Source organism: Streptomyces sp. TLI_146 (genome assembly GCF_002846415.1).
GTDB lineage: Bacteria > Actinomycetota > Actinomycetes > Streptomycetales > Streptomycetaceae > Streptomyces.
The window spans coordinates 975,063-1,029,503 of record NZ_PJMX01000001.1; the positions used below are offsets into that span (position 1 = coordinate 975,063).

Annotated in this window: 60 protein-coding genes and 3 pseudogenes (2 of these 63 running past the window's edge); 31 read left to right on the plus strand and 32 right to left on the minus strand. The window is 71.5% G+C overall.

Going from position 1 to position 54,441, the window contains the following annotated elements; genetic code table 11:
- The 6 genes from BX283_RS04405 to BX283_RS41395 all read right to left on the minus strand — a co-directional run.
- Nucleotides 1–1,512, minus strand: partial view of a putative baseplate assembly protein gene (locus BX283_RS04405; protein WP_101386347.1) — the 5' portion only. 447 nt of this gene lie to the left of the window's left edge; only the first 1,512 of its 1,959 coding nucleotides appear in the window; its start codon is at nt 1,510–1,512; its stop codon lies off the left edge, out of view.
- Entirely contained in the window at nt 1,512–1,982 is a 471-nt protein-coding gene (locus BX283_RS04410; RefSeq protein ID WP_101386348.1) for a GPW/gp25 family protein, read from the minus strand. Before BX283_RS04410 ends, BX283_RS04405 begins: the two co-directional genes overlap by 1 nt.
- 43 nt (nt 1,983–2,025) lie before the next feature.
- Nucleotides 2,026–3,936, minus strand: a complete 1,911-nt coding sequence (locus BX283_RS04415) for a VgrG-related protein (RefSeq protein ID WP_101386349.1) — start codon at nt 3,934–3,936, stop codon at nt 2,026–2,028.
- A complete protein-coding gene (locus tag BX283_RS04420; protein ID WP_101386350.1) occupies nt 3,936–4,673 on the minus strand; it encodes a LysM peptidoglycan-binding domain-containing protein in 738 nt (245 codons plus the stop codon). The genes BX283_RS04415 and BX283_RS04420 overlap by 1 nt, the downstream gene beginning before the upstream one ends.
- Nucleotides 4,674–4,720: 47 nt before the next feature.
- Nucleotides 4,721–5,143, minus strand: a complete 423-nt coding sequence (locus tag BX283_RS04425) for a phage tail protein (RefSeq protein WP_101386351.1) — start codon at nt 5,141–5,143, stop codon at nt 4,721–4,723.
- Between the two features lie 91 nt (nt 5,144–5,234).
- Complete coding sequence (locus BX283_RS41395) at nt 5,235–5,744, minus strand: hypothetical protein (RefSeq protein ID WP_257581935.1); 510 nt, start codon at nt 5,742–5,744, stop codon at nt 5,235–5,237.
- 412 nt (nt 5,745–6,156) lie between these two features.
- Here BX283_RS41395 and BX283_RS04435 point away from each other — a divergent pair, with 412 nt between their 5' ends.
- Nucleotides 6,157–6,456 (plus strand): hypothetical protein, encoded by a 300-nt coding sequence (locus tag BX283_RS04435; RefSeq protein WP_107503668.1) that lies wholly within the window; start codon nt 6,157–6,159, stop codon nt 6,454–6,456.
- Between the two features lie 2,294 nt (nt 6,457–8,750).
- Here the strand turns inward: BX283_RS04435 and BX283_RS40480 are convergent.
- The 4 genes and pseudogenes from BX283_RS40480 to BX283_RS04450 form a co-directional block, all read right to left on the minus strand.
- A complete protein-coding gene (locus tag BX283_RS40480) occupies nt 8,751–8,909 on the minus strand; it encodes a DUF6760 family protein (protein ID WP_180357046.1) in 159 nt (52 codons plus the stop codon).
- Nucleotides 8,906–9,411: pseudogene (locus BX283_RS04440) on the minus strand (hypothetical protein). The gene BX283_RS40480 and the pseudogene BX283_RS04440 overlap by 4 nt, the downstream one beginning before the upstream one ends.
- Entirely contained in the window at nt 9,411–9,857 is a 447-nt protein-coding gene (locus tag BX283_RS04445) for a phage tail protein (RefSeq protein WP_101386354.1), read from the minus strand. The pseudogene BX283_RS04440 and the gene BX283_RS04445 overlap by 1 nt, the downstream one beginning before the upstream one ends.
- 80 nt (nt 9,858–9,937) lie before the next feature.
- Nucleotides 9,938–11,548, minus strand: a complete 1,611-nt coding sequence (locus BX283_RS04450; protein ID WP_101386355.1) for a phage tail sheath subtilisin-like domain-containing protein — start codon at nt 11,546–11,548, stop codon at nt 9,938–9,940.
- 226 nt (nt 11,549–11,774) lie between these two features.
- Here BX283_RS04450 and BX283_RS04455 point away from each other — a divergent pair, with 226 nt between their 5' ends.
- Complete coding sequence (locus tag BX283_RS04455; protein WP_101386356.1) at nt 11,775–13,175, plus strand: RICIN domain-containing protein; 1,401 nt, start codon at nt 11,775–11,777, stop codon at nt 13,173–13,175.
- A 51-nt stretch (nt 13,176–13,226) separates the two neighbouring features.
- On the opposite strand, the gene BX283_RS04460 is transcribed toward BX283_RS04455, so the two are convergent.
- From BX283_RS04460 to BX283_RS04470, 3 genes are all read right to left on the minus strand, one after another.
- A complete protein-coding gene (locus tag BX283_RS04460; RefSeq protein ID WP_101386357.1) occupies nt 13,227–15,275 on the minus strand; it encodes an ATP-binding protein in 2,049 nt (682 codons plus the stop codon).
- Nucleotides 15,272–15,949, minus strand: coding sequence for a DUF4255 domain-containing protein (locus BX283_RS04465; RefSeq protein ID WP_101386358.1), 678 nt, complete (start codon nt 15,947–15,949; stop codon nt 15,272–15,274). Before BX283_RS04465 ends, BX283_RS04460 begins: the two co-directional genes overlap by 4 nt.
- Before the next feature lie 164 nt (nt 15,950–16,113).
- Nucleotides 16,114–16,788 carry a LuxR C-terminal-related transcriptional regulator gene (locus tag BX283_RS04470; RefSeq protein ID WP_101386359.1) on the minus strand — a complete coding sequence of 225 codons (675 nt, stop codon included), beginning with the start codon at nt 16,786–16,788 and terminating at the stop codon, nt 16,114–16,116.
- Nucleotides 16,789–17,031: 243 nt separating this feature from the next.
- On the opposite strand from BX283_RS04470, the gene BX283_RS04475 reads away from it, so the two are divergent.
- Entirely contained in the window at nt 17,032–19,905 is a 2,874-nt protein-coding gene (locus tag BX283_RS04475) for an AAA family ATPase (RefSeq protein WP_101386360.1), read from the plus strand.
- 19 nt (nt 19,906–19,924) lie between these two features.
- Here the strand turns inward: BX283_RS04475 and BX283_RS04480 are convergent, their stop codons facing one another.
- From BX283_RS04480 to BX283_RS04490, 3 genes are all read right to left on the minus strand, one after another.
- Nucleotides 19,925–21,196: a phosphatase PAP2 family protein gene (locus BX283_RS04480; RefSeq protein ID WP_101386361.1), complete on the minus strand. Its 1,272-nt coding sequence runs from the start codon at nt 21,194–21,196 to the stop codon at nt 19,925–19,927.
- Between the two features lie 299 nt (nt 21,197–21,495).
- Nucleotides 21,496–21,855, minus strand: a complete 360-nt coding sequence (locus BX283_RS04485; protein WP_180357047.1) for a peptidase inhibitor family I36 protein — start codon at nt 21,853–21,855, stop codon at nt 21,496–21,498.
- A 196-nt stretch (nt 21,856–22,051) separates the two neighbouring features.
- On the minus strand, nt 22,052–23,200 hold the full coding sequence (locus BX283_RS04490) for a winged helix DNA-binding domain-containing protein (protein WP_101386363.1): 1,149 nt from the start codon (nt 23,198–23,200) through the stop codon (nt 22,052–22,054).
- A 169-nt stretch (nt 23,201–23,369) separates the two neighbouring features.
- On the opposite strand from BX283_RS04490, the gene BX283_RS04495 reads away from it, so the two are divergent.
- From BX283_RS04495 to BX283_RS04520, 6 genes are all read left to right on the plus strand, one after another.
- On the plus strand, nt 23,370–23,777 hold the full coding sequence (locus tag BX283_RS04495) for a DUF1992 domain-containing protein (protein ID WP_101386364.1): 408 nt from the start codon (nt 23,370–23,372) through the stop codon (nt 23,775–23,777).
- 206 nt (nt 23,778–23,983) lie between these two features.
- Nucleotides 23,984–24,208 carry a hypothetical protein gene (locus BX283_RS04500; RefSeq protein WP_101386365.1) on the plus strand — a complete coding sequence of 75 codons (225 nt, stop codon included), beginning with the start codon at nt 23,984–23,986 and terminating at the stop codon, nt 24,206–24,208.
- Nucleotides 24,209–24,227: 19 nt separating this feature from the next.
- Complete coding sequence (locus tag BX283_RS04505; protein WP_101386366.1) at nt 24,228–24,713, plus strand: hypothetical protein; 486 nt, start codon at nt 24,228–24,230, stop codon at nt 24,711–24,713.
- A gap of 214 nt (nt 24,714–24,927) precedes the next feature.
- Complete coding sequence (locus BX283_RS04510) at nt 24,928–25,611, plus strand: response regulator transcription factor (protein WP_101392124.1); 684 nt, start codon at nt 24,928–24,930, stop codon at nt 25,609–25,611.
- A complete protein-coding gene (locus tag BX283_RS04515; RefSeq protein ID WP_101386367.1) occupies nt 25,608–26,789 on the plus strand; it encodes a cell wall metabolism sensor histidine kinase WalK in 1,182 nt (393 codons plus the stop codon). Before BX283_RS04510 ends, BX283_RS04515 begins: the two co-directional genes overlap by 4 nt.
- A gap of 150 nt (nt 26,790–26,939) precedes the next feature.
- Nucleotides 26,940–27,524 (plus strand): TerD family protein, encoded by a 585-nt coding sequence (locus tag BX283_RS04520; RefSeq protein WP_101386368.1) that lies wholly within the window; start codon nt 26,940–26,942, stop codon nt 27,522–27,524.
- A gap of 135 nt (nt 27,525–27,659) precedes the next feature.
- Here the strand turns inward: BX283_RS04520 and BX283_RS04525 are convergent, their stop codons facing one another.
- A complete protein-coding gene (locus BX283_RS04525) occupies nt 27,660–28,604 on the minus strand; it encodes an SMP-30/gluconolactonase/LRE family protein (RefSeq protein WP_101386369.1) in 945 nt (314 codons plus the stop codon).
- 107 nt (nt 28,605–28,711) lie between these two features.
- Here BX283_RS04525 and BX283_RS04530 point away from each other — a divergent pair, with 107 nt between their 5' ends.
- On the plus strand, nt 28,712–29,164 hold the full coding sequence (locus tag BX283_RS04530) for an Lrp/AsnC family transcriptional regulator (RefSeq protein ID WP_101386370.1): 453 nt from the start codon (nt 28,712–28,714) through the stop codon (nt 29,162–29,164).
- Nucleotides 29,165–29,208: 44 nt separating this feature from the next.
- On the opposite strand, the gene BX283_RS04535 is transcribed toward BX283_RS04530, so the two are convergent.
- Nucleotides 29,209–29,637, minus strand: a complete 429-nt coding sequence (locus BX283_RS04535; protein ID WP_101392125.1) for a MarR family winged helix-turn-helix transcriptional regulator — start codon at nt 29,635–29,637, stop codon at nt 29,209–29,211.
- Nucleotides 29,638–29,774: 137 nt separating this feature from the next.
- Between BX283_RS04535 and BX283_RS04540 the strand changes: the two genes are divergently transcribed.
- Entirely contained in the window at nt 29,775–30,659 is an 885-nt protein-coding gene (locus BX283_RS04540; protein ID WP_257581949.1) for an MBL fold metallo-hydrolase, read from the plus strand.
- A gap of 153 nt (nt 30,660–30,812) precedes the next feature.
- Here BX283_RS04540 and BX283_RS04545 read toward each other — a convergent pair whose 3' ends face one another.
- Together BX283_RS04545 and BX283_RS04550 are read right to left on the minus strand one after the other, a co-directional pair.
- Complete coding sequence (locus BX283_RS04545; protein WP_101386371.1) at nt 30,813–31,154, minus strand: hypothetical protein; 342 nt, start codon at nt 31,152–31,154, stop codon at nt 30,813–30,815.
- Between the two features lie 228 nt (nt 31,155–31,382).
- Complete coding sequence (locus BX283_RS04550) at nt 31,383–31,589, minus strand: DUF5988 family protein (RefSeq protein ID WP_101386372.1); 207 nt, start codon at nt 31,587–31,589, stop codon at nt 31,383–31,385.
- Between the two features lie 666 nt (nt 31,590–32,255).
- Here BX283_RS04550 and BX283_RS04555 point away from each other — a divergent pair.
- The 5 genes from BX283_RS04555 (at nt 32,256) to BX283_RS04575 (ending at nt 34,934) form a co-directional block, all read left to right on the plus strand.
- Nucleotides 32,256–32,576, plus strand: coding sequence for a hypothetical protein (locus BX283_RS04555; protein ID WP_143676380.1), 321 nt, complete (start codon nt 32,256–32,258; stop codon nt 32,574–32,576).
- Between the two features lie 297 nt (nt 32,577–32,873).
- A complete protein-coding gene (locus BX283_RS04560) occupies nt 32,874–33,266 on the plus strand; it encodes a hypothetical protein (protein ID WP_101386374.1) in 393 nt (130 codons plus the stop codon).
- A complete protein-coding gene (locus tag BX283_RS04565; RefSeq protein WP_180357048.1) occupies nt 33,263–34,057 on the plus strand; it encodes a transcriptional regulator in 795 nt (264 codons plus the stop codon). Before BX283_RS04560 ends, BX283_RS04565 begins: the two co-directional genes overlap by 4 nt.
- Before the next feature lie 38 nt (nt 34,058–34,095).
- Nucleotides 34,096–34,485, plus strand: coding sequence for a roadblock/LC7 domain-containing protein (locus tag BX283_RS04570; protein WP_180357049.1), 390 nt, complete (start codon nt 34,096–34,098; stop codon nt 34,483–34,485).
- A 74-nt stretch (nt 34,486–34,559) separates the two neighbouring features.
- Complete coding sequence (locus BX283_RS04575) at nt 34,560–34,934, plus strand: hypothetical protein (protein WP_101386376.1); 375 nt, start codon at nt 34,560–34,562, stop codon at nt 34,932–34,934.
- A 76-nt stretch (nt 34,935–35,010) separates the two neighbouring features.
- Here the strand turns inward: BX283_RS04575 and BX283_RS04580 are convergent, their stop codons facing one another.
- Complete coding sequence (locus tag BX283_RS04580) at nt 35,011–35,916, minus strand: LysR family transcriptional regulator (protein ID WP_101386377.1); 906 nt, start codon at nt 35,914–35,916, stop codon at nt 35,011–35,013.
- A 152-nt stretch (nt 35,917–36,068) separates the two neighbouring features.
- Between BX283_RS04580 and BX283_RS04585 the strand changes: the two genes are divergently transcribed.
- Both BX283_RS04585 and BX283_RS40485 read left to right on the plus strand, forming a co-directional pair.
- Complete coding sequence (locus tag BX283_RS04585; RefSeq protein WP_257581954.1) at nt 36,069–36,776, plus strand: hemerythrin domain-containing protein; 708 nt, start codon at nt 36,069–36,071, stop codon at nt 36,774–36,776.
- Nucleotides 36,773–36,928 carry a hypothetical protein gene (locus BX283_RS40485; RefSeq protein ID WP_180357050.1) on the plus strand — a complete coding sequence of 52 codons (156 nt, stop codon included), beginning with the start codon at nt 36,773–36,775 and terminating at the stop codon, nt 36,926–36,928. The genes BX283_RS04585 and BX283_RS40485 overlap by 4 nt, the downstream gene beginning before the upstream one ends.
- A 9-nt stretch (nt 36,929–36,937) precedes the next feature.
- Here the strand turns inward: BX283_RS40485 and BX283_RS04590 are convergent, their stop codons facing one another.
- Both BX283_RS04590 and BX283_RS04595 read right to left on the minus strand, forming a co-directional pair.
- Complete coding sequence (locus BX283_RS04590; protein WP_101386379.1) at nt 36,938–38,764, minus strand: ABC transporter ATP-binding protein; 1,827 nt, start codon at nt 38,762–38,764, stop codon at nt 36,938–36,940.
- A gap of 218 nt (nt 38,765–38,982) precedes the next feature.
- Complete coding sequence (locus tag BX283_RS04595; RefSeq protein ID WP_101392128.1) at nt 38,983–39,717, minus strand: SDR family oxidoreductase; 735 nt, start codon at nt 39,715–39,717, stop codon at nt 38,983–38,985.
- Between the two features lie 144 nt (nt 39,718–39,861).
- Between BX283_RS04595 and BX283_RS04600 the strand changes: the two genes are divergently transcribed.
- Nucleotides 39,862–40,704, plus strand: a complete 843-nt coding sequence (locus BX283_RS04600) for a helix-turn-helix transcriptional regulator (protein ID WP_101386380.1) — start codon at nt 39,862–39,864, stop codon at nt 40,702–40,704.
- A gap of 20 nt (nt 40,705–40,724) precedes the next feature.
- Here BX283_RS04600 and BX283_RS04605 read toward each other — a convergent pair whose 3' ends face one another.
- Together BX283_RS04605 and BX283_RS04610 are read right to left on the minus strand one after the other, a co-directional pair.
- The gene (locus BX283_RS04605; RefSeq protein WP_101386381.1) at nt 40,725–41,414 is read right to left on the minus strand and encodes an alpha/beta fold hydrolase; all 690 of its coding nucleotides are present in this window, start codon (nt 41,412–41,414) and stop codon (nt 40,725–40,727) included.
- A 97-nt stretch (nt 41,415–41,511) separates the two neighbouring features.
- Nucleotides 41,512–42,139, minus strand: a pseudogene (locus BX283_RS04610) (SDR family oxidoreductase); the annotation flags it as partial.
- Between the two features lie 2 nt (nt 42,140–42,141).
- On the opposite strand from BX283_RS04610, the pseudogene BX283_RS04615 reads away from it, so the two are divergent.
- The 3 genes and pseudogenes from BX283_RS04615 to BX283_RS04625 form a co-directional block, all read left to right on the plus strand.
- Nucleotides 42,142–42,467, plus strand: a pseudogene (locus BX283_RS04615) (Rrf2 family transcriptional regulator); the annotation flags it as partial.
- Nucleotides 42,468–42,838: 371 nt separating this feature from the next.
- On the plus strand, nt 42,839–43,240 hold the full coding sequence (locus BX283_RS04620) for an STAS domain-containing protein (protein WP_101386382.1): 402 nt from the start codon (nt 42,839–42,841) through the stop codon (nt 43,238–43,240).
- A gap of 65 nt (nt 43,241–43,305) precedes the next feature.
- Nucleotides 43,306–43,908 (plus strand): hypothetical protein, encoded by a 603-nt coding sequence (locus BX283_RS04625; RefSeq protein ID WP_143676381.1) that lies wholly within the window; start codon nt 43,306–43,308, stop codon nt 43,906–43,908.
- A 46-nt stretch (nt 43,909–43,954) separates the two neighbouring features.
- Here the strand turns inward: BX283_RS04625 and BX283_RS04630 are convergent, their stop codons facing one another.
- The 3 genes from BX283_RS04630 to BX283_RS04640 all read right to left on the minus strand — a co-directional run bounded on the left by BX283_RS04630 (nt 43,955) and on the right by BX283_RS04640 (nt 45,899).
- Nucleotides 43,955–44,662 carry a hypothetical protein gene (locus tag BX283_RS04630; RefSeq protein WP_257581960.1) on the minus strand — a complete coding sequence of 236 codons (708 nt, stop codon included), beginning with the start codon at nt 44,660–44,662 and terminating at the stop codon, nt 43,955–43,957.
- Between the two features lie 370 nt (nt 44,663–45,032).
- Complete coding sequence (locus BX283_RS04635; RefSeq protein WP_101386384.1) at nt 45,033–45,389, minus strand: PRC-barrel domain-containing protein; 357 nt, start codon at nt 45,387–45,389, stop codon at nt 45,033–45,035.
- Nucleotides 45,390–45,629: 240 nt separating this feature from the next.
- Nucleotides 45,630–45,899, minus strand: coding sequence for a hypothetical protein (locus BX283_RS04640; RefSeq protein ID WP_101386385.1), 270 nt, complete (start codon nt 45,897–45,899; stop codon nt 45,630–45,632).
- 360 nt (nt 45,900–46,259) lie between these two features.
- Between BX283_RS04640 and BX283_RS04645 the strand changes: the two genes are divergently transcribed.
- From BX283_RS04645 to BX283_RS04665, 4 genes are all read left to right on the plus strand, one after another.
- Nucleotides 46,260–46,490 (plus strand): hypothetical protein, encoded by a 231-nt coding sequence (locus tag BX283_RS04645; protein WP_101386386.1) that lies wholly within the window; start codon nt 46,260–46,262, stop codon nt 46,488–46,490.
- 318 nt (nt 46,491–46,808) lie between these two features.
- Nucleotides 46,809–46,982: a CsbD family protein gene (locus tag BX283_RS04655; RefSeq protein ID WP_101386387.1), complete on the plus strand. Its 174-nt coding sequence runs from the start codon at nt 46,809–46,811 to the stop codon at nt 46,980–46,982.
- Nucleotides 46,983–47,096: 114 nt separating this feature from the next.
- Nucleotides 47,097–47,861 (plus strand): GAF and ANTAR domain-containing protein, encoded by a 765-nt coding sequence (locus BX283_RS04660; protein ID WP_257581963.1) that lies wholly within the window; start codon nt 47,097–47,099, stop codon nt 47,859–47,861.
- A 79-nt stretch (nt 47,862–47,940) separates the two neighbouring features.
- On the plus strand, nt 47,941–48,657 hold the full coding sequence (locus BX283_RS04665) for a GAF and ANTAR domain-containing protein (protein WP_101386389.1): 717 nt from the start codon (nt 47,941–47,943) through the stop codon (nt 48,655–48,657).
- Between the two features lie 101 nt (nt 48,658–48,758).
- Here BX283_RS04665 and BX283_RS41400 read toward each other — a convergent pair whose 3' ends face one another.
- Nucleotides 48,759–49,385 carry an STAS domain-containing protein gene (locus BX283_RS41400; RefSeq protein WP_101386390.1) on the minus strand — a complete coding sequence of 209 codons (627 nt, stop codon included), beginning with the start codon at nt 49,383–49,385 and terminating at the stop codon, nt 48,759–48,761.
- A 61-nt stretch (nt 49,386–49,446) separates the two neighbouring features.
- A complete protein-coding gene (locus BX283_RS04675) occupies nt 49,447–49,914 on the minus strand; it encodes a DUF5994 family protein (RefSeq protein WP_101386391.1) in 468 nt (155 codons plus the stop codon).
- 407 nt (nt 49,915–50,321) lie between these two features.
- Between BX283_RS04675 and BX283_RS04680 the strand changes: the two genes are divergently transcribed.
- Both BX283_RS04680 and BX283_RS04685 read left to right on the plus strand, forming a co-directional pair.
- Nucleotides 50,322–50,915, plus strand: a complete 594-nt coding sequence (locus tag BX283_RS04680; RefSeq protein WP_257581964.1) for a DUF5994 family protein — start codon at nt 50,322–50,324, stop codon at nt 50,913–50,915.
- A 5-nt stretch (nt 50,916–50,920) separates the two neighbouring features.
- A complete protein-coding gene (locus tag BX283_RS04685) occupies nt 50,921–51,193 on the plus strand; it encodes a hypothetical protein (protein WP_101392130.1) in 273 nt (90 codons plus the stop codon).
- Between the two features lie 309 nt (nt 51,194–51,502).
- Here the strand turns inward: BX283_RS04685 and BX283_RS04690 are convergent, their stop codons facing one another.
- Nucleotides 51,503–51,730 (minus strand): hypothetical protein, encoded by a 228-nt coding sequence (locus tag BX283_RS04690; protein WP_257581965.1) that lies wholly within the window; start codon nt 51,728–51,730, stop codon nt 51,503–51,505.
- A 115-nt stretch (nt 51,731–51,845) separates the two neighbouring features.
- Here BX283_RS04690 and BX283_RS04695 point away from each other — a divergent pair, with 115 nt between their 5' ends.
- Entirely contained in the window at nt 51,846–52,427 is a 582-nt protein-coding gene (locus BX283_RS04695) for a TetR family transcriptional regulator (RefSeq protein ID WP_101386393.1), read from the plus strand.
- Between the two features lie 39 nt (nt 52,428–52,466).
- Here BX283_RS04695 and BX283_RS04700 read toward each other — a convergent pair whose 3' ends face one another.
- Nucleotides 52,467–53,192 carry a pentapeptide repeat-containing protein gene (locus BX283_RS04700; protein WP_180357052.1) on the minus strand — a complete coding sequence of 242 codons (726 nt, stop codon included), beginning with the start codon at nt 53,190–53,192 and terminating at the stop codon, nt 52,467–52,469.
- 162 nt (nt 53,193–53,354) lie between these two features.
- Here BX283_RS04700 and BX283_RS04705 point away from each other — a divergent pair, with 162 nt between their 5' ends.
- Together BX283_RS04705 and BX283_RS04715 are read left to right on the plus strand one after the other, a co-directional pair.
- Entirely contained in the window at nt 53,355–53,927 is a 573-nt protein-coding gene (locus BX283_RS04705) for a hypothetical protein (protein WP_143676382.1), read from the plus strand.
- Between the two features lie 392 nt (nt 53,928–54,319).
- Nucleotides 54,320–54,441, plus strand: partial view of a GNAT family N-acetyltransferase gene (locus tag BX283_RS04715; RefSeq protein ID WP_101386396.1) — the 5' portion only. The gene runs 475 nt beyond the window's last position; the window shows 122 of its 597 coding nt (coding positions 1–122); its start codon is at nt 54,320–54,322; its stop codon lies beyond the right edge, outside the window.

Consider the following 54,441-nt stretch of genomic DNA (forward strand, 5'->3'; position numbering starts at 1 on the left):
GAGGCGGCCGCCGGGGTCGGGGACGGCCTGCGGGACGACCACGACTCGTACCGCGTAGGCGCCGTGTTCGCCCTCCTCGCCCTCCAGGCAGGTGATGCGGGCGGTCTCGGGGGCGGCGCGGCGGGCGAGTTCCTCGTAGTCGCGCAAGGTGACGGCCCGGTCCTGGGCGCGCAGGGTGATGGGCGCCCGGAGCTTGGCCTCCTCGACCGTCTCGCCGTCGACGCCGCCGCGGGCCGCCTCGCGGTTGACGACTTCGGCGACGTACGGGATGGAGGTGCGCAGCACCTGGACGGCGCCGCGGGCCACGTTGCCGGACCGGCCGCCGCCGGTGCGGTAGCGGCGGGCGCGGACCACGGCGCCCTTGGCGGCGACGGCTCCGTACTGACGCAGGCTGCCGTCGGGTTCGCGGACGGCGGGGCCGAAGGCGATCTCGCCGGTGGCGGCGTCCAGGGTGATGTGCCGGTCGTCGGGGCGGGAGGCGGCGAAGTGGGGGACGACCTTCCAGTCCTGCCAGCCGTCGTGCGCGGCGGTCTGGAGCAGCAGGGGCGGGTCGTCGGCGACGACGGGGGTGTGGGCCAGGCGCAGGCGCTGGCCGGGCAGGCCGGTGGATTCGCCGAGGGCCTCGTCGTACACCGTTTCGGCGTGCACGGCCCGGGTGGTGGCGCCGATGGTGTACGCCTCGGCGGAGCGGACGGTGGGCGTGGTGGTGTAGAAGGGCTGGCCGGGCCGGGGGTCGGTGACGCGGCAGCGCACCCAGCCGGCCTCCTGGCCGCCGGTGCGGGACAGGACGTGGCCGCCGGGGACGTGGAGGACGATGTCGCCGGGCCGGTTGAGGCCGCCGGTGCCGTCGCGGTCGACCTCGCAGGGCCGCCAGCCGTCCTCGGTCCACGCCTCCCACACCAGCGGCGGCTGACGGGGATCGACGCCGACGCCGTCCACGCGGCTGTCGAGTTCGAGCGCGAGGGCGCAGTGCGGGACGGCGGCGGTGAGACCCAGGAGCAGACAGTCGCCGGGCCGGGGCGACTCGGCGAAGCACGCCAGGTCCCGGCCCTCGACGAGGTCGGCGGTGCGGTCGGCGACGGGCTCGCCGTGGTGCTGGACCACCAGGCGGTCCAGCGCGCACGGGACGACGGTCAGATCGCGCTCGGTGGCGAAGACGACGGCCTCGTCGCGTTCGGTGCGCGTGGTGGAGACCTCGGTGCCCATCGGCACGGAGATGGGCTCCTCCTGCGGTGCGGACAGCCAGAAGGTGACGTCGGTACGGGCCGCGCCCGGCGGGAACAAGGTGATGCCGACCAGGTCGAGGAAGGCGAGGTGGTTCTTCTCCGGGACCCGGTTGAGGCGGTAGACGATCTGGTCGGCCATGTGCGCGACCGTCTCGATGAGGGTGACGCCAGGGTCCGAGACGTTGTGGTCGGTCCACTCGGGGGCGCGCTGCTGGATGTAGCGCTTGGCGTCGTCGACGAACTGCTGGAAGCGGCGGTCGTCGAGGTTGGGAGAGGGCAGGGACATCAGTGTTCGCTTTCGGGGAGGGTGCCGGGGCCGGCCGGTCCGCCGGGACCGTCCGAGGGACCCGGCACTCCGGGCTCCTCGTGGGAGGGGATGACGTAGAACGGGAAGACGAGGCTGCGCGGGTTGTTGGTGCCGCGGATCGAGTAGCGGACGTCGATGTACAGCACGCTCTGCTCGGCGCCGGCGGTGACCTCCACGTCATGGACCTCGATGCGCGGCTCCCAGCGGTCGAGGCTGATCAGGACCTCGTGCTGGATGCGGCCCGCGGTCTGCTCGTTGACCGGCGCGAAGACCAGGTCGTGGATGGCGCAGCCGAACTCGGGGCGCATCGGCCGCTCCCCCGGCGAGGTGGCCAGCACCAGCCGGATGGCCTCCTCCACCTCGCGCTCGCCGCTGACCAGGGCGATGCCGCCGGTGGGCCCGATGCGCAGGGGGAACGCCCAGCCGGACCCGACGAACTGTTCGGCCATCAGGGAATCGCCCTCTCTTTCCTGGGAACTGCCCGAGTCGCTGTCACGACGGCAGGGGGTAGGGCTTGCCGTTCACCATCACCGCGCCCTGGAGCAGGAGCGTGGCGGCCCGGATGCCGACGTTGGCGGTGGAGTTGATCATCAATCCGGCGCCGGCGGTGAACATGGCGGCGGCGCCCGCCTTGACGTCGACGAGGCCCGACGCCGAGATGCCGACCGCGCCGCCGAGGGATCTGACGCTGACCAGGCCGCTGCCCTGCATGCTGAGCGCTCCGCCGCTTCTGATGGTCACGTTGCGCCGGGCGCTCAGCGTCAGGTCGGTGCCCGCCCGCACCGACACCGAACGGCCGCCCTTGATGGTGACGGCACCCGCACTGTCCACGGTGATCTCGGTCTCGGTGCGGTCGAGGTTGATGGTCAGCTTGTCGTCGCCGGTGGCGACCAGCACACCCTGCTTGCGTCCGCCGCTCTGCTGGCTGAGCAGGTCGACACGGTTGCCCTTCCGGTCGGACAGGGTGTGCCGGGTGGCCTGCTTCTTCAGCCCGTGGTGCAGGGGCACGTCGTTCGCCGTCGGTTTGTCGCGGCCGTTGTAGAGCCCGCCGATCACGAACGGGTGGTCCAGGGCGCCCCGGTCGAAGGCGACGAGCACCTCGTCGCCCACGTCCATGGGGAAGACACCCCCGCCGCCCTTGCCCCCCAACTGCACGCTGCGCGCCCAGTCGCTGACGTACGAGTCGTCCAGCCACGGGAAGGTGAGCTTGACCCTGCCCTGCTCAAGGGGGTCCTGTACGTCGGTGACGACGGCGTTGACGACACCGGGCAGCCGCGCCCCCGAAGCCTCCGCGCCCGTCCCGCCGGACGCCAGTCCGTACAGGGAACGCCACTGGCGTCCACTGACGGTCACCCAGGACTCGTAGTGCTTGCCGTCGCCGAAGACGTGCCGGACCGAGGTCGCGGTGTACTTGCCCTCGAAGGGCCTGCCGACCCGGGAGAGCGCCACCGGCACGCCGGGCCGCAGCTTGGGGTTGCCCCGGACGGCCACCTCCAGTTCGGCGAACGACGAGGTGACGTCGGAGGCGAGGGCGTCGGCGGCGTGCCGGACCTCGGCCTGCTTGTCGTAGGGCACACCGGTCTCGACGCGCCGGGTGGCCTTGAACCTCTTCGCGATCCGGCCCGGGGTGGTGCCGATGGTGATGCCCGTGTCGGTGCTGACGTTCTGGGTCTCCTTGATCCTCTTCTTGGTGGTGACGTTCCAGCCGCGCGACTCGACCTTGCCCACCTGGTCGGCGGCGGTGACCGCGGCCCGCAGCCGCAGGATGTCGCGTTTGGCCCGCAGGACGAACGGGCTCGTGTCGCTGTCGGCCCGGGGCGAGGGCGCCCCGGAGGACGCCTTCGGCTTGACGAACTGGAAACGCCCCTCGGCATCCAGCGACATCACCATCTGGTTCTCGTCGGCGAGCCGGGCGAGGAAGTCCCAGTCGGTGACGTTGGGCTGGCTGATGAACTCGTACAGCGTGTCCGTCGACTGGATCTTGCCGATCCGCACCCCGTCCTGGACGGCGAGCGTGCGGGCGATGTCGGACGCCAGCTGGTTGCGGTAGGCGACGACCCGGCGCTGGCGCATCAGACGGTGGCCGTAGTCGTAGCCGCGGACGACCGTGTACGTGCCGGTGCCCTCGAAGTCGGCCTCCAGGCCGGTCACTTCTCCTGTCAGGAGCGGGTCGCCCTTGCCCCGGCCGTCGGCGATGGGCGTCAGCACCACCTCGGTGCCGAACTGCACCTTCAGCTTGTCCAGGACCAGCCGGCCGGGGTCGCGGAAGGTGAGCCGGAACGCGGCGGGCACCCCGGCCCCCTGGTCGACCCAGCCGTCGACGAGCAACGGGGCGACGTCCGGGGGCAGTTCCTTGCCGCCGATGGTGACATGGATGAGAGTGGAGAACGCGGGCTGCACCATCAGACGCGCACCTCCTCGGCGGCCGGCAGGACGAGTTCGGTGCCGGACCCGAGCCGGGACGGGTCGTCGATGCCGTTCGCCTCGGCGATCGCACGCCAAACGGTGGCGTCTCCGTATTCGCGCCAGGCCAGCGACGGCAGCGTGTCCCCGGCGACGACCCGGTGCACCCGCCGCGCGGTGAGCGCGCCCGAGGTCGGGTTCTGCCGCTTCGTCTTGGAGGGGATCTCGTGCAGCCGCATCTGGCAGGTGGCGCGGATGGGAACACCCGTGGTGCCGAACAGCGTGTACGAGGCCTCGACGGAGGAGACGTACGCGGTGAACCGGGCCGTGGAGAACGACCCCCACTCGAAGACCACCCAGGGCGGTGACGGCTGGTCGGCGAAGATGCTCGTGTCCGTGGTCTCGCAGCAGCTCAGCAGCGTCTCCACCTTCTTCAGGACCGTGTCGCCGGTCGGCTCGTCGGAGGAGTCGAGGAAGATCTCCAAGCTCATCTCGCGGGCCTCCGGGCCCAGGAACTCCGGTTTGGAACCGTCCCGTACGGCGGGGGCCACCGTGACGTGCCACTGGGCGCGGCGGCTGAGGGAGAGCTGCGCGGGGTTGAAGTCGAAGTCGAACGTCTCGATCAGCCCGCCGGGCGTGGTGCTGGTACCGAGCGGGGGCTCGTGGATGGCGAGGGTGGCGCGTACCAGGCTCTTGCCCGCGCCCTTGCCGCCCGCGCTCTTGCTGCTCTTGGCCATGCTCTCTTCCTCTGCGGTCCTGCGTCCTGTGGGCCCTCGGGCCGCCGTCAGTCGGTGAAGCCGTGGTGGGCGATCTCCAACACCTCCGTGGCGACGGCCGGACTCGCCGGGTCGAGCGTCGGTCCCTGCCAGCTGACGGGCAGGACGTCGATCAGCCCCCAGCGGGCGACCTGCGACCCGTCCGCCCGCAGCGCCGTGATCTGGGCGGTGGGTCGCTTGATCCCGGTCTGTACGGAGGAGATCCACTTGGCGACCTTGGTGGTGTCCGGGGTGAGGGGGCGGGTCAGCCGGATGGTGGAGAAAGTGACGCGGGTGGGCAGCGCCCACACGAAGCCGTTGTTGCCGCCCTCCTGCCGGTGCTCGATCTCCACCTGGGACGACAGGCCCTGGCACCCGTTGAAGTAGCCGAGGCTCTCGCCGTCGATGGCGAGGGTGAACCAGATGGTGGAGCCCGGGTCCTGACGGGGCATCGGGGTGAGCCTTTCTGTTCTGTCGTGGCCGAGGCCGTTTCTTTCGTGTTGCTTCGGGGCCGAGGCCGTTTCGCTGGTGCGGTCTGACCGGTCAGGGGCGGGGATCGCGGAGCCGGCCGATCCGCTCCCGGTCCATACGCAGTTCGGTACGGATCAGGCGGGTGATCCGCCCGATGATCCGGTGCACCAGCGCGTCGAGCTGGAACTCGGAGAGCGCGCGCGGGTCGAACCCGCCCGCGGGCACGGCTGCGTACCCGGGTGGCGGGTCAGCCGCCGCCGAAGACGCGGTGGCGGCTGCGTAGGAGGGCAGGCCGTCATCCGGTGTCGCGCTGTACGACGGCAGAGGGTCGGCCGACGGGGCGTGGCCGGTCGAGGAGCCGTGCAGGTGGCTCAGCGAGTCCGCCACGGTGGCCGCCGTGGCGGCGGCGAGCGCGCCGATGCTGTGGCCGGTACTCCGGCCACTACTCCGGCCGAACAGACGCTGGACCGTCGGCGCCGAGCTGCTGCCTGCGGGCGCCCCCGAGTCCGGTGCCGGTACGGGGGCGGAGTGGAGCGGGTGAGGTGGTGCCTGCGCGGGCGGAGTGAGGCCGGTGACGGGCAACGGGGTCCCGGTACCGACGGCACCGGGCGCGGATGGGCGACGAAGCGGCACGGTTTTCACGGTTTTTGGGAGTACGGGGCGGGCGCCGGGGGCGCGTTGGACCGGGGGGAGGTTGCCGCTGGAAGCGAGCGGGGCTGCCGGGGGCGTGGCAGGGGCGGGGTGGACGGGCGGCGGGGGCGACATGGGCAGGGAAGGGGCGATGCCGGGTGCGGGGGGCGGCGGCACCGCACCGCGGGTGGTGGGTGCGGCGGCTCGCTGGACCGGCGCGGGTGGACCGCCGTTGGCGTTACGGGTGCCGGGGCCCGGTGACGTACGCCGCCCGGCAAGCGGTGCGGTGTCGGCGGGCGGGGCGGAGAGGGGGGCGCCGAGGGGGGAGCGACGGGCCGGGGTGGAGCTGAGGGGAGCCGGAGGGGTGGCGGCCGGTCCTGGGGCGGGAGTCGGGGCCGGGTTCGCGGGCGGGGTGGCGGGGCGGGCCGCGCTCGGGGTGGTGGCGGCCGACCTCGACACTACGGGGGCGCCGAGGCCCGCACGGGCTGCCGACGTGCTGCGCTGGACCTGGCGTACGGAAGTGGAGTGGCGGGGGGCGGAGTTGCCGGTCGTCGGTCCCGGCTGGGAGCTGGGGGTGGACGGGGTGGCGCCCGGGAGCGACGACGGAACCGAAGGGGCTGGGGAGGCGACGGGGCCTGCGGGCGGGCGCGTCGTGGAGCGCTGAACCGGAGGGGTCGCGGGGCCCGGGGGGCGGGCGGGAGTGTCGGTGTGCGGAGCCGTACCGGAAGTCGCCGGATCCGGGGCGGAGGGCGCGCGGCGCGTCTGTGACGTCCGCGCCTTTTGCTCCAGGGAGGGCTGCGTCGGCTCCGGTCGGCGGCCGGGGGATTCTGCCTGTCGCTGCACGGTGTCCTTCAGGCCGCCGGTCGCGCGGGGCGAACGGCCGCGGGCCGACGGCTTGTTCGACGCAGACGGCTGCACCGGCCCTTCGACCCTGGTGCCCAGCGGCGCAGGGTCGGACGCGGGAGCGGACTGGCTCCGGGGGCCGACAGGGTGGGCTGACGAAGGCCCGGTGCCCGACGGCCGGTCGGTGCCGGACGCCCCTCCCCCGCCGGAGCTCGGCGCAGCCGTCTGCGGGGACACCGCCCGCTGGACCGGCGCGGGCGGCATCGGTGCACGCGGCGCGTCGGGACCCGCACCGGCCGAGCCACTGGCGTCACGCGCCCCACGTCCCCCAGTAGGGGAGTCGGCGTCGCCGCCCCCGCTCCCGGCGGACTTCCCGGGGGCGGCGGGGCGGTCGGCCTTACGGCCGGCACGGGGCGCAGGCGCCGGGCGGTCGGCGGCGAGACCGTCGTCGGGCAGCACGCCGTCAAGGTCGGCCATGGGCGCGGGCGTCGGCGTACGCCGGGGCGCCGGAGAGGGGCGGGAGTCGGACGGCTCGGCAGGCCCGGTCGGGGAGGTCGATGCGGGGCTCTGCGCCGAAGACGACCGCTGTACGGCCGGGTTGCCCGTCGCCGTATAAGAGTTGGGGGCAGACGCCGAGCCGCCGCCGGACGGGTTCGCGGGGCGTATCGGGGCAGGGCGAGCGCCGGGTCCGGTCGGCGCGGTCCCGCGTGCGGGCACCGAACGCTGCACCGGGGCGCCCGGTGAAGTACCCAACCCGGGGCCGGGCGCGGCGGTCTGGCCGTCGGGCGTACGCGCGCCGGATCCCGCATCGGGACGCGGACCACCCGCAGTCGGCGCGGGGCCACGCGCGGGCACACCGCCCTCAACCTGGGCCCCCGGCGACGCACCTAACCCGGAGCCAGGCGCAGCACTCCCGCCGCCGGACGTACGCACGCCAGATCCCGCATCGCGGCGCGCACCGCGCACGGTCGGCGCGGGCACCCCGCCCTCAACCTGGGCCCCCGGCGACGCACCCAGCCCGGAGCCAGGCGCAGCACTCCCGCCGCCCGACGTACGCACGCCGGGCCCCCCATCGGGACGCGAGCCACCCGCAGTCGGCGCGGGACCAGGCGCGGGCACCCCACCCTCGCCCCGGCCGCCCCGCTCCCCTACCTCACGCACACCCCGGCCGCCGGACGGATTCACCACAGGTACCGGATCAGCACCAGCCGTCGCGGCGGTCCCGGACCCCTGCTCGGGCACCGCTCGCTGCACCGGCCGACCGGCCTCCGCCGGGACACCCGCGGGCGCGGACGAACCCGTCGCGGGCTCGACGGGGACAGGCCTCGGCGAGGCCGGGGCCGTTCGGTCGTCGTCGGTGGTGGGCTGTGCCGCTGCGGAAGGTCCGGGCTCGGCAACCGTGGTCCGCCGGGTGGCGGGCAGGGCGCGGCGCTGTACGGCCGCTGCCTCCGTCGGAGCCTTGGTCAGGGTGGGCCGGGGCGTGGGCAAAACAGTGGGCGCGGGTGTCGCTCGAATGCCTCCGGTGGCCCGGGGCCGTGTGTTCGCCGGTGCCGTGGGGGAACCTGTCCGTGTCGCACGCTGGACCGACCGGGGCATGGGTGCGGCGGCCGCGCCCGGCCCCACCGCCGTGGGTGCGGAGGGCGTGCTCGCCGCCGGTACCGACCGCAGCGGCGCGACCGGCATCCGCTGCGCCACCGGACCACTGCCCGGTGAGCCCAACAGGCCACCCAGCGTGGGCTGTTCGGGCTCCGCCGGGGTCCCTGCCGCGCCGGTGAACGCGCGCGAGAGCAGGCTGCTGCCCGCCGCCGGGTCCAGCACCGCCGGGGACGGCGCACCGGTGAACGACGGGTTCTGCCACGTCGGCAGCCGCCCGCCGAACCCGGCGTCCGCGACCCCCGCCCGCGTACCACCCACCGCGCGCTGGATCTGCGGCATGTGGGGCCAGGCCGCGACGGCCGTGGGCGCGTCCGAGCCCGCCGGGCCACTGACCGGCTCCGGGCCGGGGCCCGTCGCCGCGACCGCGCCCGCGACCGCATGCACCACCCCACCGGAACCGCCGGCACCCTCCCCGCGCTCGTCGCGACGGCCCCGCAGCCGGTCCAGGAATCCCACCGCTCAGCCCTCCGCCGCGCCGCGCGTCACCAGGGACGCGATCTGCTCCGTATACCTGCGGCGGTCGTGGTGCTCCAGGTCCAGGATCGCCTCCAGACTCCAGTGGAAGTGGTAGGCGACGTACGCGACCTCCTCGTGCAGCCGGTCGGTCGCGTACGTCACGATTCCCCCAGGCGGCTCCCGCCGAGTTCCACCTCGAACGGTTCCGAGCAGTGCGGGCACCGGACGGCCGCGCGGGTGTGGCCCTCGGCGTTGATCTGGCGGTAGAAGTCCTGCAGGAACGCCAGATCGGAGGCGAACATGTTCTCCACGATCCCGTCGTGCACCATCGCCAGCGTGCCGAGCCGGGTGATGACCCGGCCGAGCAGCACCACCGACAGGTACGCCGGGTTCTCCTGGACGCGCACGTCGCGCAACGGGACGAGTTCGTCCCGTGCCGTGGACAGGCGCATCACCCCGTCCCGGTGCACCGTGCCGGAGTCGTCGACGTACCCGCGCGGCAACTCGAAAGGGAACTCGGTGCGCAGCTGGTCCCGCTGAGCCGTCTCGGCCGGTTGCTGCTCGGGGGAGCGACGGCGGGAGCCGACTGGGGGTAGACCTCTCCCGCCGCCGCGCTCATGGGAGCGGCGCCCGGCGCTGTGGCCGTGGCCGTCGTACGCCGCATTACTCGATGACCAGTTCTTCGAAGACGATCGTGACGGTCTCGGTCAGCGCGGCCGCCTCGCCCGCCTTCACCGAACTGGCGTCGATCTTGCTGCACCAGGCGTTGCGCAGGTTGTACCGCTTCACCGGGTTGTCCTCGAAGTCCATCAGGATGATGGAGGCGTTCTTGCGGGCCGTGGACATCCGGCCGTTGATGGAGTCGTTGATCCACTGGGTGAACGAGGACGACTGGGTCATACCGCGCACGACGGTGCACTGGCCGTCCTTCTGCGTGCCCGGCAGCAGGGCGATCTCGCTCTTGCCGGTCGCGCCGTTGTTCTGCGGGTACTTGATGACGTCCTGTTCGAGGCTGAGGCCGCTGACCTCGGCGAGGTACTCGACCATCACCCCGTCGATCTGGAGCCCGAAATTGTGTGAGGTGAGGGAGTCACCCGGCTGGAGAGACATCTGTTCGCTATCCTTCTAAAGGAAAGGGGAAGGGGGAGGACCGACGGTCGCGGGGGCACCGGGATCCGGTGCCGCGAGGCCTACTCCTCCAGCTCCCCGCTGCCGCTGGAGAACTGGGCAAGGCGGAAGATCACGAATTCGGCGGGCTTGACCGGCGCGATGCCGATCTCGCACACCACCCGGCCGAGGTCGACCGACTCCGGCGGGTTCGTCTCCTCGTCGCACTTGACGTAGTACGCCTCCGAGGGGCTCTGCCCGAAGAGCGCTCCGCCGCGCCACTCGTTGACCAGGAACGCCGAGATGTTGCGGCGGATGCGGGCCCAGAGGTTGTGGTCGTTCGGCTCGAACACCACCCACTGGGTGCCGATCAGGATGGACTCCTCCAGGTAGTTGAAGTACCGGCGGATGTTCAGGTAGCGCCAGGCCGGGTCGGAGGAGAGCGTGCGGGCACCCCACACACGGATCCCGCGACCGGGGAAGGCCCGGATGCAGTTGACGCCGATGGGGTTGAGGAGGTCCTGCTCGCCCCGGGTGATCTGGAGTTCCAGGTCCACGGCGCCGCGTACGACCTCGTTGGCGGGGGCCTTGTGCACACCGCGCTCGGAGTCGTTGCGGGCCCAGATGCCGGCGACGTGGCCGCTCGGCGGGATGAGGCGGGACTGCCCGGAGGCCGGGTCGAAGGACTTGATCCAGGGGTAGTACAGCGCCGCGTACTTCGAGTCGTAACCGGCCGTCTCCTGGCGCCATACGCGGATCTGGCGGGCGTTCTGCCCGGGCGGCGGGTCGATGATCGCGACCCGGTCCCCCATCAGCTCGCAGTGGGCGATGAGGCCGAGCTGGACGGCCTTGACGCCCTCCAGGTCGATCGCACCGCGCTGGTAGGCCGCCATCAGGTCGGGCACCGCGACCATGGAGATCTCGTCGATGGCCTCCAGGCCGCCGAAGCCGGTGCGGTCGGCGGAGTCGCCGAGGTAGTGGGCGGGGCCGGGGTGTGCGGCCTCGTCCGGCCCGGGGTCACGGGCCACGACGGGAGCGGGAGCGGGCGGCGCGGGCAGGGTCACCGTCTGGTTCTCGGGCCGGGCCAGCTGCGCCGAGGGCGCCGTCTCCGTCACGGTGATCAGCCGGGACTGCTCCTTGACCTGCGTGACGACGTAGGAGCGGTTGCCCTTCTTGGCGCTCACGTCGAAGGTCTCGACCTGCTTGCCGCCGTCCTTGACGATCAGCCGGAACCGCTCGGCGGGGCCCTCCCCCTCGGGGTCGGCGACCTCGACGGTCAGCGGGCCGTTGGCGCCGGCGGCGGTGGCCGTCACGGCGAACGTGCCGAGCTGCGCGGGCTCGGCGGCGGGCAGGGCGGCCGGGGCGGACGTGCCCGCCACCGCGGCCGGACCCGACGCCGCGCCCCGGCCGTTCCCGGCGGCGCCGTCGGCCGAGCCGCCGACCCGTACCACGTACGCGGCGGAACCGCCGTTGTTGAAGAACCCGTACACGGAGTGCGCGAGGTAGTAGCCGTCGGAGAAGTCGCCGAAGGCCGCCACGTACTGGGTCCAGTTGGTCACCAGGGTCGGTTCGTTGAGCGGTCCGGTCGGGGCGAGGCCGACGAAGGCCGCCACCGACGTGCCCACGCCCTCGATGGGGCGCGAACCACTGGCCACCTCCTCGACGTAGACGCCGGGCGACAGATAGGACGGCATGCTCTGCACTCCTCGGGGTACGCGACAGGACTCCCCTCACTCTCACTTGCGCGCCGCCCCCACCGAAACGGCCTCAGGGGCCGGTGCGGGGGCAGTGCCGTTGCCCCTGGCGGTGCCCGTACGGCATCCGCGTGGGCCGCGAGGGCAAGCCGGCGGGTGGTACCGGGCAACCCACCCTGTCCCAACGGCTCCTGACACCACGAAAGGAGCCCCCTAGCGTCGTCGTGTGAGCCTATGGACCTCCCTGGAACCCGCGTCCGCGACCGTCGACCCCGGCAGCACCACCCAGGTGCGGCTACGGGTGCGCAACACCGGTGACGTGGTGGACGAATACCGCTTCGAGCCCGTCGGCGGACCCGCGCCCTGGACCACGGTGGAGCCGCAGACCCTGCGCCTCTACCCGGGTACGACCGGGACGGTGGAGCTGACGTTCGCCCCGCCGCGCACCCCTGACGCCACCGCCGGGCCGAACCCGTACGCGGTGCGGATCACCCCGACCGAACACCCACAGGCCGTGACGGTCCCCGAGGGAAACCTCACCGTCACGCCGTTCAGCGAGGTGCGGGCGGAGCTCGTACCGGTGACGGTCAAGGGGAGGTTTCGCGGACGGCCCCGACTCGCGGTCGACAACCTCGGCAACACCAAGGTGACCGCGTCGGTCAGCGGCAGCGACACCGGCGAGCACCTCACGTACGAGATCCGACCGGCCGCCGTGCAGATCGAGCCGGGGCGGGCGGCGTTCGTGGACACGGCGCTCAGGCCCCGGCGGATCATCTGGTTCGGCTCGAAGGAGGAACGGCCGTTCACCCTGGCCGTACGCCGCTCCGGAGCCGAGCCCACCCAGGTGCAGGGCACCTATGTGCAGCGCGGCTTCCTGCCCCGCTGGCTGGCGACCTCCCTCGGCCTCGTCACCGCCCTCGCGATCACCTTCGTGATGCTGTGGATCGCCTACAAACCGCAGGTACGCACCAGCGCCACCGAGCAGACCCAGCAGGCGGGCAACACCCTTCCGCCCAGCGCCGCCCCCAAACCCCTGGCCTCCCCCACTGCCGCCGAGCCGCCCGCGAAACAACAGCCGCCCGCCGGGGGCTCCACGGGCGGTGGCGGCTCGGCACCGTCCCAGAAGCCGGCCGGCCCGCCGCCCGTGGTGCCTGCCACCAACATCCTGCTGCGCAACACCACCACCAAGATGTGCGCCGAACTCCCCGGGCGGGACAAGGGGCAGCTCAACGGCCCGGTCCAGCAGGCGACCTGCCACGAGACCGGTGACAACCAGAACTGGGACCTCGACGTGACGGACCCCAAGGGGGGACCGGGCGGAGCGCCGCTGTTCCTGATCCGCAACGTCAAGGACCAGCTGTGCATGGACCTGCCCTACTACGGGGCCCAGCCCGTCCGCACCGGCGTCACCGAGTTCACCTGCGACGGCACGACCGCCGACAACCAGCTGTGGTGGATCCAGAAGCAGGACAGCGGTGCCTACTGGATCCGTAACTTCGCCAGCAACAACAAGTGCCTGGACGTCGGGGGCTACAGCGACGGCGGTGTCGGCGCCAGGCTGACGCTCTTCGACTGCAGCAACACCGACGACCAGGAGTGGCAGATCATCCACCCCGCGAAGGGCTGAGAGCCTGCCGGGCGTCGGGGCGCGGGCGGCGGTTCGAAGACAGGCTCTGCATCACCAGCCGCCCTCCCCCGGCACCAGGCGGCCCGCCTTGCGGTATTCGCGGCGGGCCCCCTCCAGGAGGTCGGCGGCGGTCACCTCGTCGCCGCGCCCGGCGGCCAGATACGCGGCGGAGACCACCGCGCTGCGGATCGAGCCGCCGGCCATCTCGAAGTCCCGTGCCAGCGGCGCCAGGTCGATCCCGTCGGTGGAGGGGACGTGCGCCAGGCCGTGCCGCCACAGGGCCAGGCGCTGCCCGGCGTCCGGGAACGGGAAGTCGACCACCAGGTCAAGGCGCCGGGTGAACGCCTCGTCGATGTTGGCGCGCAGGTTGGTGGTGAGCAGCGCGATCCCGTCGAAGGACTCCAGCCGCTGGAGCAGATAGGCGCTCTCCATGTTGGCGTACCGGTCGTGTGCGTCCTTCACCTCGGACCGCTTGCCGAAGACGGCGTCGGCCTCGTCGAAGAGGAGGACGGCGTCGGTGCGGTCGGCCTCCGTGAAGATCCGCTCCAGGTTCTTCTCAGTCTCGCCGACGTACTTGTCGACGATCGACGACAGCTGGACGACATAGAGGTCGAGGCCCAGGTCGGCGGCGACCACCTCCGCCGACAGCGTCTTGCCGGTGCCGGACTCGCCCGCGAACAGACCGAGGACACCCCGGCCGCGGCCGCCGCCCGCACTGAGCCGCCAGTCGCCGAGTACGCGGTCGCGGTGGCGGGCGCGCAGGGCGAGTTCGCGCAGTTGGGTGAGGGGGCCTTCGGGCAGGACGAGGTCGTTCCAGTCCACGGCGGGCCGGATCCGCCGGGCGTGCCGTTCCAGCCCCGAGGCCGACTGGCGGCGGGCGGCGAGGCGGACGTGGGCGGCGGTCACCGGCGTACCGTCGAAGGCCGCGAGGGCGCGGGCGGCCTGCGCGGCGCGCTGGACGCGGTCGCCGCCCAGGCGGTAGGGGGCGACCGTGGCGGCCAGGTCCAGGCCGTCGGCGTCCGCGCCGAGAGCGGCCTGCCAGGCGGGCGCGCCACCGGCCCCGCGGCTCGGGGCTTCGAGGACCAGCGGGTCGTGCGGGGACCAGTGCGGGTCGTAGGGGCGGGGGTCCGTCAGCAGTACGGTCACGTCCGCCGCCTCGCTCAAGGCCCGTACCAGCGGGGCGGGGTGCTCGGGCAGCCCCGGCACGACGACCGCCCGCCCGCTGAGGCGGGCCTCGCGCAGCAGCTCGGGGACGTGGTCCGCCGGGTCCGGGCAGCGCAGTGCGTCGAGGCCTGCGGCGCGCAGGGCGGTGGCGAGGGCGGCCAGGCCGTCCCCCTCGCGGGGTTCGCGCAGATAGGCGATGACCGGGCCGGTGCGCAGCCGGGCGGCCAGCCGAGCCGTGAAGTCCTCGGCGCCGGGGGCCGGAGGCATCGGCTCGGGCATCGGGTGCAGCCGGCCGAGGAGGGCGGCGTCCGGGGTGTCGTCGCCCAGGAGATGGCCGATCAGCCGGTCGGGCACGCGCAACGCGCGGCTGAGGAAGGGGCGTTCGGGCTCCTGCTCCTCCAGCAGGCCGAGGGCCCGCAGCGGCGCCGACGCGTGGAGTCGGGCGCGGGCCTGTGCCGAGGACGCGGGCAGCCCGCACAGATCGAGGGCCAGGCCCACGCTGGCGCGGCGCCGGCTCACGTCGTCGTTGAGGTAGCCGTACAGCGCCTCGAAGGTGCGGTCGACGTCCGGGGCGAGGGCGATGAGCAGGACGGTGGCGTCCCACCCGGTCAGCCCCATCCGCTCGGCCAGCCGCGCCAGCCGGTCGGCGCGTCCCCTCGCCTCGACGGCGACGGGCATGACAACCCCGGGCGCGCTGTCGCCCTCGGCGGGCGACCAGGTGTGCAGCAGGTGGTGCACCGCCTCGTCGGACAGGAAGAGGCCGCGCAGCGGGTCCTCGGCCGTGGGGTCGGCGGCGGCGCGGTGCCCGGCCAGCGCGGCCACCCGTTCCCGCAGTGCCGCGAGGTGGGCGAGCAGCGCCCGCGCGGGGTCGTCGTACGGGCCGGGCACCGGCGCGCCGGGGGCGGCGGCCGGTGTCTCGGCGTACCGGGCGCTCATCGCGGGTCCGGGCGGTCGGGCGCGGTGGCCTCGCGGGCGGCACGGGCGGTGGCCACCTGGTGCGGCCGGTGGGAGCGCTCGGAGGACTGCGGTGGGCCGTCCTCCGGGCCGCGCAGCCGGACCGTCGCCCCCTCGGTGACGGCGGGCCCGGCGTCGTACTCGGGGTAGGCGGGGAAGGGCACGGTCACCACCAGGTCGAGGGACGGCCTGAGTTCGCCGCCCAGGGCGGACCAGATCTCGGCGAGGGAGCGGGACTCCGTCCGGGTACCGGCCACCGTCACCGGCACCGAAAGCCCCAGCGCCGCGAGGGCGCCGGGGAGTTCGGCGGGCGGCACCAGCTCCCGTGTCAGCAGGGTCGCCAGTACGGCCGACAGCAGCCGGTGTTCGTCCTGCGGGGTCTTGGTCCAGGCCGTCACCAGGTACGACAGCCGGAACCAGCGCGGCGGCCTGCGGCGCCGCACCACGATGTCCCGCTCGTCGCGCACCGGCAGGTGGCCGCGCTGGCGCCGGTCCACGTCCTCCCGGATGTCGTAGAGGTAGGTGTTGACCACGGGGGCGTTGCGGCGGGCCGCCCAGTCGCGGGTGGGGGCGTCGAAGGACACGTCGATGCCGGAGCCGGCCAGCGCTCCGCCGCCGAGGAGGCGTTTGAGTACCTCGTCCACCTCGTGGATCACGTTCGCGCTCCCGCCATGCCGGTCCGCCGGCTCCCTCGTCCGTCGCCTTCCGCCACCGATCGTGCCGCGCGCGCCGCCTCGCCCGCAGGCGCGGCGGGACCGACGGCCGGGCAGACGTCCCTGCCCGTACGGCCCGAAGGGAGCGCCGGGGCCTGCCCGTTCGGTCAGATGTAGCCCTCGCGCAGGGCGTAGGCCACGGCATGCGCGCGGTTGCGCAGATGCAGCCGGGTGGTGAGGCCGTGGATCACGTTCTTCACCGTGCGCTCGGAGTAGGACAGCTTGGAGGCGATCTCCCCGGTGTCGAGCCCCTCGGCGACCAGCCGCAGTACGTCCACCTCGCGGGGCTGGAGGCCCAGCGAGGGGGCGCCGACGCGGCCCGCCGCGCCCCGGTGCAGGGTGCCCACCTGGCTGATGAGCCGTCCGAGCAGGTCCGCGGGCAGGTCCCCGTCGCCGCGGGCGGCGGCGAGGACGGCCTGCACGAGCCGGTGGGCGGTGGCTTCGTGCCGCCAGACAATGGCGCCGATGCCGCACCCGACGAGGTCCAGCAGCTCCGTCTCACGGATCGCGTCGACCACGACGACGGCCCGCGCGCCCTCGCTGCGCACGATCCGGCGCAGCCGGGTGAGCGCCGCATCGTCGAGCGTGTTCTCGATGAGCAGGGCGACCGTGTCGGGGCCGGGCTGCTCCCGCAGCTCTATCTCCGGATGCCGGCGTAACTGGCTGACCGCTCCCTCCCGGCTGATCGGGTCCGGGGCGGTGACCGCCACCGGGACGCGACGCCGGGCGGCGGTCCTGTCCGCGGCATCGGGCACGGCGGTGGTCCTGAGTGAGTTGAGCACCCGTCTCCCCCTGTTCACGAGCGTGCCGTACGGATTTGTCCGGCACTGGATGTCTCTTCACCCTTTGGGGCAGCGGCGGTGTGCGCAATCGTGGAGCACCACGAGGCACACCACGAGACCACGACGTCCGGCCCCGCAAACAGCGCGCCGCTCCCCCTCGCGTGAGCGATGTCACCCTCACCTCCGCCCGCTTTTGCCTGTCTTATCGAGGGGGATCGCCTTACCGAACGTCAGGAGACAGCGATGAGCGGACCGTTCCGCGCACGCGAGCACGACGGCGCCCACGCGCTGGTCGCGGCGGAGGTCGAGCGCGCCCGGTCCGGCGCGGGCGGCCTCGTCGTGCTGCGCGGCGCCACCGGTACCGGCCGCACCGCCGTACTGGAGGCCGCGGCCGGGCACGCCGCGGAACAGGGTCTGCGGGTGCTGCGCGTGCGCTGCTCCTCCGAGGACACCGCGGTGCCCTTCGCCGCGGTGCGGCATCTGCTGGACCCGGTACCGGAGTTCACGGACGTCGCACCCGGCGCGGACGGCCGCGCCGACGCGGCCCGGCTGTGGCGGCTGCTGTGCTCGTACGCGGCCGAACGCCCGCTGCTGCTGGCCGTGGACGACGTCCACCTGGCCGACGACGCGTCACGTCACTGGATGCGTGAGGCGGCCCGGCACATCGACCGGTTACCCGTCCTGGTGGTGGCCACCGAGCGCAGCCAGTACGACATCGAGCCGCGCTCCGCCGGACTCACCCAGTCGCTGTCGCCCTCCCTCGTACGCACGCACACCCTCGGCCCGCTCGGCGACCGGGCGGCGGCCGAACTGGTCCGGGCGGCTTTCCCCACGGCCGGGCCGGGGTGGACGGCGGCCTGTGTGCGCGCCGCCGCGGGCAGTCCGCTGCTGCTGCACGCCCTCCTCGACGACCTGGGCGGCGCCCCGCAGGACGGCCTCTCCGCGAGGGGCGAGCCGCCGCTGCCCGAGACCTGCGCCGCTCTGTATCCCGGGTCCTATCCGGCGGCCGTCTCCTGGTGGCTGCACAGCGCCGGTCCCGCCACGGCCGACGTGGCCCGCTGCCTGGCGGCGCTGGAGCAGGCATGGCCGACGGACCCGGCCGACCCCACCGTGGGAGGCCCGGCCGACCGGGGCGCGAGCGATCCGGTCCACCTGCTCGCCGAGGCCACCGGCGCCGACCCCGTCCGGATCGCCGGGTGGCTCGCCGCGATGACCCGGCTCGGCCTGCTGCGTCCCGACGCGGTCGGCCGTCCCCGCTACGCGCATCCGCTGCTGCACGACGCGGTGCTCACCGGCTGGCCCGAGACGAGCCGGCAGGCCGCGCACCGGGCGGCGGCGCAGGCGATGCTGCGCCGGGGCGAACGGGCCGAGTCCATCGCCCGGCACCTGCTGCGGGTGCCGGGCGGCGAGCCGCCCTGGGCGCTGCGCGTCCTGCGGGACGCGGTGACGGTCGCCGTGCACGACGCCCGGCCCGACGACGCCGTCGGCTATCTGCGCCGCGCGCTGGACGAGCCGCTCCCCGACGCGCTGCGCCAGCGGCTGCTGACCGAACTGGGCTCCCTGCACTACGCCTCGGCCGACGCCCCGGCGGCCATCGCGCGGCTGGCCGAGGCACAGCACCTGGCGGCCGAGCCCCGAAGCCGGGTGCGTACGGCGGTGGCCCTGGGCACCGCGCTGGTGGACCGGGGCGAAGTCCGGACGGCCCTAGAGGTCCTGCGCCGTACGGAGGGGCAGCTCTCCGGCCACCCGGACCTGGCCCGTACGGTCCAGACCGCCGCCGCCCTGCTCTCCGACGGGGACCCGGCGACCCGGCAGCAGGTCTACCGGTGGCTGTGCGAGGCGGCGGACACTTCTCCGGACCTGGTGGGCACCGCCGGACAGGCCCTGCTCGTACGGTTTGAGTCCACGGCCGCGCTGATCTCGGCCCAAGAGGCGATGGGCCGGATACGGGACCTGCTCGCCCGGCCCACCGACTCGCTCGCCGAGCCCTTCTTGCTGGGCACGGCCGCCGCCGTGGCGCAGTGGGCCGACGAACTCGACGAGGCGGACCGGCTCGTCGATCTGGGGCTGGCCGGGCAGCGGGCCGTGCTGCTGCACCCGATGCGGCACGCACTCCTCAACACCCGCGCCGACATCGCCGCGGCCCGTGGCGACGCCGCCGCTCTGTTGGCCGCTCATTTCGGCACCGATCCGGTAGGCGGTCCGGTGGAGTCGCTCCCCGGCCCGTCCAACCGGGACGCCACCGCCCTGCTGGCGCTCGTCCACGCGGGCCGGATCGAGGACGCGCAGCGCTACGCCGCCGGGTTCGACCTGCGCGGGACGGCGGAGAACTTCGAGCTGAACCGCTTCCTCTACGCGCGGGGCGTGCTGCGGGTCACCGCCGGCGACCCGGCGGGGGCGCTGCACGACTTCCTGGAGTGCGGGCGGCGCCAGTCCGCCCGCGACGTGGTCAGCCCCGTCGTCACCCCATGGCGGACGGCGGCGGCACAGTGCCGCCTCGCGCTCGGCGGCGGGCCGGACGCGGTGACGCTGGCGGCGGAGGAGCTGCGGTTGGCGCGGGTGTGGAACACGCCGCGCACGGTGGGCCGCGCCCTGCGCGTACTGGGCGCCGCCACCGGGGGGCGGCGCGGCCTCGAACTGGCCGAGGAGGCCGTGGCGACCCTGCGGCCGGCCTCCGCCGCCACCGGCATGGAGCTGGTGCGGGCGCTGCTGGCACAGGGCCGGCAGCTCGCCGCCGCCGGAGAACGCGGCCGGGCCCGCGACTGCCTGCGCGAGGCCGCCGAACTGGCCGACGGCAAGGGCGCCGTGGGCATGGTCAACCTGGCGGGACAGGCCCTGCGCCAGAGCGGCGCCCGTAGCCCTGTCGTGGACCGCACCGGCCCCGGGGCGCTGACCGGCAGCGAGCGCCGCATCGCCGAACTGGCCGCCGACGGTCTGACCAACACGGAGATCGCCGATCTGCTGCATCTGGCGCGCCGCACCGTGGAGACCCATCTGACCAGTACGTACCGGAAGTTGCGGATACGACGCAGAACGGCACTGGCCGAGGCGCTGGACGGGGACCGGCCCGGGGACACCAGCGGCACCGCTCGTCCGACGGCTCCGTCCGGTCGGTGACGCCCGTGCCACATCGGGCTCACACCAGCTCGGGCTGCGGTTCCGGTTGGCGTGCCGGTGCGGCCTTCGGCTCCCACTGTTTCGTGGTTCGTATATAGCCGTAGATCACTGAGGTCATCGCCAGAACGACCAGTGGTCCGAACAGCCACGGGTGTTCCGCCATCTCCACGGACAGATAGCGATACGACACCAAGAGGGCGACGAAGACCGTCGCACCGTGAGCGACGAGCTGAATTGCCGACCGGTCCCACCCGCGGTCGAGCGAGCGCATCGCCGCCTCGATCGTGACGGTGAACACCACACCCGCAACGATGTCCGCGCCGTAGTGGTAACCGAATCCCAGCGTCGCGCCGAGCGTGGCGATCAGCCAGAACGCGCCGCCGAATTGCAGAATTCGTGGACCCTTGCGGGAATGGATGAATATCGCGGTCGCCCACGCCGTGTGCAGGCTGGGCATGCAGTTGCGCGGGGTGATCCCGTCGAACGGCATATGGGCCGGGGAGGCGATCGACGGCGGCGTGTCCGGCCACAGGTCGGCCACCGCCCAGTGCCCGCCGTCGGCGCCGAAGGCGAAGATCGGTCCGACCACCGGGAAGATCATGTAGACGGCCGGCCCGAGGAGGCCGACGGCCAGGAAGGTGCGCACCAGGTGGTGGCCGGGGAAGCGGCGCTCGACGGCCACGTTGCGCAGTTGGTACAGCGTGACGGCGACCGCGGCCACGGCGAGCTGGATGTAGACCCAGTCCAGGACATGGGCCCCGATAGGGCCGGTCGCCTCGACGATCCGTCCCGCCACCCACGACGGGTCGCCCAGCGCGTGATCGGCGGTCGCCACGTACTGGTCGAGCACCGTCGGGCGGGTCTTCCACGTGATGAGCAGCCAGGTGTCGCCGGTCTTGCGGCCCGCCACCAGCAGCAGGCCGAGACCGACGCCCTTCAGCAGCAGGGCGCGTTCCCGGCCGGTGCGTCGCGTCACCGCGATGACCGCGCAGCCGAGGAGCACCCACAGCGCACCGTTGCCGAACATCATCTTGGCGTCGAGCGCCCACCGCACGGCAAAGAAGACGATGTCGATGGCGATGGCGGCGCCGAACGCGATGAACCGTTGCCGCCAGGTGAGCACCACCGTCATCAGGGCCATGCTGGCGTAGAGCAGAGGCCCTGATTTGGGGGCGAATATCACCTCTCGCACCTGATTGGTGATCGGCCCCCGTACGCCGTAGTGGCGCGCGGCTATCTCCAGGGCGACGAGGAATCCGAGAGCCACCGCGCCTGCCGCGGCCCACAGCATCACCCGCGGCTGACGCCACGCGGCGACGTTCGTCCTGGTGCCTATTCGTGAAATCACCCGCAAGGTTTTACATCTCAATCGCTCGGCCGATTTGTTCGATGCCCTCACCCTTTACGCGGAAAAGCGTGGTTTCCGGTGCAGGGCGCGATGAAGGTGATCACCGCGAGCTCGAACATGTTAGCGGAGCGGTACGGGTGGGTTTCGCTGGTCAACGGGAGGGCAAAGGCCGGCCGGCCGTGGCGGCGGACGACGCCCCGAGGCACGCACGTCCACGCCAGGCCGTCGGCCTGCCGGACGGCTCAGCAGGTGTTGCCGACGCCGTCGATCCGGCCGCCGAAGTCACTGCGGTAGTCGATCCTGTTGTCGCCGTTGCGCACCACCCGGGTCTCCTTGGGGTTCCAGTTGATGAAGCAGCCGTCGACGTTCGCCACGAACGATCCGACGTTGTCGTGGAAGGCGGCGGGCATGTCGTGGTACCCGTCCTTGGCGACCCACTCCCAGCTCCGCCCGTCGTAGCGGGATCCGGTGTAGAAGCAGATCGATCCGCCCGTACAGGACGGCACAACGGCGGCCGACGGGGCCGCCAGCGCGTCCGAGGCGGGCACGAGCGCGGCGGTCAGCGAGAGGACGGCGGCCAGGGACCAGGAACGCAGCTTCATGGGAATCTCCTAGATCAGCCCGTGGGCGGGGACCGGTGACGGATGTCACTCCGTCGCGGGTCCGGCGCCGTGCGCCGGACCCGACGGGACGAGCCTCGTCCCCGGCGCCGGTGGGAGTCGACGGGTTTCCCGTCGCCCTTGCCAACGGGAAACGGGGAAACGCCCGGTCGCCGGCGCCCTGCGGGCGAGCGCCGGGTCAGTCGCCGGGGAGCAGCCGGGTCTCGGCAGCCGGTACGCCCTTGGTCCACCAGTGGTCGTAGCGGGCGTAGGCCCGGGGATCGCGGGCGGCGAGGAAGGCGGCGAGCGACCGGGCCTCGGCCGCCAACTCCTCCCAGACGGGTTCCGGCAGGGGGTGGAAGGCACCGGCTTCGACGCCGCCTTCGGTGACGCGCCAGACACCGGCCACCTGGCCGTCGACCAGCAGGGTGGGCAGCACGTCGCCGTTCACGCGGGTCACGTGCTTGCGGTAGGCGGGCGGGATGACCCGGCTGCGGTCGGCGTAGGCCAGCAGGACGCTGTCCCACATCGCCATCAGCCGGGGCGGCGCGGGCGTGCCCTCCTCGGGCCGGGGCGCATCGGGAAGGTCGTACAGCACGGTGCCGTCGTCCCCCCGCAGCTCCTCCAGTCCGTCCGCGAGTGCCTGCACGGCCGCGCGGACCCGGGGCCGCTGGACCAGCGCGAACTGCGCCATGTCGGCCACCGAGGCCGGTCCGAAGCCCGCCAGATAGCGAAGCAGCAGGACCCGCAGACCCGCGTCGGGCGCCTGGGGGTCGGCCAGGGCGGGCCGCTCCTTCGCCGCGACGTACGAGAGCCGGTTGGTGAACGTCCAGGGTCCGCCCGTGGGCGCGTGCCACAGCGGCGCGTACTGCCGCAGCATCCGCTGGGCCCCGACCTCCAGCGGCCGACCGAGGCGCCTCTCGAACCAGTCCCCCAACTCGGCGCTGCCGCGCGGCTTCCGGGTGTACCTCCGCAGGCCCGCGACCAGGGCATCGGCGTCCTCACCGGTGAGCCCCGACGAGCGGAAACGCGCGTCGCCGAGCCGGGAGGAGCGCAGCGTCGGCTCCATGGCCTCGCGAAAGCTCCGGTAGTCCTCGACGTGGACCGCGTGCAGGGTGAGCCGCATGAGGGTCGCCTTCACGATGCTGCCCTCGGCCAGCGCCGTGTCGAGTTCGGCAGGATCGAAGCCGCGCAGCCGGTTCCACAGCGCGATGTACGGCGAGGCGGGCTGCTGCGCCTGGAGGGCGACCACACGTCGCAGCGCCTCCTCGACGTCGAGCGACTCGCGGCCGAGCAGCAACTGCCGGGCGAGCGTGGCACGGTTGAGGGCACGCGCGGAGATCACCATGCCCCGATTCTCCCGCGCCCGCACCCGCCGCAGAAACCCGACCCGTAGGGCTCCCAGGCTCCCCCGGCCCCACCCCGACTAGGCTTGAGTGTGTCCTTTTCCATTCCCCGGCGGGAGTGCATCGGTCGGCGGTGTCGGCCGTCGCCGCGTGACGTAGGAGAGTGAACCGGTGACAGAGCGCAAACCTGCGGGTGTGAGCTTCGAGTCGTGGGTGGACCGGCAGATCCGCGAGGCGCAGGAGCGCGGCGAGTTCGCCGAGCTGCCGGGTTTCGGCAAGCCCCTGCCCGATGCCGCGCAGCCGTACGACGAGATGTGGTGGATCCGTCAGAAGATGGCCCGTGAGGGCGTCACCGCGATGCTGCCCCCGGCCCTGGCGCTGCGCAAGGAGATCGAGGACGCCCTGGCCGCGGCGGCCGACGCCCCGTCGGAGCGGGCCGTGCGGGCGCTCCTGGAACCGGTCAACGAGAAGATCGCCGCCATGCTCAGGCAGCCGCCTCCGGGGCCACTGCTGGGGCGCGAGCCGATCGACATCGACGAAGTCGTACGGGAGTGGCGCGAGGCACGCCGACAGGCGTGACGGTGGAGTGACGTATTCCAGCGCACCGTCACACAGCCCGCCGCCCTGCCCGACATACGATCGCCGCTGTCGGCCGCAAGGCCACCGTCCACTCGACAGCCTCCCCATGGCGCAAAAGTTACGCCCCAAAACGGCTTCCACGAACGGGAGTTGGTGCATACGGTCGCCTCTGTCAGTCGTGACGACAACGTTCAGGGAGGGACAGCATGAACCCCAACATAAGAGCGGCAGCCGCCACCGCGGCGCTCCTCACCGGGCTTCTCGCGGCCGCCGGCACCGCCAACGCGGCCGAACGCATCGACGCGCAGCACCTGGCCGCACACCTCGACAAGGCGATCGCCGCCGAGCAGGCCAACGGAGAGACCACGGGCGGGCCCATCTTGGGTGTCGTCGCGACCAGCCCCGACGGCGCCGACACCGTCACCTCCTGAGCGAGGGCGGGCGCGCGCCGTGGACAACCCGAGGGAAGACGGCAAAACCGGGGGCGACCACGTCAGTTGGTGCCCCAGCGGGGAAGCCCATCGGCCGGAATCCGTCGTTCTGGGCGTCAGATCGGGGGACAACGGCCAGGTCGTCTATCTGGCCGAGCCGGTACCGGCGGCACAGGTCCTGCCCGGCATCCCCGAGGGCATCGCGCCCCACCGGGTGCTGCGATTCGCCTCGCACTGCGTGTCCGAGTGCGCGAACCGGGTCGGCGACGCCTGCGGTCTGATCGAGCGCATCCAGACCCTGCCGTCAGCCGACGCCACGGGGGCCGTGCCACGGTGCCATCTGCGGCCCCACTGCAAGTGGTGGACCCAGGCGGGGGTGGACGCCTGTCACCGCTGTCCCGCCATCCCCACGCTCAACTCCCCCGACGACCAGCTCGCCGTACTCGTCGCGGATCCCTCCACCACCACCGAGCAGTTGCAGGACTGGATCGCCGCGGCCGAGTGACACACACCGGTAGCACCCGTACCAAAAGTGCCGGTCGCGAGGTGGCCCACGCGCCCTCGCGACCGGCACTGCCGGGCCGCACGGCGCGCGCTCGACGCGCTTCAGCCGATCAAGTCGTGGGCTGGCTCCCCCTGTACGAGCATGGAAGGAGTGCCGGTTCCTGAGGTCCTTCAGGAACCCTCAACTGCCATGCGCCGTACGGCATCGTGTGGGCATGCGCATACTGGTGGTCGAGGACGACGAACGGTTGGCGGAACTGCTGCGCCGGGGACTTTCCGGTGACGGGTTCGCGGTGGATGTGGCCCACGACGGGCTGCGCGGACTGGACTGCGCGCTCGGCAACGACTACGACGTGATCGTGCTGGACGTCCTGCTGCCGGGGCTGAATGGTTTCCGCCTCTGCGCCCGGCTGCGGGACGCCGACGTGTGGACGCCGGTGCTGATGCTGACCGCCAAGGACGGCGAGTACGACGAGGCCGAGGGGCTGGACACCGGCGCGGACGACTACGTCACCAAGCCCTTCTCCTACATCGCCCTCGTCGCCCGGCTGCGCGCCCTGGTCCGGCGCGGCCGACGGGAGCGCCCCGCCGTCATCCACGTCGGCGACCTGGAGATCGACCCGGCCGCCCGCCGGTGCCGACGCGGCGAGACCGTACTGGACCTGACCGCAAGGGAGTTCGCGGTGCTGGAATACCTCGCCCTGCACCACGGGGAGGTCGTGACCAAGACGGAGGTGCTGGAACACGTGTGGGACCACGCCTTCGACGGAGACGTCAACATCGTCGAGGTGTACGTCTCCGCCCTGCGGCGCAAGATCGACACCCCGTTCGGCCGCCACACCATCCACACCGTCCGCGGGGCCGGATACCGCCTCGAAAACGGCAGGACGCCCGCATGACCCACCTGGACCCGGCCCGTCTGCTGCGACCCACCACCGTACGCGCCCGGCTCACCCGGCGCGCGGCGGCCATCGCCGCGCTCGGCACAGTCGTCGCCCTGGGTCTGGTGGCCCTCCTCACCACCGGCACCGCCGTGATGACCAATTCGGACGCCAAGGGGGCGGCAGACCAAGGCGGTGCGGACTCCCGAGTCCTGGACCTGTGCCGGAGCCTCGGGCTGATGCACACCGACAGCACACAGCCGCATCCGGCCGTCTCCGGCTGGACGTGGCTGTGGGCGGTCTCCGCGGTCACCGTCGTGGCGGCCGGAACCTGCTGGTTCGCCCTCGGCAGCGTGTTGCGGCCCGTGGAAGAGGCCCGCAGTCACTTCTCCCTGCTCGCCTCGGACGCCTCCAAGCACCGCGTCCCCCTCCCCCGCGACGGCGACGAGATCACCAACCTGGTCCAGACGATGAACTCCGGCCTGAACCGGCTCCACACGACCGTCGAGCAGCAACGGCGCTTCGTCGCCGACGCCTCCCACGAACTGCGCAGCCCCCTGGCGGCGCTCCAGGCCGAACTCGAAATCGCCCTGTCCCGCCCGGAGCGTGCCGACTGGCCCGACGTGGTACGCGCCGCCCTCGGCGACACCCGCCGGTTGCAGCACCTCACCGAGGACCTGCTGCTCCTGGCCCGCCTCGACCTCGACAAACCCGGTGAGCAACACCGTATGGAGAAGGTGGACCTGACCGACCTGGTCCGGGAGGAGACCGCCCGCCGCCACCCGCCCACCCACGTGGACCTCCGCCTCGACATCGTCCCCGATCCGCTGGTCGTCAAGGGGCATCCCGCCCTGCTCGCCCGCGTCCTCGGCAACCTCCTCGACAACGCGGAACGCCACGCGAGCAGCAGCGTCACCGTCCGCCTCCGCCACGACGCCGAACAACGGCAGGCCGTCCTGGACGTCGTCGACGACGGTCCCGGCATCCCACCCGCCGACCGCGCCCGCGTCTTCGAACGCTTCACGCGTCTCGACACCGCCCGCACCCGCCACACCGGCGGCACCGGCCTCGGCCTCGCCATCGCCCGCCGCGTCACCGCACTTCACCACGGCACCCTCACCATCACTCCAGCCCCCCGCGGGGCACACCTCACCGCACGCCTCCCCGCCCAAGGACACGCCCGAACTCCGCCGTGAGGACGCCCGCGAACCCGACCGGGGACACACCGCACCCCGGGTCCAGGTGCGTTCAGCGGCACCCGCCCCACGCAACCGCCATGGCGTTAGGCACACTTTGTGTGTTGTAGTCCCCCTTACCAAGACCCGCACCAGCAGAATGAGCCACGCATGATCACGCTGACGAAGGAATCCGGCCCGGCGGACCTGGACGGAGTGACCCATCTGTCCATCGGTGTGTCCTGGGACCCCACGGCGGGCAGCAGCGGTGGAGTCGTAGGTCTGCTCCGCCGCAAGAGCGGCACCGACCTCGACCTGATCGCCGTCGCGATGCAGGGCGGGGACCCGGTGCGCCTTGCGGGTCTTGACTCGCTGGACCCCATGGGCAACGGCTCCCTGGTGCACAGTGGCGACAACCAGACCGGGCGCGGGGACGGTGACGACGAGACCGTCACGGTCGAGTTCGCGCGTATCCCCGAGCAGATCACGTCGGTCGTGTTCGTCGCCGCCGCGTTCAAGAAGGGCAGTTCCTTCCAGAAGGCGCGCAACATCAGCTTCAAGGTGTACGACGCGACCGGGGGCAGCGCCCAGCAGGTCGCCGACATCTGGCCCAGCCTGCTCACGCAGGACAACGGCTGCGCGGTGGCCAAGGCCATGCGGGTCGGCAACTCCTGGAAGCTCGAAGTGATCAACGTGACGGGGAAGATAAAGCAGGGCGACGAGCACGCCCTGATGCGCTTCGCCATCAGCAAGTAGCCCGTTTCCCCCACTTGTACCGGGCCCGATCGGGCCCGCGGGGCATCGCACGCACCTCCGGCTGCCGCCGATGCACGGCATCAGCGGCAGCCGAGGGCATGCCCCGAAGCGGGAATCGCCTGCGGGCCCCGCGTGTCACAGCCAGCGGCGGCGGCCCGGTCCCGTCGGGTGGGTGCCGGTGACGCCCATGACCAGCGAGTAGAGGCTGGTCTCCGCGGCGATGAAGAGGCGGTTGCGCTTGGCGCCGCCCCAGGAGATGTTGGCGACCGCCTCGGGGACGTTGAGCCGCCCGATGAGGGTGCCGTCGGGGTCGTAGCAGTGCACGCCGTCACCCATCGCGGCGGCCCACAGCCGACCGCCGTCGTCGAAGCGGAGGTTGTCGAAGCGAGCCTCCTTCCGCGTCCGCGCCTCGGCGAAGACCTTGCCGTCGGACAGGGTGCCGTCGTCGCGCACGTCGAAGACCCGGATGCAGCCCGCGCGGGTGTCGGAGACGAAGAGCTGCCGCTCGTCGTGCGAGAAGACCAGCCCGTTCGGCGCGCCGAAGCCGTCTGCGACCAGGCGTACTTCGGCGGTGACGGGATCGACGCGGTAGACGTTGTTGGCCCCGATCTCGCTCTGCGCGCGATGGCCCTCGTAGTCGCTGGTGATGCCGAAGTCCGGGTCGGAGAACCAGATCGAGCCGTCGGACTTGACGGCCGCGTCGTTCGGGCTGTTCAGACGCTTGCCCTGCCACCGGTCCGCCAGCACCGTGACGGTGCCGTCGTGTTCGGTGCGGGTCACACGGCGGTTGCCCTGCTCACAGGTGATCAGCCGGCCCTCGCGGTCGAGGGTGTTGCCGTTGGTGTTCCCGGCGGAGCGGCGGAAGACGCTGACGGCACCCGTCTCCTCGTCCCAGCGCAGCATCCGGTCGTTGGGAATGTCGCTCCAGATCACCTGTCGCCAGGCGGGCAGGTAGATCGGCCCCTCGGCCCAGCGGCATCCGGTGTACAGGACCTCCAGAGCTTCGTCTCCGTTCATGCAACGTCCGGTGCGGAACCGGTCGTCGAGCATCTCGTACAGCCCGGGGCGCTCGCTGGTCATGGGGCCCTACCTCTCCTACAGACGCCACACACCGAACCTGCTTCGGCACGTTCCGAAGATTGCAGGATGAGTTATGGTCAACACAAGACCATGCCGAATGGAGAGTTGTGGATCACATCGACCGCGTCCTGCTGGCGCAGCTCCAGCAGGACGCCACCCAGTCCTACGCCGCGCTGGGTCAGGCCGCCGGCCTGTCCGCCGGTGCCGCCCATGAGCGCGTGCGCAAACTGCGGGAGCGCGGCGTCATCCGGCGCACCACCATCGAGGTGGATCCGGCCGCGGTGGGCAGCGCCGTCCTGGCCTACGTCCTGGTCGACTCGACCTCGTGGATGGGCGATTCGACGGACGCCTTCGCCGCGCTCCCCGAGGTCCTGGAGGCGCACATCATCGCGGGCAGCGCCTCGGTGCTGCTGAAGGTCAGGACCGCGACCACCGAGCAGCTCCAGGACGTACTGCGCCGGATCTATGCGATTGAGGGAGTCAGCGGAACCCAGGCCACCGTGGTACTGGAGACGTTCTTCGAGCGTCCGCTCTCCCCGCAGGCCGCCGAGCGGACCTGAGACCGGTCACCCGGGAGGTCGGACCCCACAGCCGTCCGGTCGTCTCACCGAGAGGCGACGGCCTGCTCCAACAGGCCGTGCAGCACCCGCTGCTCCTGCGGGTCGAGGCCGGACAGCGGGGAGTCCACGGCGAGGAGTTCGAGGAGACGTGCGCGCAGCGCGGTGCCTTCGGCGGTGAGGACGAGGTGCTTGGCGCGGCGGTCGGTGGGGTGCGGGTGGCGCTCGACCAGGCCCTGCTTCTCCAGCTTGTCGACGACGAAGGTGGTGTTGGAGGGCTCGCAGCTCATGCGCTCGGCGAGCTCCCGCATGGTCATCGGCCCGCTCATCTCCCGCAGCGCGGTCGCCTGGGGCGCGGTGAGGCCCAGGGTGGCCGCGCGCTCCCGTACGTGCTCGGCGATCCGCTGGGCCAGCCCGTTCACCAGACCGCACAGCTGTCGCTCGGCGATGGCCTGCCGCTCCGGGGATGTCGTCACGCCCCCCACCCTACCAACTCCATCAAGCCACCATATTTACAGCTTGAATGATTCAAGCTTGATGCTTATGGTGGGCCTCGCCGCCGCAGGAGCGCGGCGGCACCCACGACCTGACGGCAACTCACAGGGGAGCATCCATGTCCGACTTGATGGTGGACCAGACCGTACGACTGCGCCGCCCGGCGGGAATCCGCTCGATCCAGCTGGGTGACACGAAGGTGTCGTACGTTCCGGACGGCGATGTACGCCTGCGGCCGCTGCAACTGCTGAAGGACAGCACCGACGAGGTGTGGGCCGCGCACCCGGAGTACCTGGACGCCACGGGCCACCTCGTGGGGAGCGTCGGCGCCCTGCTGGTCGAGCACGGTGGCCGCGCGCTGCTGATCGACACGGGCTTCGGCCCTCAGACACACGAGGAGCCGGAAGGCCCCCTCGGCGCCATCCAGGGCGGCGCGCTCGTGCGCAGTCTGGCCGAACTCGGCCGCAGCCCCGAGGACATCGAAGCGGTGGCCTTCACCCACCTCCACGCCGACCACATCGGCTGGGCCTGCCACCTGGCCCCCGGCGGTGACCAGCCCGTATTCGCCCGCGCCGACTACCTGATCTCCGAGCCGGAGTGGGACCGGCGCGACCTCCTGGAGGCCCAGGGCATGACCGCCCAGGTCGCCGCCCTAGCAGCTCGCGTACGGACGATCGCGGACGGGCAGGAGATCTTCCCCGGCGTCCGCGTACGGATCACCCCCGGCCACACCGTCGGGCACGCCGAGTACGTCATCACCGGGGGCGGACGTCGGCTGATCGCCTTCGGTGACGCCGTGCACTCGCCGGTCCAGATCGACCACCCCGACTGGTCCTCGGGCTTCGACCACGACCTCGCCGCCACCGCCGACCACCGCCACCGCCTCGTCGCGGAACTGTCGGAGCCCGGCACGATCGGCTTCGGCGTCCACTTCGCCGACGTGGTGTTCGGCCGCGTCCAGCAGGACGGGGACGGCCCGGCTTGGCGGCCCGTGGACGCCTGATCGGATCCGATGGGTGAGTCAGTCCTGCGCCGAGAGGCGGACGTGGACACCCCTGTCGGCCGCTGCCGCCGAGCCGGGGCGGTCACCCGGCTGTGGGCGGGGGGTGCGATTGAGGGGGCCTCGCACTGCTGCGGTGCAGCAGGAAGGCGAGGTCTAGCTCAGTTGTGTGCAGTAGTTGCCTACGTAGGTGTTTCCTTCTTCTACCCGCAGCTCACGGGCGAGGTTCGTGGCGGGGCTGACGAAGAAGTACACCGGCGGGTCGTTCAGGCACCGCCAGGTTTCGACGGTGTAGCGGTCGAGCAGGGTGACTGTGGTGGCCTGGTCGGAAGGAATTTGACGGTTGCAGTGGATGCCGACCGTCGTGAACGTACCACCTCGGCCAATCATGCAGGTCACGTGCGGCGTCGCGTTCGCGGGGGCCGCAGCGCTGAGGGTGAGACCGGCCACGGACAGGGTGGCAATGCCGAGGGAACCTAATAGGCGGGCTGCCTTCATGACGTACCCAACTCCTTCTTCTCTCTCGTTGGTCGGAGGCACGATGGCCTATCGCGCACTCTGTCAGGCGGTAGTCCACGACCGCCACCGCAAGGTGCTCCTCGGGTGGCATATCGGCCAGCAGATCTTGGCGCAGATGGTTTCCGGGGTGCGCCGTTCCCGTAGAGCGCGGAAATGGTTGAAATCCGTGCTCCGCCCTGGCGGTGACCGTATCGGCACGTCCGCGAGCTACTCGGCGATCTCGGTGCGATAGGTCCACTGGTAGACCTTCAGCTGTCCCTCAGCGGTGTCTTTGAGCCGTTCCGTGGGATCGAAGTGTTCGTAACCTCCTCTGAACGGCACCTTCACCTGGGCGTCGGGTTCGGTGAGGGTGACGATGCGCTCCGGCAGCTCCTCCGGCCCGCCTTCGAGTACGGCCTTCGCGGCGTTTGACACAGTCAACTCCTTACGTGTGTCTGTATGGCGAACTCATTCTCTACCCGGTCACGCACGGAACGAATGCCCGGCACTCCCGAACCCCTCCAGTGGAGGAATGCCGCGATCGTATTGCGGACGAGTCCGTCGTGCTCTCCGGAAGGCCGTCGAAGGTCGGCGTACTGGCGTCCGGGTGACCTGTCGAACAACTTCGCCCGTCCGCACGGCTCTCGCGGCGAGGCTGTGGCGCCTACTCCCCGGGCACATTTCCCTGGCCCGTGCGGCCGCACCTGATGGGTCGTCATCTGCGCTTCCGCCCGTTCGGCGGGCCCGCGATCGGGTTCGAGGAACTCACCGGGTATCTGCGCAAGAGCGGTGTCCGGCACGCGAGCATGTACGGCATCGGGCAGATGCTGCCCGTGAACTCCCCCCTGTACCTATTACCTGAACTGCCCGGCACTCCCGTGGTGCCGAGCATGAAGAACGACTTCGCCAACGCCGAGAACTATCTGGCGTCGAAGCCCAAGGATCCCGAACTCGCGGTCTCCATGACCTTTATAGACCTCAACCACCCCGAGACGATGCCGCCCGGCATCGACCTGTACGACAAGGAATTCCCGGGAGCGTTCCAAGAACTGAGCGCCGTTCATGAAGGTGCTGCGGGAGCGTCGGATTCCCATCACCATCATGAAGAGACTGCTGGACAAGCGTCCGAATCTCACACTGGACCTCAGCCGGCGGGTCCTGGAAGACAGCCATTTCAGCGAGCCGAGAGTGCGGCAGAAGTACGCCGCGTTCGACCGGTATCCCACCAGGGCCATTCCCGGCACCGGCTTCGTCGCCTCCCGCGACAAGGACTACCACACCTACGCGCAGGAACTCGAAGTCACCAGCCACATCAACAAGGCATTGAACGACCGGGCCTTCCGTGACATCGCCCTCGGGGAGAACTACTTCCGGCTGCTCGACCTCAAGAAGAGCGCGCCGCGCGTATGCACGGCAGGGTGACATGAGGGGACTGGCCCGGCCTTCGGCAGCACGTGCGTGAACGACGGCCAGGGCTCGGCGAAACCGGTCGGGCGACACCATGTCGCCCGACCGGTTTCGCCGTTGTCCGGAAGGGGTGGGGTGCCCCCAGCCGCCAAGTCCCAAACCGGCGCACCCTAGCCAACCTCGCGCATGTTCCGCTGGAAAATGCCGGAAATTCCCCTCATGGGCAACACGCTGCGTAACCTCTCGTCACCTCAGCCGCGTTCGAGCACCACGCGCGGAGCCCGTTCGCGGCGCCAGGGGAGGAAGTCGCGCGTGCTTGGAATCGATGAGTGTCTGCTGGAGTCCATGGGGTTGCCCGGCGTGCGCGGCGCCGCGGTGGTCGACTGGACCAGCGGGCTGGCCCTGGGAACCATCGGCGACTCACCCTGCGGTGACCACGAGACGACGGCCGCCGAGGCCGCCGAATTCGCCCGGACGGCGGCCGAACACCCCGCCTTCGTGGCGGACGAGGCGGATCCGGCGGGGCTCCTGCCGGTCGAGGACGTGCTCGTCACCGCCCGTACCGGCTACCACCTGCTGCGTTTCGTCGAGACGACCTTCGACAGCAGCCTCTTCCTCTATCTGTGGCTCGACCGCGAGCAGGGCAACCTCGCCATGGCCCGGCTGCGCCTGCGCGACCTGGCACAACGGCTGGTTCTCGGATGACGCTCACCGAAGATCCCTGCGACGCGGTGCTCGTGTCGCCCATGCTGGTACGGCTCGTGGCCGAGCGGGCCACCGGCGCGCTGCTGCGCGACACGGGCACGCTCTATCTCGTCGACGGACAGGTGGTCCACGCCGAGAGCCCCGCCGCACCCGGCCTTGAGGTGCTGCTCACCGCGAGCGGCCGGGTGCGCCCGGAGGGTTGGCAGCGCGCCGTGGACCAGGCGGGCGGGCGCGGGACGGTCGGCCGCTTCCTCGTCGAGAGCGGCCAAGTCGCGTGCGGAGAGCTTGAGTTGTGCCATCTCGGCGCACTCCACGACGCCGCCTTCTTCGCGCTGGCACCCGGCAAAGGACCCACCCGGTTCCGGTACGGTGCCGTGCACTGGATCGGCGCGGTGCGACCCGTCACCGCCCACGCGCTGGCCCGGGAAGCCACCCGCCGCAGGGAACTGCTCGACCGGATCTGGCCCCACCCCGAGGTCGACACCGCGCCCGTCGTCCCGGTGACGGACCGCCCGGGCCTGCCGGTCACCGTCCGCCAGCGCGCCCTGCTCGCGGCTGTGGACGGCGTCCGCACCCCGGGCACCATCGCCCGGCTGCTGGGCCGCCCCGCCTTTCACACCATGGTCGACGTGCGCAGGCTCGCTGCGGTCGGCGCGGTCGAGACCCCCCTCGCGCCCGCCCCGGCCGAGACCGTGCCCGACTGGGTCGCGCGCGCCTGCGCGGAGTCGGCCCAGCCCTCGGACGAAGCCCTGCTCCGCAGGCTGCGGGACGCCCTGGAGGCCATGCCGTGATCCGCGCCCTGCGCCAACGCGCCGAAAGGAGACAGCTGATGACGGCCGAGGCCGAGATCCTCGCCGAACTACGCCGCCTGCGCACCCGCCTGCCTCAGGTCACCGGCGCCCTGACCGCCAGCGTCGACGGCCTCGTCCTCGCCCAGGACGCCATCGACGACGCCGAGTCCGTCGCCGCGCTGACCGCCGCGGCCCTCGGCGTCGCCCAGCGGCTCACCCACACCACCGGCCGCGGCGCCTTCCGCGAGCTCCTCGTCCAAGGCGAGGACGGCTACGCCGCCACCTACGCGGCGGGCTCCGCCGCGGTGCTCACCCTGCTCGCCCTGCCGCGCACCAACGTCGGCCGTCTCCATCTGGAGGCCCGCCGGGCCGGAGCCCGGATCGGCGAACTGGTCGACGGCGCGCTCGAACGGCTGGAGACCTCATGACCAGCACCGGACCCCGGGCCGCTCGGCCCCGGAACACGTCACACAGCACCCACCGGAAAGGAAGTGCGAACCCCATGGGCAACACCGAAACCGCGCTCAAGGAAGCGATGACCTCCATCGAGGGCACGATCGGCGTGGCACTCGTCGACTACAGCAGCGGCATGGCCCTCGGCACCCTGGGCGGCGGCAAGGACCTGGACCTGTCGGTGGCCGCCGCCGGAAACACCGACGTGGTCCGCGCGAAGGTGCGGACCATGGAACTGCTGGGCCTCAAGGACGAGATCGAGGACATCCTCATCACCCTCGGCAGTCAGTACCACCTGATCAGGCTGCTCAAGAGCCGTGGCCACACCGGTCTGTTCCTCTACCTGGCCCTCGACAAGAGCCGGGCGAACCTGGCGATGGCCCGCCATCAACTGCGGCGGGTGGAGGACATGCTGGAAGTGTGAGGCTGCTTCCGTACGGGCAAGACGTGCCGGGGCCGAGGCCGGACCCGGCACGTCCACGTCCTCTCCCTAAGGGCGCTCAGCACACCCCGTCACTGATGTGGATCGTGCCGAGGTCCTGCGCCGTCTGAACGAAGGCCCGCAGCCGGGCGCTCTCGCTCGCGGTGGACCACACGAGCGCCCACTCCGTGAGCGGAGCGTCGTGGACCGGCAGGAAGGCGATGCCGGGAGGTGTGTAGTACCGCCCGACATGGCCGTTGACCGGGCAGGCGAGGTGACCGCCGGCCACCAGGGCGAGCAACTCGTGAAACGTCCGGGCGACCGGCCCGCGCGCGATCCGGCGCCCGGACGGTGTGTACGTGGGAACCATGGCCTCGAACCAGTACGCGGGCGCCTCGGAACCGGGGTCGAGCAGGCGCAGCCCGCCGAGGTCCTCCAGCGACACGGACTCCCGCCCGGCCAGGGGCGAGGCTGTGGTGACCGCGAGGACGCGGCCCTCGGTGAGCACGGTGGGGCCGACGCTGAGGTCGGGTTCGTGGACGGGCCGCCACAGCAGCTCCACGTCGGTGCGGCCGGTGCGCAGCGGTGTGAACGGGTCGCTGAAGTGGATCTCGACGAGCTCGACGTCGCAGTCGGGGTACTGGGCCCCGAACGCTTCGATCAGGGGTCGCAGTTCGTGGGCGAGGACGCCCAGGACACCCAGCCTGATCGTCCCCCGCACGCCCAGCGCCGCCTCGCTCGCGCGGGCGAGCCCGCCCTGGATCAGGTCGTAGGCCTGCTGGAGCTCGACGCGCAGGGCCTTGCCGACCGGGGTCAGAGTCACCGAGCGGCTGGTGCGGTCGAACAGCGGGGCGCCGATGCGCCGTTCCTGTTTCTTGATCGCCTGGCTCACCCGCGCCTGCGAGATCCGGAGCCGTTCGGCGGTCCGGCCGAAGTGCAACTCCTCCGCCAAGGCCAGGAAGATCTCTATGTCACGCAGTTCCATCGTCGCCCCCGCACCGCGATAACCGCAGCGTTATCGATCACCGCGCGAAGTCTACGTTGATCCGGACGCGCCGCCGCCGGAAGCTGGAGGCACCCGGGAGACACGCCGCCACCAGCGGCGATCCCATGGCCGTCGCATGGAGACACCCCCACGTGAACGACAGACTCGACATGACCGTGATGCACGCGATGCACGACGCGCTGCGCCGGGAGCTGCGGCACATCGCCCGTATCACCGCCCGGTACGACCCCGATCCCCGGCATGTCCTGCGGGGCGCCGCCGGCTGGGAGATGTTCAGACGGGCCCTGCGCGCCCACCACCGCGCCGAGGACGACGCCCTGTGGCCCGCACTGCGCCGCGCCCTGGACGGCCGACCGTACGACCTCACGCGGCTGGAGGCGATCGAGGTCGAGCACGCCGTGCTCGCCCGTCTCGTCGCCACCGTCGACGAGGCCCTGGCCGACCCGGGCACCGACCCGGTCCTCCTCAGCGAGCTCGCCCACTCGCTGATCACCGGTCTCGCCGGGCATCTCGCCCACGAGGAGGACGCCGTGTTTCCGCTGGTCCAGGCCGTCGTGGACGAGCAGGAGTGGGAGCACTTCGGATGCGTCCACGCCCAGCGGATCGCTCCCCACGCGGCGCAGCTCCTGCCCTGGCTCCTGGAAGGCGCCGACGAGCACACCACCACCGTCGTACTGGCCCAGCTGCCGACACATGTGCGCCGCGCGTACACGTATCAGTGGCAACCCGAGTACGCGCTGCTGGACCGGTGGAGGATCCAGGTGCCCTCCTCCCGCTACCCGCTGCCCACGGCCGCGTCCACGGCCATGGACGCGCAACCAGTCAAGGAGTTGACATGACGACTGTCGAGCCCATCGAGGAACCCGGCTCCCGCTTCCCTGCCGATACGGATCCCGAACCGGCGGCAGCCGTATCGCTGGAACGATGGCTCGCCCTGGTGGCCGTGGCCACCGGCACATACTCCGCCGGGTCGGCGCGGTCGGCGGACTGACCGCCACCGTCAACGCCGGTCCACCCGCTCGGGGGTGTCGTCGAGGAAGCCGCCCGACTGGTGCTGCCACAGCTTCGCGTAGGCGCCGCCCGAGGCGAGCAGCTTGTGGTGCGTGCCCTGTTCGACGATCCGTCCGCGGTCGAGGACGACCAGCTGGTCCATGGTGGCGACCGTGCTCAGCCGGTGCGCCACCACGAGCGCCGTACGCCCGTCCATCAACCGCCACAGTGCGTCCTGGACGAGGATCTCGCTCTCGGAGTCCAGCGCACTGGTCGCCTCGTCGAGCAGCAGGATCGGGGCGTCGCGCAGGATGGCCCTGGCGAGGGCCACACGCTGGCGCTGGCCGCCGGACAGCTTCACCCCGCGCTCGCCCACCATGGTGTCGAAGCCGTCGGGAAGCGCGTCGGCGAACTCCGTGACGTGCGCCGCCTCGGCCGCGCGGCGGATCTCCTCGTCGGTGGCGGTCGGCCGGGCGAACGCGATGTTCTCCCGCAGCGTCCGGTGGAACATCGCCGGGTCCTGCGGCACGTAGGCGATCAGGCTGCGCAGTTCGCCCTGCCGCAGCCTGCTGATGTCCCGCCCGCCGATCAGGATCCGCCCGCCGTCGATGTCCGTCATCCGCAGCAGGAGCCGGGTCAGCGTGGTCTTGCCGCCGCCCGACCGGCCGACGAGACCGATCCTCGTCCCGGTGGGCACCGCCAGGTCGAGCCCCTCGAAGAGGGGCCGCCCACCCGCGTGGGCGAAGGTCACCCCTTCGAAGCGCACCTCGCCCGCCCGGACCGGCAGCGGCTCCGGGACCGCCGGGTCCAGCACGGTCGGCGGTTCGAGCAGCAGCTCGGTGAACTGCGAGGCCTCCGTCATCGAGCTTTCCAGACGGCGGTAGATCTGGTTGAACTCGAACATGATCCGCGTCGCGTTGGCGTAATACGTGAAGGCGACGATGACCGCTTCGACGCCGTGCTCTCCGCCACCGAGCCCGATGGCGAGCAGCAGGCCCAGCACATTGGTCAGGACGGACATGGGTGCGACCAGTGTGTCGATGCGCAGGTTGCCGTAGTCCCACGAGCGCAGGGTGAGCCGGCGCGACTCCGCGACCCGCGAGCGGTGTTCGGCGGCCTCGCGCTCCTCGGCGGCGAACGACCGGACCGTGTCCATGTTCATCAGGCTGTCGGCGACATGGCCCGACACCCGGGCGATCGCCTGCTCGCGCTCGGCGACCAGCGCCTGACGGCGCCGGATCAGGGGTGTCACGCAGGCCGCTGTGAGCCCGATCAGCACCAGCAACCCCACCACGAGCAGTGGGTCGTACTGCCACAGCACCACCGACGCGAACACCAGCGGCACGAAGCTGCCGACGACGTTGAACGTCAGTGTGTCGACGCAGTCCTCGAAGCGGGTGGCGAAGCTCAGTACCCGCTTGGTCAGCGACCCGGCGAAGTTGTCGTGGAAGAAGGCGGCGTCCTTGGCGAACAGCTCGTCCATCCCGATGACATACAAGTGCTCGACACCACGGGCATCGAGGCGGTTCAGGCAGTGCAGCCCGACGCGCCACAATGCCTCCGACAACAGCAGCACCCCGGCGAAGCCGAGGACGTAGGGCAGCATCGGGCCCATGCCGACGCTGCCTCCGTCCCCGGCGATCCGGGCTACGAGCTTGGCCACGACCAGCGGCGCGATGTACTGGATGCCGATGTTGCCGACCGCCGGCAACAGCATCGCCGGCGCGGTCAGCCGCCGCAGCCGGGCCAGTTCGCGCCCGTAGTAACGAAGTGCGAGGAGCACCGAGCCCCTGCTCGGTAAGCCCTCGCGCGATTCACGCGACTCAGGTGATCCCATCCCAACCCTGTGCTCTCGGACCGGCAGGTGAACACATGAGTGTCCCGCGTCGGCAGGCGCACGGTCCACGGGTTTTCGCCCGACCGGCTCTCGCACATACGCTCCGTCCACCGTCTTGAGGGTCGCCCCGCACATGTCCGGACCCTACGGAATCCCCGTTACGGATGGTTGGTGATGGCCCCGGTCTGAGCCGCTGTGCTTCCGCCCTGCGGAGCACCTCACTGGGCGCTGGCGGCCGGGCGCAGCACGATCTCGTTCACATCGGCCTCCGGCGGCTGGGCGACGGCGTACGCGATGGCCTCGGCGATCGCCGCGGCGGGCAGGGCGACGGCACGATACGTCTGCATGATCCGGCGTGCCTCGGCGTCCGCGAGATGGTCGACCAGCTCTGACTCGGTGACGCCCGGCGACACGACGGTGACGCGGATGCTCCCGTCCGACTCCTGCCGCAATCCCTCGGAGATCGCCCGCACCGCGTACTTGGTGGCGCAGTACACGACCGCCGTGGGCGACACCTCGTAGGCGCCGACGGAGGCGATGTTCACGATGTGGCCGCCGCCCTGCGCCCGCATCACGGGCAGCGTCGCGGCGATGCCGTGCAGCACACCCCGCAGGTTCACGTCGATCATGCGGTCCCACTCGTCGGTCCGCACCGCGTCGAGGCGGGACAGCGGCATGACCCCCGCGTTGTTCACCAGGACGTCGATGCGGCCGAGTTCGGCCCGAGCGGCCTCGGCGAAGGCGTGGACGTCGACGGCGTCCGTCACGTCCAGGCGGCGGAACGCCGCACTGCCGCCCGCCGCGGCGATCTCACCGGCCAGCGCCGCCAGGCGATCGGCGCGCCGGGCCCCGAGGTAGACCCGGTGGCCGTCGGCCGCCAGCCGGCGCGCGGCCGCCGCGCCGATGCCACTGCTGGCCCCGGTGATCAGCACCGCCTTGGCGATCCTCGTCATGATGCGCTCCTTCTCCGTCGACTCGGCCCGCTGCACGAGTGGATGAGGCAACGGTCGGCGACGCTGCACGCTCCGGCCAGGACGGCTTCTGCCTGGGTACGGCGCACCCAGGCACCGCGACGGCGGCGGCCGTAGGCTGACGCGGTGACGAGCAGTGAACTGGGTAGTTTCCTACGGGCCCACCGAGCCCGGCTGCACCCTGACGACGTGCGCCTGGTGTCGTACGGGCGGCGCCGGGTGGCCGGGTTGCGCCGGGAGGAGGTGGCCGTACTCGCGGGCATGAACGCCGACTACTACGCCCGCCTGGAACAGGGCCGCGAACGCCGCCCCTCCCCGCAGATCCTCGACTCGCTCTGCCGGGCGCTCCACCTGGACGACGACGCCCGCGCTCACCTCTACCGCCTCGCGGGCAGCATGCCGGACGGCGGCGGCCCGCAGCCGCACGAGAGCGCAAGTCCCGCACTGCGGAAGCTCCTTGACGCCTTCCCCGACACTCCGGCGTTCGTGATCGACCCGGCCATGGACCTCCTGGCCGCCAACTCCCTCACCGACGAGCTGTTCTCCCCCTTCCAACGGGCCGACAACCTCGCCCGTATGACCTTCCGCGATCCCGCCGCACGCCGGTTCTTCGTCCACTGGTACCGGGTGGCCGAGGCGACCGTCGCCGCCCTGCGCCAGGCCACCGGCCTCTCCCCGGACTACCCGCGTCTGCGCGCGGTCGTCACCGACCTGACCGCCGCCAGCGAGGAGTTCAGCTCGCTGTGGCGCGCCCAGACCGTCCACGGCAAGACGCGCAGCGCGAAGGAACTCGTCCACCCCGAGGTGGGCCCCTTGTCACTGACGTACCAGAGCTTCGACGTACGCGGCGCACCCGGCCAGCAGCTGCTGATCTACCACGCGGAGCCGGGAAGTCCCAGCGCGGGCGCTCTCACCCTGCTGGGCACACTCGCCGCCACACGCCGACGGGCACGGTCCGGCACCGGCTGACCGCTTCATGTCCGCTGGCCTCACGCCCCCGCCCGGACGTACGCCTCCAGCAGGTCGGCCAGCTCCTTCGGGTGGCTCAGCGCCGCCAGATGACCGCCGGGCACCTCATCGGGTGTGATGCCGAGGCGGTCCTGTGCCACTTGGCGTTGGAAGGCTGCGGGGAAGAGCCGGTCGTCGCGGGCGGTCACGACTCGGGTCGGTACCTTCGGCCACGCGTCGAGGGTGAACGGTGTCGCGAAGACCGCGTCGGACTCCTCCGCCGCGTGCTCCCCCGAGGCGTCGATCTCGGCCTGCGGCAGGTCGTGCAGGAAGTACGTCGCCACGTCGAAGGGCGCGTCCGGGTCACGGCCCTCGCGCACGTCCTGCGCGCGGCGTGCCGCTTCCTGGCCGGTGTTGGCCCACCACTCCCCCGCTGTCTCGCCGGGGCGCGGGATCATCCCGTTGACCAGCACGAGGAGCGACACGGGCAGTCGCGCGCACACCAGAGGCGCTGTGAACGCGCCGAGGGACTGGGCGACCACCACCAGATCCCCGCGCCCACCGACCGCCTCGACGACCGTGTCCACGTACTCCGGCAGCCCCGCCCCGGCGTCCGCTCCCGGCAGGTCCACGGCCACCACGTCCCGCCCCCGGCGGCGCAGTTCGTCCGTGACGCCGTGCCAGTACCAGGAGGAGCCGCCGGCTCCGGGAATCAACACGTACGTGGTCATGGGTGCACCTTCCGCGCGGGGACGTGGCCTTCTTCCCCTTGTGACTGTCGGTCCTCGCCGAACTCATCGGGCGGTGGGCGCGCCGCTGGGCGGAGTGCTCGTCGGTGACGACGGTGAGGTGGTCCTGGCGGGCCGACACCGTGAGGCGGCCGAGCTCGTCCAGGGGGAAGACATCGGGGCCGGCGACATTGAGGCTGCCGTTGCGCGGGGGCGCGGTGGCGACGTCAGCGAGGGCTTCGACGACATCTGCCGCCGCGATGGGCTGAACCGGGGTGGAGGGCAGCCGGACGGTCCTCGGTGCTCCACGACATGACCGCGTCCATGAACTCGAAGAACTGGGTGGCACGCACGATCGAGTACGCGGTGGGTCCCTGCCGCAGGAGCTCCTCCTGGAGAGTCTTCGCACGGTAGTCCAGTCGCGGCACCCGGTCGACTCCGACGATGGAGAGGATCACCTGGTGGCGTACGCCCGCGCGCTCGCCCGCGGCCAGCAGGTGGCCCAGGGTGGTGCGGAAGAAGTCCGGGGAGGCTTCGTCGAACGTCGGGGAGTTCGTCACGTTCACGACCGTGTCCGCGCCCGCCGGCGCCGGGTCGAGCCCCTCACCGGTGAGCAGGTCGACTCCGGCCGACAGGGATGCGGCGACCACCTCGTGTCCGGCCCCGCGGAGCAGGTCGACGAGCTGGGAACCGATCAGTCCGGTGCCTCCGATGACCGTGATCTTCATGATCAGTCCAAAAGACCGGCGGATACGTACTGACCAGGGCGGCCTCCGACATCACCGTTCTGGACGTGGTGCAGGCGGTCGACGGTGCGAATCCGGCGTTCGTGTGCGCCGAGATCCGGCAGCGGGCCCCCTGGGGACACCGCCCGAGGAGTGCACGAGGCCGTGCCCCATCGCCCGTGCGATGGCGGCCGCCGACGCCGCCTGGCGGGCGTCACTGCGGGGTGTCTCCGTGGCGGACCTAGTCGGCTCGGTGGAGCGGGACAGCGGACCCGAGGCCCTGCCGGGCATCGGCGCGTGGCTCGACTCGGCGCACGCCTCCGACGGCTGAAGGCTCACGGTGCCGCCGGCGCACGGACGGATCGCCCGTCGGCGCCGGCTCCGAACCGGACGACGGGACTTGCCTGCCGGTGACCGGAGTCATCCGTCAGTCTGCGGGCTATGCTGCCAGACAGACGCCCAAGCCCCCGGCGGCACATGTCGAATGACCACGATGCCCGCCGGAGTGGACCCCGGTCCTCTCGGCAGGCGCACCCTTCGAGGAGTGACCCCGGAACTCCGGGCCAGGATCCAAACCCGGCACCGAAGCCACTCGTCCGCCTCCGCGCGCACCGAAACCCGCACCGCGACATGCGGGACCGAGGCGCCGACTCCGGCATCGCTGTACCGCATCGCGCGGCGGGCCACATGAACCGAGGCACCATGCCCCTCCCCCAGCTCAACGTCTACCGTCACGACCGCAAGGCCCGGGCCCTCATCACCCTGGCCGGTGAGATCGACCTCGCCACCGCACCACTGCTGCAGGAGACGCTGGCGCGGTGCCTGCACGACGGGATACGGACTGTGGACGTCGATCTGACCCCTGTCACCTTCTGCGACTGCAGCGGCCTCAACACCTTCCTCGACGCGGCAGACCGCACGACGGCCGCGGGAGGCACCCTGCGACTGCACTACCCGTCATCCGCCCTGCACCGGCTCCTCGAACTCACCGGCTCCACCTTCCTGCTTCGTCCGCTCCCCACCCCGTCGACTCCGCCACTCTCCGGCCACGGCGCGGTGTCGCCACAGCCCGTTACGGGCGCGAGCGCGGGCGGTGCGCGATGACGGCCTGGCCCGGGCGCGAGCGGCAGCAGAGGCATCCCGGTGCGGGCGAAGCCCCCATGGAGGGGATGCGTCTTCGGCAGCTGAGCCGCCGGCAGGCCGAGGACCTGCGGGAAGACCTGGCGGATCTGTACGTGGAGTCCTATCTGTACATGGTGGATCCCGGCTGCCCGTTCGCTGCGGAGCACCCCGGCCGACAGGGCTTCCTGCGCCGCCTCGCGGCCAGTGTCCGACAGCCGGCGTTCGCCATGCTGATCGCGGAGACGACGGCACTGGCCGGATGCACCTTCGGCTATCCCGTACGACCGGACGGAATCCGGTGGCTCGGCTTCGAGGGAGCACTGCCCCGGAGAGTCGACCGCCTCACCGCGTCCGGGCGTGTCCTCGCGGTCACCGAGATCGTGGCCCATCCGCGCGAACAGGACCACGGCCTCGCCCAGCAGTTGCAGGAGCAGTTGCTCGCCGCCCGCCACGCCTCGCTCGGGGTGGCCCTGGTGAACCCGGCAGACCGTACGACCCACGCCGCGTTCCGGTCCTGGGGATGGGAGGACGTCGGTGAAATACGGCGGCCGTCCAGCCGGACCGTACGGCGGGTCCTGGTCCTTCCTCGCGACGGCAGCCCGGCTGCCGCTCGTGCGCCACGCCGGGGGTCTGCCGCGTTTCACCTCTAGGGCACGGCCCGCATCGGTGCCTGTGGGGCACCGAGTTGCCGAACGGTCACCTCATGCCCGGGTCCAATCCGTCCGCTTCGCGGGGTCGCTCCGTCTCCGGGTTGTGGGCCAGGCCGTCCGGTTTCGAGGGTGTCCATTCGCCGAGGCGAAGAACCAGCACCCGCAGCAGTGCGGGACCGGGCTGTCGGCGGATGATCCCTCCGATGTCCTGCCAGCCCCAGGACCGGAACGCGTCGTACACCGCATGGTTGGTCTGGTCCACCAGCGTGGCGCCCAGGGACGCCTGGTGGTCGGCGAGCAACCGTTCTTGCAGATGGCGCGCGAGGCCACGATCACGCTCGTGCGGATGGACCATGACCTCGGTGATCGCGAAGACGTGACCGGATGCGGTGAGTTGCTCGATGCGTTGCGGAAGCGCCCCGAGGAACCCGCGCCACCAGGTACCGTCGCGCCGCACGGGGAAGCCGAAGGCACACCCCACCAGGACGGAGGCCTCGCCCGGCACCGTGGCCTCCGCGGCCGTCATGTCGAAGCCGGGCCGCCGCACATCGACGGCGAACCGGCGCAGGAAACCCTCTCTGCTGCGGTACTCCTCACCGGACACCGCGCCGGTGGACTCCACGTACAGGTCCGCGAGGTCTTCCCGCTGGGACTCGGCCTGCCAGCGGCTCAGCCCCCGCAGGTACACCGCGCCGCCCGTGGACGGCTCGTAGCCTGCCAGCCTCTGCGCCTGCCCGGGGCTGGAGCCGGCCATCACGGGGCACCTGCCCGGCGGCCGGGCCGGGGCGAGCGGCCGACGGTACGGGCGCGGACCGGCGCCTCGTTCTTGCTGCCGCGCCGGTGGGCGGTCGACTTCAGGATGCGCATGGCGGTGCTCCGGGTCGGATGGACGCACGGTAAGACGGAGCGACAGACGGTCCGGCGGCCCGAGTTCAGGTGCCGTACCCGGTTCGGTCCATCAGGGGGATGCGCCGGAGACCGGACGGAGGCCCGTTTCCAGCGGCATCGCAGCCAACTCGCGTTGCGGCGCCGGGGTCTGGGACGTCCTCTCAGCAGCATAGCCCCGGATCGCACAGGTGGCGGCCGACCGTGATCCGGCCGACCGCCACCTCGGAAGCCCCGTACTATCGGGGCATGTTGCGCGGGGTCTGGTAGTACGCGCCGAGGCTCTGGTGGTAGTCCTCATCACCCAGGTGCTTCTCCTTGTCGAACTCGGGGGCGTTCTTGATCTCGTCCTTCGTCCGGGACACGTACACCTTTCGCGCGGACACGTCGACGCTCTTGACCGTGCCGGCCGGCAACAGCACGTGCTTGCCGAAGATCCATACGCCGGTATCGACCACGATGTACGCGGAGCCGACCTCGTCGGAATGCTTGTCGACCTTGCCGATGGTGCCGTCGGTGGCCTCCACCTTGTAGCCGGTCAGGTCATTTCCCGCCTGATATCCGGCGGTCTGCGGGTAGCCCCACATGTCAGTCATGAATGCCTCTCCATTTGATTTTCAGGAGAGCAGAGGAGGCGATTCCCCTCCGCTCGACTGCCGCTGTCCGGGTCCCCTCATCCGGCTTCACCAAACATCCGAATAAAATTCGGAGAACCAGGCACTGGCCGGAAATGAGTAAACATAGGCGCCAGTACGGGAAATATCCGCGCCCGCTCCTCAAGAGCTTCGGCGCTTCGCCGAGTGACGTCTTGTGCACTGCGTACGCCCCGGACTCGGTCACCAGTGACGCTCGCGGTCGCGGCGGTCTTCGCGGTCCTGGCGGTTCCACCGGCCCCGGCGCTGACGGCTGTAGCGGCGATCCCAGCGGTCCACGCGGTCCCGGTAGTCGCGGTAGTTCCGGAATCCGGAATCGTCACCGCGGCCCCAGCCGTCCCGCCCGTACCGGAAGCCGGCGAACACCACCACGGCTGCGGCCACCCACCAGATGCCGTTCAGGAAACCGAGCCCGAACAGGACCATGACGAGAAGAGTGAGCAGGACGATCATGGCGGGCCTCCGGGCGCGGATCAGGTCATCGCAACCGGGGACTGGGGCCTCACTCGACAGCGTAGTCCCGTGGGAGGGCGGCGAAAACTCTCCGCCGGGCACCTTCCGTAACGAAGTGCGCAGATGGCGCCTTGACGACTGTTCGGAGTGCGCCGACCGCACTAGCGTGCGCGGAGCGTGCCCAGGACCCCGGCAGCGCCGAGCAGTTACCGCGCCCCCTCGGGAGCGCCCCCCGGCGCATCGGTGCCACGTCCGCGCACCGCGACCCTGACCGGACGGCCTCGGTGCTCCCTACATCGGGCAGCTCAGGCATGGTCCCACCGCCTCTCTGCCCCACGTCCAGACAACAGGCGGTACCACATGTACGCGCTACTGTTCCCCACTCTCACCCCCTTCGTCCTGCTCGCCATGGTCATGGGCCTGGCCTGGTGGGAGGACCGCGTTCTGCCGCGGACCGAGCCCGATCGGCCTCCGGCCGCCGCGCCCACCGCGTCCGGAGCAGAGGCCGCTGAAGCTCCGTTCGCCACGGGGAACCCGGCTCCGCTCCCCCGACTCACCGTGGCGTTGACACGGGAGTTCGCCGGGAGTTGACTGCCAGGTACGGCGTAGGGCCATGCCGCTCCGGATCGTTCGGGCCGGGCATCCTCTTCCCGTTTCGCCCGGACCCCGCGGAATCCAGGAACTCTCCTTCCGACCCGGAGGCCCGGCCATGGTGTGGATTCTGCTGCCCCTACTCGTCCTGATCCTGCTCGGTCTCGTCCTGATCCTGCTCGGTTTCGGCTTCACCATGCAGATCCTCTGGCTGGGTCGCCGCCGTCCTCCTCGTCTTGTGGACCGTCAGCTTCACCATGGGTGGACGCGACGGCCGACGGTTCAGCCGCAGCCGCCGGTAGTCCGAGAGGGAAAGCCATGAGGGTGGGGAACAAGATCAGGAACACGGCACAGACGATCTCCGGGAAAATCAAAGGAGGCGTCGGCCGGGCCACCGGAAACAGGCGCCTGAAGCGGGAGGGCAGAGCCAACAGTCACGCCGGCAGCCTCAAGCAGTCCGGCGAGCACATCAAGGACACCTTCAAGCACTGATCCGGCCGGCGGCTGCCCCGGCTCCGACGTCGCCGCACGATTCGAGCACCACCCATCGGACGGACGGCATGCTTCATGACAACGGGTAACCGGTCGGCGCGGATCCGGAGCCAGGTGGCGCGGCAGGCGGCGCTGCGCGGTGCCCGGCTCGCCGTGGTGGATGTGTGCACCGCAGCCGTGGCGGCGCTGCCGGTCGACGGAGCGGGAGTGTCGGCGATGTTCCGGAACACGGCCAGCCATCCGCTGTGCAGCACCGACGACATCAGCGAGCGGCTCGAAGAACTGCAACTCATGCTGGGCGAAGGGCCGTGCGTCGATGCCTTCGCTCAGGGCGCCGCCGTCCTGACACCGGATCTTCTGACGCGGAGGCTGCAGGACTGTTGGCCGGTGTTCTCCGACGCCGCCCTGGAAGCCGGAGTACGCGCGGTCTTCGCGCTCCCCCTGCAGGTCGGGGCGATCAGCCCGGGGGTCCTGGATCTGTACTCCAGCGTGCCCGTCGAGTTGAACGCCGAGGAGCTGGCCGATGCCCTGGCCTTCGCCGACTTCACGACACTGGTTCTCCTCGACGCACAGATCGACGAATCGGGAGACCGTTCGGCCGACCTGCCGGGGGACGGACGGAGGGAGGACCTGGGCAGGTACCGGGCCGAGATCGACCAGGCCACCGGCATCCTCACGGTCCAGCTCGGCGTCGGCATCGACGCCGCCTTCGTCCGGCTCCGTGCCCACGCGTACGCCACGGGCCTCCGGCTCGCCGAGGTGGCCGCCGACGTGGTGGCCCACCGGCTCCGCTTCTCCCCCGATTCCGATTCCGATTCCGGCTCCGGCTCCGGCTCCGGCTCCGGCGCCGGCGAGGATCCTTGCGATGACGAGGAGTGACGTGTCGGCAGGTATCCAACTGCGCCGCCCGGTCGGCCGCCTCATTCCGGTGGAACCACTCCCAGCAAAGGGCGTTGCCATGCATGAACAGCTCCTGGCCAAGACGTTCGTCGAGCTGGCGGACAATCTGGTCGCCGACTTCGACCTGATCGACTTCCTGCGCCTGCTGACGGACCGGTGCGCCGCTCTGCTCGCGGCGAGTGCCGTCGGCGTGCTGCTCGCGGACCGCGACGGCGAACTCCGTGTCATGGCTGCCTCCGACGAACGCGTACGCCTACTGGAGCTCTTCCAGCTCCAGAACGACGAGGGTCCCTGCCTGGAGTGCTTCCGCACCGGCGCCCCCGTGGACATCCCCGACCTCAGCCAGGAGGTGGCCCGCTGGCCGCGTTTCACCGCGTTGGCCAGGCAGAGCGGCTTCTCGGCCGTCCAGGCCCTGCCGATGCGCCTGCGCGACGACGTCGTGGGCGCGCTCAACCTCTTCCGTACCGCCCCCGGTCCCTTCGACCCTTCGGCCACCCACATCGCCCAGGCGCTGGCCGACGTGGCCACCATCAGCCTCCTCCAGCACCGCACCACCCAGCGCAGCACGGTCCTCAACGAGCAATTGCAAACCGCACTGAACAGCCGGGTGCTGATCGAACAGGCCAAGGGCAAACTCGCCGAACGCCAGGGCATCGACATGGAACAGGCCTTCACCGCCCTGCGCGGCTACGCCCGCGCCCACAACCGCCGTCTGTCCGACCTCGCACGTGCGTTCATCGACGATGCGGAACCACTCACCGGCCTTGGCACCTGACACCGGCCCCCGAAGCAGCAAGCGGGTGCCGGCGCGGCGCGTTCTCGCGCGCCCAAGGAGGAGCCCCCCTGCCCGGCATCCACTGTGCGGCGAAGCCCTGTCTACGCCGCCTGCCCGAAATCCGGGGCAGGCGCGGCGAATACGGTCCCGGTCGCTGTGCCGAGGTCGGAACGGACGTGGAGGAGCCGGGTCAGCCCCGCGGCGCCCAAAGCCGCGGTGGCGCTGGGACTCGGTGCGAGGAGGCACAGCCCGCCGCCGAAGGAGCGGGCCCGGCGTGCGGTGGCGACGAGCAGTCCCAAGGCGAGGGCGTCGCAGGAGGTCACGCCCGACAGGTCGAGGACCAAGGGGTTTGCGGGACCGTGGGACACCCGCACAAGGCGTTCGCGCAGCCGGGGAAGAGTGGTGAGGCCCAGACGTCCACGGACGGTGATGACCACGCATCCTTCGGTGCCCCGGGCGGCGGGCGGCGGCCGACTGCCCGGGACGGTGGGCGCGGGCGGTGACCCGCGCCCCTGTGCGGACGTACGGGCGCCCTGCCCAGGGTGCAGACACAGTGCACCGGCGGGCGAAGAAGTGGTTCGGGGAATCGTCGACACCCTGGGCCTCCTCGGAGCGGATCGGCACGCTGCCGGGGGCTGGGGCGCAGCCCTCACCCTAGTCCTGCCCCTCAGCCACGACCAGCCCCGCGCGGCGCACGGGCTGGGCGCCCCGGCCCTGGCGCGGCTCATGGGCCGCCCGGCCACGGGCGGGCTGCTGTTCCGTCTCGCCGCGCCGGCCGTCGGAACGGCCTCAGCCGGGAGTGGTCGCTATGAGGATCTGTGCGGCTTCGGAGATGTTGTCGGCGTGCACGGCCCGGGCCATCGCGGTGCGCGCGGCGTCGGCGGTCGTGTCCGGAGGGACCACGAGCAGCGAGAAATGGTCGTTGTCACCGCGGGTGACGAGGACGGTGTCGTCACCGACCGGGAAGGAGTCGAGGTGCACGACACGGTCGTCGATCACCAGCCGTGTCGGGATTCCCCGCCAGGCGGTGGCATCGAGCCCGACCCGCGTGATGGGGCCGAGGTGCTCGGTCAGCGCGGTGATCAGCGCGGGCAGTTCCTCCGCGATGTCACGGGAGCGCGGCCACCACGCGCCGTCGAGAACCCCTTCACGGGACCGGACCGTCTCCAGTCGCAGGAGCGCCGTTCCGGGCTTCACCGCTCGGTGAACGGCGTCCGGAAGGAGTCTCGCCGGGGTGGGGGTGTCGGATTCCGCCATGGTGGTTCGCCTGCCTGCGGGTGTGCCGACACGTCGCCATGCGCCGGTACGGACATCCCTGTGGTGGTTGAGCGGCGAGACGACGCCGCTGTTTCACGGTACTCCGGGTGGCCGCGGCGCCGCTCGCCGCCGACGGTGCGGCGCGGCGGTCCTCCGGGCCGACCGGCGGAGGATTGGCCCGGCTCACACGTGCCGGGCGGACCCCGGGGCCCCTCCGTCCGACGCCGCCCCCACGACGCCACCAGCCGAATCTCCCTCCCCGGCACTCCCCTCATCGCCCCTACCAAGGAGTACGCTGGAGTTACCGAGAGCACTTCGTACCCCGACCTCCGCGTCGGCGTCGTTCTCGGCGAGCGAAGACACCAGGCCGCTGTCCACGGACGGCGACCTGGAGACGGGTTCGCGCGATGTCCGCGACCATTGACCTTCCGGGACCGCGGTACGAGAGCCCCGCAGACCCGGCACCGACCGCACGCCTCGCGCTCAAAGCCGACGACGCCGCCCGTGGACTTCTGGACGGAGCCTGGTGGCCCCGCTCCCGCGACCTGCTGAGCGAACTTCCCGCTCTGATCGACGTGCTGGACCCGACCTGGGCCCGGATCACCCGTATCGCGGTCAATCCTCAGCACTGGCCCGTCATCCCGCGCAAGATCCCCGTACACGGACACGTGGTGAAAGCCGGCTGGTTCACACCCGAGCTGGATCCGCACAAACTGCTTCTGCTGTCCTACAACGTCGGCCGCTGGGACCTCCTGGTGATCCCACCGCAGACCGATGAGGCCACCGCCGCACGGCTGATGGCCGCAGCGACCACGGTCACCGGGCCGCCGCTGACCGCGAGCGCGCTCATCGCGGCCGAGGGCGGCCCCGGCGCACCCTCTACCGCGAGCCGGGCGCAGGACGCGGACAAGTCGGAAGAGGCATGGGAGTACGAGGGCGGCGCGCCGACGATCCGCCTTGACGTGCCGGCCCGACCGAGCCGCCTCCTGGTAGGAATGTGACCGCCGTGACCACAGCCCTGACCGTCCTCGTCATGGTCTTCCTGATCGTCGGTGCGGCAGGCCTGATCCACCGCCTCAACGGCCAGCACGCCGAGCGGATCATCCTGCACCGCTACAGCCGGCTCGCACCCGGCCGCCGGGACGACCGCGCCGACGCCACCCAGCCGGTCCCCGGGAAGCCGGAGCAGCTCGCCGTCCCCGCCCGCCGCGACCAACGGGACGGGGGCCGAGGGCGTCTGCGCCCCCGACGCCGGATCCGGCACATGCCCCGGCACTGACCCACCGGCACCGATCCCGGCACCGACACCCGAGCCGGTCGACCTCGCCCAGACCGGCCGCGCGGTACGCACCGGATCTGCAGCCGGACGGCGACATCCGCGCGATCTCCCGTCTCTTCCCGGCGCTGTGCGTGCTCACACCGGCCCTGTACGCCTTCTCGAACACCTCGGCCGGGTACGCGACGTGCGCTGGCCGACCGCGGACCGCATCACGGCCCGCCGTGCGCGAGGTGCCATCGGGGCGGGACCGTGAGCCGTACGGGAAGCACCGCCCGAACCGGGGTGCCAAATGCGACGTCGATGACGCGGTCAGCGGCGGGCCACCGCAGCGTTGGCCTTTGTCAGTAGCGGGATGAGGACATACGCGGCGACGGGGACGACTATCACAGTGAGGATCAGCGTCCGCACCATGAGCGGCAGGTCGGCGGTGGTCGGGCCGAGCAGGCCGAGTACGGCGGTGATGGTCGGGTAGACGGCCAGCCAGGTGATCACGGCGCGGCGGTGGATGGACGGGGCGGCGGGCGTGGGCGTGGACATGGACATCTCCTGGTCAGGGTGGCTGGAGGCTCGATCTCCAACCGTCGGGTTGGATTCTGACATCCACTCACCTTCATGTCCAACCGCCCGGTTGGGAATGGGTTAAAGTCGTGGCATGGCCTGGGACACAGCACGCACGCGGCAGCTCCTGCTCGACGCGGCGGTCGAGGAGTTCGCCGAGCACGGCCCGCAAGGGGCTCGTGTCGCCCGCGTCGCGACACGTGCGGGCGTCAACAAGGAGCGGATCTACCAGTACTTCGGCAGCAAGGAGAAGCTGTTCGTCGCGGTACTGGAGTCCGAGCTGCAAAAGCTCGCCGCGGCGGTGCCGCTGACCGCTGAACAGGCAGCCGACCTGGGCGACTACGCGGGCCGGGTCTTCGACTACCACCACACGCACCCGCACTTCGTACGGCTGCTGGCGTGGGAGGGCCTGCTCTGCCAGGACCGGGTGGCGGCGGAGTGCGAACGCACCGACCATTACGCCGAGAAGATCGCCACGCTGACCAACGCCCAGCGGAACGGGACGCTGACCGACGCGGTCGACCCGGGCGAGCTGATGCGCGCGGTGATCGCCCTGACCACGTCCTGGTTCACCCTGCCTCAGCTCACCCGCATGCTGATGACTCCCGCCGCCAAGGGCAGTCCCGAGCAGCAGCGCGAGGCGCTGGTCACCCTGGTCCGTCGGCTTACCGCCTGACCCGTACCCCCGGCCGGACCGCCGACCGACCACCACCGGTCACTGATGCACCCGGCCAGCTCGATCCGGCGGCAGCGCGAGGATCCTGAACCGCCCCCGCGCGGCCTCCTGCGATACGGCCAGCACCTTGTCCGCGACGCCCGCCGGCCACATCGTCTCTCGCGTCCACACCACTCCCCGGAGAAGCGACAGGGCGGGGAGGCGGGCACCGGTCAGGTCGGCCCCTTCGAAACCGGCGCCGCGGCAGTCCGCGTCGGTCAGGTCGGCCCCACGAAGCCGGGCGTGGGAGAAGTCCGCCGCTTCCAGGTGTGCTCCCGTCAGATCGGCGCCCGACAGATCCGCGCGGGCGCCGTGACAGGCGACCAGGTCGGCTCGCCTCGCCGATGCGTTCCTGAGCACCGCATCCTCGAAGACGGCAGCGTGGGCGCAGCAGCGGTCCAGGTCGGCGCCCGTGAGGTCCGCCCCGGTCAGATCGGCGCCGCCGAGGTCGGCGCCCGGCAAACTGGCACCCGAGAGGTCGGCGCGTACCAGCGTGGCTGCCGACAGATCCGCGTCCGCGAGAACGGCTCCCGCCAGTTGACGGCTTGTCAGGTCTGCTGCCGTGAGGCTGAGCGCACGCTGGGAGTACTCCCTCGGGACACCTCCGTCGAGCACCAACCGCGTGAGTTCACGCATCCTGACGTTGACCGCCGAGTCGGGGGCGTCCTCACCCTCGCTGTCGGGCGCACAAGGTGCGCCACCCGGGTCACGCTCCGGCTTGTTCATACGCATGACCCTACGCAACGCAAATCCACTGATCCCAGTGAATATCCTCGGGCGCGGTCCGCTGAGCGGAACCTTGCTTGTGTCCCCACCACGCCCCCGCGCAGGCTGTCCGGGACTCCCGTACCACGGGAGGTCGCCGAGCCAACCTCAAGGAGGTGCCCAATGACGTCACGTCCTGGACGCGGTACTCGTACGCAGCGCCTGACAAAAGCGCTGGCCGCTGCCGCCGTACCGGTGGCCGTCCTGGCACTGTCGACTCCCGCACACGCCGGGGCGCAAACGCTGCTGTACACGAACGGATTCGAGGGCAACCAGCTCAACACGTGGGACCACCCCACCGGTGGCGACGCCCAAGCCGGTTTCGAAGTCAACACCGGAACGGCCGACACCGGCCAGAACAACGGATGGCTCCGCGCCCGCCAGGGCTGGGCGCGTGAAGGGACGTGGGCCGGAATCGACGGCATCACGAGGAATTCGAACTGCACGGCCAGGATGTGGGTACGTCCGCTGGACAACACCGTGGAATTCGCCCTGCGGGTGTGGGACTCGAAGGGCAACAAGCTCGGCGAGACGGTCCCCCGGCTCTACCCCAGTACCTACTACCAGTCAGTTGCGACCCCGGCGTTTTCGCCCCAGGGAAACACCAACGTGTTCGTCGAGGCCGTCATCAGCTCGTACGACGGAACATACCGGACCGTGCGGATCGACGGCCTGGCCGTGGACTGCACCACCTGATCTCTGCGGCCCGTTGAGCCCGGTCAAGGTGCCGGAGCACGTGACGTGTGTCCGCCGAGCGAAAGGCCATGGGACGACAGGGTCCCCGTGCCTGGTCTCGGCGGACACACGTCACCGGCGGCACGAGCCGGGCCCGCGACCATCTCGACGGAATACGCAAGGTACTCCCCACCATTCGGCTGGCACATGCGATGTCGGCCCTTCACGCATAAATCCCGTCCGTTAACGTCGGCCGTGAAGGCAGGTCAAAGAAGTGCCTGCCGCATCGCATCCGATCGTGTGAGGCGTGTTTCCATGAGCGTGTCCCGTAACCAGATCCCCGGCACCGTCACCGCTGTCACCACGGGCGAGACCATGGCGTCGGCGAAGGTACGACTGGTCGGCGGGGGCCGGTGAACGTCTCCGTCATACTCACTGCCGCCGCGACGCCGACCGCTCCCGCGCTCGTCCTTCGTCCCTGGTGCTCGGACGACATTCCCGAGCTCATCGAGGCGTACAAGGATCCCGCTCTGCG

Bases quoted from the DNA above. Each gene is read 5' to 3' on its own strand.
- BX283_RS04690 (WP_257581965.1), bottom strand. From the start codon at position 51,730: ATGTCCACGCCCACGCCCGCCGCCCCGTCCATCCACCGCCGCGCCGTG.
- BX283_RS04645 (WP_101386386.1), top strand. From the start codon at position 46,260: ATGTACGCGCTACTGTTCCCCACTCTCACCCCCTTCGTCCTGCTCGCC.
- BX283_RS04595 (WP_101392128.1), bottom strand. From the start codon at position 39,717: ATGACGAGGATCGCCAAGGCGGTGCTGATCACCGGGGCCAGCAGTGGC.
- BX283_RS04445 (WP_101386354.1), bottom strand. From the start codon at position 9,857: ATGTCTCTCCAGCCGGGTGACTCCCTCACCTCACACAATTTCGGGCTC.
- BX283_RS04545 (WP_101386371.1), bottom strand. From the start codon at position 31,154: ATGAAGGCAGCCCGCCTATTAGGTTCCCTCGGCATTGCCACCCTGTCC.
- BX283_RS04475 (WP_101386360.1), top strand. From the start codon at position 17,032: ATGAGCGGACCGTTCCGCGCACGCGAGCACGACGGCGCCCACGCGCTG.
- BX283_RS04485 (WP_180357047.1), bottom strand. From the start codon at position 21,855: ATGAAGCTGCGTTCCTGGTCCCTGGCCGCCGTCCTCTCGCTGACCGCC.
- BX283_RS04635 (WP_101386384.1), bottom strand. From the start codon at position 45,389: ATGACTGACATGTGGGGCTACCCGCAGACCGCCGGATATCAGGCGGGA.
- BX283_RS04625 (WP_143676381.1), top strand. From the start codon at position 43,306: ATGCGTCTTCGGCAGCTGAGCCGCCGGCAGGCCGAGGACCTGCGGGAA.
- BX283_RS04480 (WP_101386361.1), bottom strand. From the start codon at position 21,196: ATGCTGTGGGCCGCGGCAGGCGCGGTGGCTCTCGGATTCCTCGTCGCC.
- BX283_RS04570 (WP_180357049.1), top strand. From the start codon at position 34,096: ATGACGGCCGAGGCCGAGATCCTCGCCGAACTACGCCGCCTGCGCACC.
- BX283_RS04515 (WP_101386367.1), top strand. From the start codon at position 25,608: ATGACCCACCTGGACCCGGCCCGTCTGCTGCGACCCACCACCGTACGC.
- BX283_RS04695 (WP_101386393.1), top strand. From the start codon at position 51,846: ATGGCCTGGGACACAGCACGCACGCGGCAGCTCCTGCTCGACGCGGCG.
- BX283_RS04520 (WP_101386368.1), top strand. From the start codon at position 26,940: ATGATCACGCTGACGAAGGAATCCGGCCCGGCGGACCTGGACGGAGTG.
- BX283_RS04425 (WP_101386351.1), bottom strand. From the start codon at position 5,143: ATGCCCCGTCAGGACCCGGGCTCCACCATCTGGTTCACCCTCGCCATC.
- BX283_RS04410 (WP_101386348.1), bottom strand. From the start codon at position 1,982: ATGGCCGAACAGTTCGTCGGGTCCGGCTGGGCGTTCCCCCTGCGCATC.
- BX283_RS04575 (WP_101386376.1), top strand. From the start codon at position 34,560: ATGGGCAACACCGAAACCGCGCTCAAGGAAGCGATGACCTCCATCGAG.
- BX283_RS04620 (WP_101386382.1), top strand. From the start codon at position 42,839: ATGCCCCTCCCCCAGCTCAACGTCTACCGTCACGACCGCAAGGCCCGG.
- BX283_RS04700 (WP_180357052.1), bottom strand. From the start codon at position 53,192: ATGAACAAGCCGGAGCGTGACCCGGGTGGCGCACCTTGTGCGCCCGAC.
- BX283_RS04655 (WP_101386387.1), top strand. From the start codon at position 46,809: ATGAGGGTGGGGAACAAGATCAGGAACACGGCACAGACGATCTCCGGG.
- BX283_RS04490 (WP_101386363.1), bottom strand. From the start codon at position 23,200: ATGGTGATCTCCGCGCGTGCCCTCAACCGTGCCACGCTCGCCCGGCAG.
- BX283_RS04665 (WP_101386389.1), top strand. From the start codon at position 47,941: ATGCATGAACAGCTCCTGGCCAAGACGTTCGTCGAGCTGGCGGACAAT.
- BX283_RS04540 (WP_257581949.1), top strand. From the start codon at position 29,775: ATGTCCGACTTGATGGTGGACCAGACCGTACGACTGCGCCGCCCGGCG.
- BX283_RS04450 (WP_101386355.1), bottom strand. From the start codon at position 11,548: ATGCCGTCCTATCTGTCGCCCGGCGTCTACGTCGAGGAGGTGGCCAGT.
- BX283_RS41400 (WP_101386390.1), bottom strand. From the start codon at position 49,385: ATGAGCCGCGCCAGGGCCGGGGCGCCCAGCCCGTGCGCCGCGCGGGGC.
- BX283_RS04605 (WP_101386381.1), bottom strand. From the start codon at position 41,414: ATGACCACGTACGTGTTGATTCCCGGAGCCGGCGGCTCCTCCTGGTAC.
- BX283_RS04630 (WP_257581960.1), bottom strand. From the start codon at position 44,662: ATGGCCGGCTCCAGCCCCGGGCAGGCGCAGAGGCTGGCAGGCTACGAG.
- BX283_RS04415 (WP_101386349.1), bottom strand. From the start codon at position 3,936: ATGGTGCAGCCCGCGTTCTCCACTCTCATCCATGTCACCATCGGCGGC.
- BX283_RS04510 (WP_101392124.1), top strand. From the start codon at position 24,928: ATGCGCATACTGGTGGTCGAGGACGACGAACGGTTGGCGGAACTGCTG.
- BX283_RS04680 (WP_257581964.1), top strand. From the start codon at position 50,322: ATGTCCGCGACCATTGACCTTCCGGGACCGCGGTACGAGAGCCCCGCA.
- BX283_RS04420 (WP_101386350.1), bottom strand. From the start codon at position 4,673: ATGGCCAAGAGCAGCAAGAGCGCGGGCGGCAAGGGCGCGGGCAAGAGC.
- BX283_RS04580 (WP_101386377.1), bottom strand. From the start codon at position 35,916: ATGGAACTGCGTGACATAGAGATCTTCCTGGCCTTGGCGGAGGAGTTG.
- BX283_RS04640 (WP_101386385.1), bottom strand. From the start codon at position 45,899: ATGATCGTCCTGCTCACTCTTCTCGTCATGGTCCTGTTCGGGCTCGGT.
- BX283_RS04705 (WP_143676382.1), top strand. From the start codon at position 53,355: ATGACGTCACGTCCTGGACGCGGTACTCGTACGCAGCGCCTGACAAAA.
- BX283_RS04675 (WP_101386391.1), bottom strand. From the start codon at position 49,914: ATGGCGGAATCCGACACCCCCACCCCGGCGAGACTCCTTCCGGACGCC.
- BX283_RS04460 (WP_101386357.1), bottom strand. From the start codon at position 15,275: ATGAGCGCCCGGTACGCCGAGACACCGGCCGCCGCCCCCGGCGCGCCG.
- BX283_RS04565 (WP_180357048.1), top strand. From the start codon at position 33,263: ATGACGCTCACCGAAGATCCCTGCGACGCGGTGCTCGTGTCGCCCATG.
- BX283_RS04590 (WP_101386379.1), bottom strand. From the start codon at position 38,764: ATGGGATCACCTGAGTCGCGTGAATCGCGCGAGGGCTTACCGAGCAGG.
- BX283_RS04555 (WP_143676380.1), top strand. From the start codon at position 32,256: ATGAAGAGACTGCTGGACAAGCGTCCGAATCTCACACTGGACCTCAGC.
- BX283_RS04500 (WP_101386365.1), top strand. From the start codon at position 23,984: ATGAACCCCAACATAAGAGCGGCAGCCGCCACCGCGGCGCTCCTCACC.
- BX283_RS04525 (WP_101386369.1), bottom strand. From the start codon at position 28,604: ATGACCAGCGAGCGCCCCGGGCTGTACGAGATGCTCGACGACCGGTTC.
- BX283_RS40485 (WP_180357050.1), top strand. From the start codon at position 36,773: ATGACGACTGTCGAGCCCATCGAGGAACCCGGCTCCCGCTTCCCTGCC.